Source organism: Acinetobacter sp. X9 (assembly GCF_054889255.1).
In genome coordinates this window covers 3,458,559-3,516,229 of sequence record NZ_CM142679.1, presented here as the reverse complement: position 1 = coordinate 3,516,229, position 57,671 = coordinate 3,458,559, and the positions used below count along the sequence as shown (strand labels likewise).

The window sequence follows — 57,671 nt, the reverse complement described above, 5'->3', positions numbered from 1 at the left end:
GTAGAATGTGCTGCATTTTTGATGAAAGGTGAGCCGTATGTCGGGTTCGACGATTACGCCTTGGGTAGTTGGCAACTGGAAAATGAACCCAATGCGTGCCAATGCCAAACAACTTATAGAAGAATTTAAACAACTATTGCAACAAAACCAAATTGCAGATGAAAGCTGTCATGTAGGGGTTGCTCCGGTTTCTATTGCACTTGCAATGGTACAAACACAATTGCAAGATGCTGCAAGAACAGTATATACAGTTGCACAAGATGTATCGCGTGTAGCGGGTACTGGCGCGTATACTGGCGAAGTCAGCGCAGAACTATTAAAAGATAGCCAAATTAATTTTGTACTTGTTGGACATTCTGAGCGCCGTGATATTTTTGGCGATAACGTTGAAATTTTGAAAGCTAAACTCCAAAATGCATTAAATGCGGGCTTGACTGTCATTTATTGTGTTGGTGAAAGCCTCGAACAACGTGAACAAGGTTTGGCAGAGCAAGTTGTATTGCAACAAATTTGTGATATTGCTCCTGTAGTGACTGTTGAGCAGTGGCAAAAGCAAATTGTAATTGCCTATGAGCCAATCTGGGCAATTGGGACAGGTAAAACTGCTTCTCCACAAGATGCACAGGCAATGCATGCTAAGATTCGTGAAGGTTTAAGTCAGATTACCTCAGCGGGTTCAGACATTGCGATTTTATATGGCGGTAGTGTAAAAGCTGAAAATGCGGTCGAATTGGCGGCATGTCCAGATATTAATGGTGCGTTGGTAGGCGGTGCTTCATTAAATGCAGCATCTTTTTATCAAATTGTACAAGCCTTTGCACAAAGTAAATAACGAGGATAGGGTATGCACTCTTTTGTACTGATCGTACATATTATTTTAGCGGTACTGATGATTGCCTTGATTCTAGTGCAACATGGTAAAGGTGCTGATGCTGGTGCTTCTTTCGGCGGTGGTGGAGCAGCAACTGTATTTGGTGCTTCAGGTTCAGGTAACTTCCTTACTCGACTTACTGCTATCTTAACAGCGTTGTTTTTTGTGACGAGTTTAACTCTCGCTGTTTTCGCAAAAAAACAGACGACTGAGGCATATAGTTTGAAAACTGTACAAACTACGGCACCAGTTCAAACGACATCGCCTGAAACTTCACCAAATGCACCGAAATCGAGTCAATAATTCGAAATAGGGCTTTCCTTTTGCAGTGGGAAGGACTAGAATGCGTCCCACAAGCTGCGGTGGTGGTGGAATTGGTAGACACGCTACCTTGAGGTGGTAGTGCCTTCGGGCGTGGGGGTTCAAGTCCCCCCTTCCGCACCAACTTTGAACCAGAAAGTTGAGTGCAAGCAGTTTTTTGATGCGGGATGGAGCAGTCTGGTAGCTCGTCGGGCTCATAACCCGAAGGTCGTTGGTTCAAATCCAGCTCCCGCTACCAATTTGATTAAGGTGCAACTTAATCAAGCGAATATTGGAGAAGTTTACATTGACTTTTTTCGATATTTGTATATAATTTTTGCACGTTGATGCGGGATGGAGCAGTCTGGTAGCTCGTCGGGCTCATAACCCGAAGGTCGTTGGTTCAAATCCAGCTCCCGCTACCAAGTTTCTTAAAAGAGGCTCACAGACAGGTGGGCCTTTTTGCACAGTGGACTATTGTTTTCTGTGCTAAATAGGGGCGATTAACGCCCTTTTTTATTGGTTATCGTATCGCTATCGTGTAGTGTCGACATCAATTGGTCAAATAGTCATGCTTCACTATAGTAGGTCTGTGTCGGTTAAAACAACCGATTGAATCGCACGAGAATGACGAGAGTAAATGAAATTATCAAACAAATCCCAAGCATTGCATGACTTAATTGTTCCTGCAGTGGAAGCATGTGGTGTCGACCTTTGGGGAATCGAGTTTCTCCCACAAGGTAAACGTTCATTATTGCGTATTTATATCGATAAAGCGGTAAGTGAAGATGCTGAGCCTGTAATTAATGAAGATGGCGAAGTAGAACTAGGCCGTGGTATTGGTGTACAAGATTGTGTGCGTGTAACACAACAAGTTGGCGCAATGTTGGATGTTCATGATCCAATTTCAGGTGAGTATTCATTAGAAGTTTCTTCACCGGGTTGGGACCGTCCATTTTTTCAGCTAGAACAGTTACAAGGCTACATCGGACAACAAATTGCTTTGCGTTTAATTGCAGCAGTAGAAAACCGTCGTAAATTTCAAGCAAAACTTATCGCAGTAGACCTTGAAAATGAAGAAATTCAGGTTGAAGTTGATGGGAAGCATGTGCTTGTGATCGACAGCAACAATATCGATAAAGCAAACTTGATCTATCAAGATTAAATTTATTTAAATTTTATAAGAAATCGGTAGGTGACTTATGGGCCGCGAAATTCTTACCGTTGTTGAAACGGTTAGTAATGAAAAAGGTGTTAGTCGTGAAGCGATCTTCGAAGCTTTAGAGCAAGCTCTAGTTGCTGCAACGAAGAAAAGATTTTACGAAGGTACGCATGCTGAAGAAGCTCAACTTCGTGTAGAAATTGATCGTAAAACTGGTGATTACCGTACGTTCCGTCAATGGACTGTTGTGGCGGATGAAGATCATGAAATGCCAGCTTGCCAAGATGCAATTTCTGACGTTGATCCAGCTAAATGGTCAATTGGTGATGTGCGTGAACTCGAAGTAGAATCTATTGAGTTTGGTCGTATTGCTGCACAAATTGCAAAACAAGTTATCGTACAAAAAATTCGTGAAGCTGAGCGTGCTTTAGTTGCTGATGCATACGAGTCTAAAGTTGGTGAGTTAATTTACGGTGAAGTGAAAAAACAAACCAAAGATGGTTTCATTATCGACTTAGGCGACAACGCAGAAGCTTATCTTGCACGCGAAGAGATGATTCCAAAAGAAATTCTTCGTCCAAAACAACGTGTAAACGCTATTTTATATAATGTTAACCGTGAAGGTCGTGGCGCTCAGTTGTTGTTATCACGCGCTAAGCCTGAAATGTTAATTGCTTTAATGAAAAAAGAAATTCCAGAAATTTCTGAAGAAATCATTGAAATTAAAGCAGCGGCACGTCAACCGGGCGTTCGTGCTAAAATTGCAGTGAAAACAAATGATCACCGTATTGACCCTGTAGGTGCATGTATTGGTATGCGTGGTACGCGTATTCAAGCTGTACAACAAGAGTTAAATGGTGAACGTATTGATGTAGTGGTCTGGTCTGATGATCCAGCTCAATACATTGCTAGCGCATTAGAACCAGCTGATGTTTCAGGCATCGTGCTTGATGAAGATGCAAGAAGTGCCGACATTATTTTTGCAACCAGCGATCAATTAGCTCGTGCGATTGGCTCTCAAGGTCAAAACGTTCGTTTAGCTTCTGATTTAACTGGCTACAAACTCGACATGATGCTTGAAGAAGAGTATCGTGCTCGTCAGCAAAATGAAGCTCAGCAATATCTTGATATGTTTGTATCACGTCTCGATATTGAAGAAGATTTAGCAATGGCATTGGTGGAAATGGGCTTCACTTCTTTAGAAGAGATTGCTTATGTTCCTGCTGAAACTTTTGACGAAATTGAGCTTGATGCTGAGTTGGTTGAGTTATTGCAAAGTCGTGCAAAAGAAGCAGCCCTTACTGATGCTTTGAAACAGCAAGAAAATATTCAAGAACCGAGCGCAGACCTTCTTACTATGGAAGGCATGACTTCTGAGATCGCTTACTCGCTTGCCGCTCGCGGTATTATTACTGTCGACGATTTGGCAGATCAGGCTACTGACGATATCTCTGATATTGAAGGACTTGGTCATGAAAAAGCAGGTCAATTGATCATGAAAGCTCGCGAATCATGGTTTAACTAGGAGATGAAATATGACGGACAAGTCGATTAAAGAGTTAGCTCTCAGTGTAGGACGTCCTGTTGAGAAGCTCCTAGAACAGGCTCGTGAAGCAGGTTTGCCTCAACGTACAGCAGACGACATTATTACCACTGAACAACAGGATACTTTGGTCAATCACTTGAAAAAAGTTCATGGTCAAGAAAGTGGTAACACAGGAAAAATTGCGTTGAAACGTAAAACAACCAGTACCGCTAAAGTTGCAAGTACTTCAGGTAAAGCAAAAACGATTAACGTAGAAGTACGTAAAAAACAGGTTTTTGCTAAACCAAACCCTGAACAAATTGCAGCTGAAGCAAAAGCACGTGCAGAAGCTGAAGCAAAAGCACGTGTAGAACAGCAAACGCGTGAAACTGCCGAGCAAAAAGCGCGTCTTCAAACAGAGCAAAAAGCTAAAGCAACTTTAGATGCGATGCGTGCTGCTCATCAACAAGATAGTGCTGCACAGACAGCTCCAAAAGCTGCTGTTGTAGTGAAAAAGCGTGGTGGTGGCACAGTAAAACCTGCACCAAAACCAGCTGAAACTCCAGAACAGAAAAGAGCTCGTGAAGAGCAGTCAGCTCAGTTAAAAGCAACTGAAGAAGCTGCACGTCGTAAAGCTGCTGAAGAAGCTCAGCAACGTACACTTGAACAAATGCGCAAAATGGCATCTAAGTATTCAAATGACGATGCTACTACGACAATTCGTGTGATTGATGATTCTCCACTTGCTTCTGGTCTAGTTGGCCAAGCTTATGAAGATTCATTTAAGCAAGAAGACCGTGAAATTAAACGCGGTGGCGCAACCACTAACCCACGTGCTGGGAAGAAAGGTGGCCGTCGTGGTCAAGAAGAGCAAAGCTTTGTTAACCATAACAAACGTGGTTTAAAATCAAGCCAAGCGAATAAGCATGGATTTGAAAAGCCAGTTAAAAAGCAAGTTTATGATGTAGAAATCGGTTCAAGCATTGTTGTTGCCGATCTTGCTCAAAAAATGGCGATTAAAGTACGTGAAGTTATCAAGACACTTATGAAAATGGGTGAATTGGTTAATCAAGATCAAGCTATTGATCAAGACACAGCGGCACTTGTTGTAGAAGAAATGGGCCACAACCCTGTTTTAGTTTCTGATACACAAGCGGAAGATAACTTGCTTGAAGCAGCTGAAGAAGCTCGTGGTGAGCAAACAACTCGTCCGCCAGTTGTTACCATTATGGGTCACGTTGACCATGGTAAAACATCATTGCTTGACCGTATCCGTCGTTCGAAAGTAGCGGCTGGAGAAGCAGGTGGTATTACCCAGCATATTGGTGCATATCACGTTGAAACAGACAAAGGAATTATTACATTCCTTGATACACCGGGACATGCGGCATTTACTTCAATGCGTGCACGTGGCGCTAAAGCAACAGATATCGTTGTATTAGTTGTTGCTGCAGATGACGGTGTAATGCCACAAACTGCAGAAGCAATTGACCATGCTCGTGCAGCAGGTACTCCAATTATTGTTGCAATCAACAAAATGGATAAAGAATCTGCTGATCCAGACCGTGTGTTAAATGAATTAACAACGAAACAAATCGTTCCAGAAGAATGGGGTGGTGATGTTCCGATTGCTAAAGTTTCTGCACACAGCGGACAAGGTATTGATGAACTCCTTGATTTAATTCTTATCCAATCAGAATTGATGGAATTAAAAGCATCTGCTGAAGGTGCTGCGCAAGGTGTTGTTATTGAAGCGCGTGTAGATAAAGGCCGTGGTGCAGTAACTTCGATTCTTGTTCAAAACGGTACATTAAACATTGGTGACCTTGTTCTTGCAGGTTCATCTTATGGTCGTGTCCGTGCAATGTCTGATGAAAACGGTAAGCCGATTAAATCAGCAGGACCATCTATTCCAGTAGAAATTCTGGGTCTTCCAGATGCTCCAATGGCGGGTGATGAAGTTCTTGTTGTAAATGACGAGAAGAAAGCACGTGAAGTTGCCGATGCTCGTGCTGACCGTGAGCGTCAAAAACGTATTGATCGTCAAAGTGCTATGCGCCTTGAAAATATCATGTCGTCAATGGGCAAAAAAGATGTTCCTACAGTGAACGTTGTTTTGAAAACAGACGTACGTGGTACTTTAGAAGCATTGAATGCTGCTCTACATGAATTATCTACTGACGAAGTAAAAGTTCGTGTAATTAGCTCAGGTGTTGGTGCGATTACCGAGTCTGATGTGATTCTTGCTGAATCTTCAGAAGCTGTATTATTAGGCTTTAACGTTCGTGCAGATACTACTGCTCGTCAGAGAAGTGACCAAGATGGTATCGATATTCGTTACTACAGCATCATCTATGAATTGATTGATGATGTGAAAGATGCCATGAGCGGTAAGCTTGCTCCTGAACATCGTGAAACAATCTTGGGTGTTGCGGAAGTACGTGAAGTATTCCACTCAAGTAAGTTTGGTGCAGCAGCAGGCTGTATGGTACTTGAAGGCACATTACATCGTAATAAACCGATTCGCGTATTACGTGATGATGTTGTAATTTTCCAAGGTGAGCTTGAATCTCTTCGTCGTTATAAAGACGTTGTTGATGAAGTTCGTGCTGGTATGGAATGTGGCCTTGCAGTGAAAGGTTATAAAGACATCAAACCACAAGATAAGATCGAAGTGTATGATGTTCAATTGATTAAACGGAGTCTTTAATGGCGGGTAGCCAACGCTTAAAGCGCATGGCGGATTCAGTACAACGTGAGTTGTCTGATCTAATCCGTCAAGAGCTTAAAGATCCTCGCTTAGGTGGTCTAGTGACCATCTCTGCGGTGAAAGTCAGTGCGGATATGGGTTATGCTGAAGTTTATGTCACTGTTATGGGACGTGAACTAGGTGATGAGCAAAGTGAAGCAGCAAATAAAGAAACTTTAGATGTATTAAATAAAGCTTCTGGTTTCTTGCGTCATGAATTGAGCCGTCGCATTAAGACTCGTATTACGCCTCGCTTACGTTTCCATTACGATAAGACGAATGCATATGGTAACTATATGTTTGGTCTAATCGAAAAAGCGGTACAAGATTTACCAGAACGTAAGTCAGATGACCAAGAGTAATTAAAACTCAAAATAAAAAAAGCCACCTTCGGGTGGCTTTTTTTATTGATTCAATTTTTTATTCTTTAGGAGGTTCCATTGGCGGTTTGTTTTGTGAAAAGCGCTGGCCAATTTTATAACGATCCCAAGGTAGAGGACGTTCAATAGCTTCAGGTACTTCACCACTCAGTGAGCGTAAACGTAAATGTAGCGCAGCTTGAGCAATTAAATTAGCTGAAACCGGCGCGGTAATGAAAGCTAAAAGGGTAATGAGTAGCTCAGCAAAACCGAACCGCCCTTGGAAAGCAAAAAAGATCATTGAAGCGATCAGAAAGCTTCCTAAGCCAAGCGTACTCGATTTAGTTGGTGCGTGTAAGCGCATGAATAAGTCGGGTAAACGGACCATACCGATTGAGCCAACTAACATGAAGAAGGCACCAAAAACCAGAAAGACCGAAACAATAATTTCCATTGTAAATTGCATTTGACCTCTCCTTAATCGATAACATGACCAGTTGTGAAGTAACGTGCTAAGGCGGCTGTAGATACGAAACCTAACATCGCAACCAATAGTGCTCCTTCGAATAGAGAAGTCGTTATCCAATAAATGCCTAACACAACAATGAGGCAAGTTGCATTTAAGAAAAGCGTATCGAGCGCTAAAAGGCGGTCTACAATTGATGGGCCCATAACCAGTCTAAAAAGGCAAAGTAGCATCGAGATTGTAACGGCAATCAAGCTAATACCTAGAGCATAGGGTAGGATTGTCATGCACTTGCCTCCGTTTTACTTTTCACATCAAAAATTTCCATAAGAGGAATTTCATAACGTTCTTTGATGTCTTGAATATCAGATTCGGTATTATCTGTGCTCAAAGCATGAACCAGAATATCCCCACGTTCCTGATCGATACCCGCAGAAACCGTACCTGGTGTTGTGGTAATGATCATTGCCAGTAAGGTATTGACCTGCTCATGTTCTGTCTCTAAAGGTACGCGATACCATTTAGGATGTAATTTTTTAGTAGGTCCCAAAACAAGTTTTGCGACCTTAAAGTTAGAAATAATAATATCCCAAAGAACTACAAAACATAGCTTAACCGCAGGTTTCCAGTGAATATGCGGTGTGCGGGTAATAAACGGTTTGACTAAACGAGGGATGATTAAGCCCAAAAGCATCGCAGTCAAAAGATCACTCGCATCAAGACTATGCGCCAGCATCAACCAAAATAAAACGATGAGAACCGAAACAAATGGATGTGGAAACCAGCGTTCAAGCAAATGAGTTAACTGCATTGTTATGGCTCCATAGGTTTCAATTGACTTTCATCAACAATGGTAGGCGTTTGGAGTTTGTCCTGTTGCTGAATTTGTCGTTGTTTATATTCAGAAATATGTTCGCCATTGAGCGTATCTTTCGAAATAATATCTGGAACAAGATAAGCATTATGATCTTCAACTTCACCGCCGTACTTGGTTTCTGGTAAGTAAGCTGGGTCATATGGTTGCACACTGATGACTTCACCGTTTTGATCTACTTTAAGAATAGAGTGTTGGTAAAGTGCATGGTCCTGAATCTGTTGTGCGGTGCTTAATGTGTAATGCTGAATTGGTGCAGCAAAGACAACATAAGCGATTAAACCAGCCAGTAATAGATAAATGACTTGATCGTTACGTGGTGGTGCGCGTTCCGGCAAAGCACGATAAAGAATATAAGCTGGATGGATTGGATCTTCTTCTGGAGGGGATGCGCGCCAGAATAAGATAAAACCAACACGTGTGAGTGCAATAATACTTAATAGGCTCACAACAAGCACAACACCAATAATCCAGCCTTGATAGCTAGCTTCAACTGTCGCTTGTAAAATGAATACTTTTCCAAGAAAACCACTAAAAGGTGGTAATCCAGCCATCATCATCGCAATCAAGAAATAAGTCAGCATCGCCGCTTTTTCTTGTTTGATTCTTGGGGCAACTTTCAAATGATCTTTAAAATCTCCACGTTGTGAAGTGATCCATCCACAAAATAGATAAAAAGCTGCACCAATCAATGTACTGTGCACTAAGTAATATAAAGCGCCAGACCATGCCTGCGTATTAGACATGGCAATTGCTGTAAGTAAGGTGCCAATTGAAGAAAGGACCATAAAGCCGACAAAGCGACGTAAACGATCTGCCCCAATTGCGGCAATCACACCATAGAGTGAAGTAATTAAGCCAATAGGGAGTAACCAGCTTTTTAAGATTTCTTGACTAAGTGCATCGTCAAATACTGTTCCATTTACACGTAAAATAGAATAGATCCCGACTTTAGTCATGATGGTGAAAATTGCAGCTACAGGCGTACTTGCAACAGCATAGGTTTTTGGTAGCCAAAAACCGACAGGAAGCATTGCTGCTTTAATACCGAAAACAACAAAGAGAAGTAGCGAACCAGCGACTGCTAATTTGTGTTGATCTGCTTCGAGTGTCGGTATAAGGCGTGAGACATCCGCCATGTTGAGGCTACCCACGCTGCCATAAATCATACCAAGCCCAATTAAGAAGAGGGCAGAGGCTAAAAGATTGATAATGACATAGTGAACACCAAGCTGAAAACGAGGTTTGCCTTGTCCATGTAAGAGCAACACATACGAAGCCATCAACAGGATTTCAAAAAAGACGAAAAGGTTAAATAAGTCGCCTGTTAGAAATGCGCCACAGATTCCCATTAATAAGAAATGCACCATGGCATGAAAATAGCGACCACGGGTGTCCCAATTGTCGCTTGCATACCATAGAACTGGTACTGCTAATGCATAGGTCAGTGCCAGCATAAAGGCTGAAAGACGATCAAGTACAAGCACAATACCAAATGGTGCTGACCATTCACTTAGTTGGTAAACAGTAATTTGACCCGTGCTGGCGTAACTAAGATAAACAATAGCTGTAATTAATCCGGCAATTGCTGAGACAAGACTAATGCCACGACGCCAAGGCTGGCGCCAGTCATCTTTTAAAGCACCTGCCCCAGGGTTACCTAACAGTAATAAGATAAAAGCAGTAAATGCTGGGATGAGAATGCTAAAAATAGGCGTGTGTTGTTGCCAAAAAGATAAAAAATCAAACATCACGGCTCATCCTCACGTGGGTCGTATGTTGGGGATATATCTTCTTTAGCATCAACATGATCACTACCTGACTCATAACGGCTACGTAGCGCTAGTTGCACAATAAACGCTGTAGTTGCAAAACCGATCACGATAGCAGTTAACACCAGCGCTTGAGGAAGTGGATCGGTTATTTTTGTTGTTTCAGTTAAAATTGCTGGTGAGCTGATTTGTAATCGACCCATAGCAAATAAAAATAGGTTTACTGCATAGCCGAGTACAGCCAATCCAAGCACAACAGGGAAAGTACGAGCACGTAAAATCAGATAAATACCTGTGGCAACAAGTAAACCAATAGCAGAAGCCAGTAAGAATTCTAAACTGATCATGATGATTCCTCCCGATGTGGTACAGGACCAGACATACTCGAATGACGAGAGTCGCCTAATACAGAGATGAGCAACATTGTCGCGCCTACAACGGTGATATAAACACCCAAGTCAAAACTTGCAGCTGAAGCTAGATGTAGTTTTCCTAGAATTGGTAATTCAACATAGACATGAGCACTGGTGAGGAACGGACGTAACCAGAACCATGCTGCTATACCAGTCAGACCTGCAATCGTTAATCCTATGCCAATCCATACTTCGTAAAGGCGGCCAGACTTCGCTTTTAACAGCTGTTCTGCTTGATCTTGACCTAGTGCAATATATTGAATGATTAGCGCCATTGAGGTGATTAGACCTGCAATAAAGCCACCGCCTGGATAGTTGTGTCCTCGCAAAAAGATATAAACACTGACCACAAGCGCTAGTGGTAATACCCAAGAGGCTGTAATACGGAACATAAGCGGTGATGGATTAAAACGGTAGGTAAGACCTTGCGTCATTGTTGTGCCATGTACACGCATACCATCCATAAGACATAGAGCACCAATCGCAGCGATGCCTAATACTGTAATTTCACCGAAGGTATCGAAGCCACGGAAGTCAACTAAAATGACATTTACAATATTTGAGCCACCACCAAGTGGTAGAGACTGTTGGGCAAAGAACCAAGAAATCGAATTGTGATCACGGGTTAAAATGAGCCACGTAATCCAACCAATTCCTAAACCTCCAATAATTGCTAAAGCTGCATCTCTTAAACGTCTAGAACGAAGAGACTCATACGGTGTTAGCTGTGGAAGTAACGATAAGCTCATTAATAAGAGAACAGTGGTTACTACATCTACTGTAATTTGAGTCAGTGCTAAGTCTGGTGCTGACATAGTAACGAATACCATCGTTACAACTAGACCAATTGCACCACTAATAAGTACCGCCTTAATACGTTCATGATGGAACCAGAGCATCATCCAACAGCCTGAGAACAACGTCAGCCAAAGAACTACAGCAATCCATGGAGCATGGGTGAGTTCACGTGTACCTGTGCTCAGGCCTTGATTGAGTAAAGGCATTGTCACTATGATGATGCTAAAAGCGATGATCCAGAACAAATAACTTTGCAATGAGCCATTTTCAGTTTTTTGTTTGATTTTTCGGCTTGTCAGCAACAGATGTTTTAAAAATAAATCAAATAAGATGCGGCCTTGTAATCTACCTAGGCGCGGATCAAGGTCAATTTTACGAATCATGCCGTCTTTTGCTAAAGCAAAGTAGAACAGCGTACCGCCCACTAAAGCAATAATACTCATCACAAGAGGAGCGTTGAATCCATGCCAAATTGCAAGGTGTGTACCTGCAAATTCTGGTTGCATTAAGCTTGCTCTAGTTACGCTATTCACCAGTGGTTCTACCAATAACGAAGGCAGAATGCCGACCAAGATACAGAGTACAGCAAGAAGAATGGCTGGAGCACGCATCCCGATTGGTGGTTCATGTGCGTCTTTATTTGGCACTTGTTTACCGATTGGACCGTCAAAGAACACACCATGCACTAAGCGAATTGAATAACTTACTGCAAAGATACCAGCCAGAGTTGCAATGATGCTGGCAAAGATAACCGTTGAGCCTGAAAGATTTGCCAATAGCTCGGTAAAGAACATTTCTTTTGAAATAAAGCCATTGGTAAGTGGTACACCTGCCATAGAGGCAGCGGTGATCATGGTGAGTGTGGCGGTGAAAGGAAGTAATTGCCAAATACCACTGAGTTTTCGAAGATCACGTGTGCCAGTTTCATGATCAATAATGCCTGCAAGCATAAACAGCGCTGCTTTAAATGTTGCATGGTTAATAATATGGAAAATAGCAGCGGCAACCGCTAAAGGAGAACCGATCCCGAGTAAACAAACAATAAGCCCTAAATGACTAATGGTTGAATAGGCTAACAGTCCTTTTAAATCTTCTTTGAAAATGGCAAAACACGCTGCCATAGAGAGCGTAAATAGGCCGACAAACGTAACGATATTATGATAAATCGCAGCGCCTATAAAAATTGGAAGTAAGCGGGCAAGTAGAAAAATCCCGGCTTTTACCATGGTCGCAGAGTGTAGGTAAGCAGACACTGGTGTGGGTGCCGCCATTGCGTTAGGTAACCAAAAATGAAATGGGAACTGAGCACTCTTTGTAAATGCGCCAAGCAAAATAAGCAATAACATTGGAATAAAAAGAGCGTGGGCTTGGATCGCATCTTTCATGCCCATGATTTCGCTAATTTCATAGGTTCCAGTGATTTGCCCCAATAGAACAAATCCACCTAGCATTGCTAAACCGCCCATTCCTGTAATGGTGAGTGCCATCCGAGAGCCACGTTGAGCAGCTTCATAGTGACTCCAATAACCCACTAACAAGAAAGATGAAATACTGGTGAGCTCCCAAAAGACTAATAAAATAATAAGATTATTAGAGAGCGAAATACCCAGCATTGCTGCCATAAACAGCATGAGTAACGTATAGAGTTTACTTAATGAATTTTTAGGGCCTAAATAATAATAGGCGTATATATAAATGAGTGTACCGATACCGGTAATAAGAAGAGAAAATAATAAACCAAGAGCATCAAGTCTAAAGCTTAGATTAATCCCTAATTGAGGTAACCAATCCCAACTTTGTTGAATGCTTGCACCACCAAGCACAGTTTTAGCTTGAGTCAGTAATAAACCAAAACTGGTTAAACTGACTCCAATTGCCCCTAAAGCCGTTACTCCACGCGAGAACCGTTGAAGCAATGAAACAAGGGTGGTGCCTAATATTAACGGTAATAAGATAATTATCGGTAGCACACTCGTATCCATATATGATTTAGGCCGAAACCTAAAGGTGAAATTTTAATTTCAGAATAGATAGGAATTCAAAGAGAGTTCCAAAGCTTATTATTCCGAAAACCCAACCAAATTAGAAAATAAAGCGAGAAACAAGTTGTATTGCGCAACTTGAAGAATAAAAACGCAAAATGAAATTTATTGTACACTAAAAAAGCATTGAAAATCTGATGTTATTACATGTAGTAACAACATCTAGTTATTTGAGTACTTAAAAAACCGTATTCCACCATATATTTTGTGAGTGCAGTTTTTTGATTATAAAACTCAAACCGAGGGGCTCTCTTCCGGTGTGTCTCCCGCATGAATCATTCTTAATAATTCATTTTTCTGTTGTTCATTCAAACCCTGAATCTGCTGAAATAAAACCTCAATCTGTGCTGGTGTTGGGTCTATTAAGCTCGGAGGCTGCGCTTCTATAGATGGTGTTAAAGGTTCGCTTCTTTGAAGTAAGGTATAGATATGTTCAAGCTGTTGCTTGGTCGTATTAAGGTCAAGATGGCTAATTTTACCAGACTCTAATTTTAGACATTGATAGGTCGAGGCATGTTCAAGTAGCTCTTCACGACTTCCTGTTGCAATAATTTGTAGGCGTGGGAATGCTTGATGAAGCCGATTTAAGATTTCGGAGCAATGTGTTGAGTCGAGCTGTGCATCAATCTGGTCAATGAGTAAAACGCCATCTCCCTCAAGACAAGGGTTTAAGCTCAAAGGATTGAGTAAACAGAGTCGGCGGGCTATATCGCCTACTAAAGCAATCCAAGTTTTGGTTGTATTTGAAAGCTGCTGAAAAGGTAAGGTTTGACCTTCATAATCAACCATAAGTTGCAACCGAGGCTGATATTGTAAATAGATATCTTTAAGCTCAGGTAAAACTATATTTAATGCGTTCTTGAGAGCGTAGAGATTGGGTGAAGTAAGCTGTTTAGGTTGCCCAGATAATTCTTTTTGAAGCTCATTTAATAATTCTGTGTGATCTTGCTGATCTGATTGTTTCGATTTAATCCGTTGTACTAGATATGCAGCTTGAGCATTTTCGATATCACTGATTTCTCGTAACCATTCAAAAAAGCGTGTAAAAGTTGTAAACGGTAGTGGACTAATGTCATAGGCTGAAATGGCTTGAGTAATGCCGGGTAAATTTTTATTAAGCAGATTAATATCATTTACAAATCGCTCGGCTGGGTAGTAAGCGATTAAGGGAAGCCCCTGTAATGGATCTTTTTTTATGACTTGTTGATAAAGAGCCATGGTTTGGTCAAGTTGCTGAGTTTCAACTTGGCTCACTCCAATCCCACTTGCATTTAGGGTTTTAAAAAGTTTCCAGCTACATAGTGAAGAGTCTACCTGCTGAGCAGAGGTACTTTCTGGCAGATGACCTATTTCTGAAGGAACTTGAATGGTCACTTCAATTTTTGATTGTAGGCGTGACTGAGTAATGTCTTGATCAGGCATGACAATACCGGGACTACGCAAATCTTTAAGGCGAGCAGGGAACCAAGTTAAAGCATGGTAAGTATGTTTGAGCAACATACTTTTACCAGTTGCCTGTTCACCTAAAATTAAGGTGATTGGCTGTTTTTCATAGTGAAAGTGTATTTTAAGGTCGTGAAACAGAGCAATATGTTTAAATTGGACAGATTCAAGTTTCATAGGCTCACCTAAATATGAGCGCTTCAACCAACCGACTGACGAAGACTTAAAGGCGCCCTTAGTTTTAATTGTTGTATCAGATCATAAAGATGATGGATATTTAGACTTACTTTAGCACGAGTACAGGCAACGTACAGTAGTCTTAATTCTTCATCGGTAATCTTGTGTTCTAACCCATTAATTTTAAATTGATAGTCATCTTCAATATGAACGCGGTTCCATTCTAAGCCTTTCGCTTTGTGGGCTGTAGAGATGACATAGTCAGCTTGCTCAAGTGGTGTAATCTTTGCAAGCGCTTTTTTTAGTGGGTCGGTGCCGTGGTCATCGACAAGTTTAACCAATGGCTTAATATCACTACCTTCATTAGTTTCACAGTATTCATGAACATCATGCCATGAATTGAACCATGCTAATTCAGGTACATCAGTAACCCGTTTCCCTTGTTTTAAGAGGCTTGCGGCATCTACAAAACGGTTTAGTTTTTGATGGTCAGCTTGCAAACTCACTTTATCGCCGTGAACTAAACCAGCTAATAAAAGTTCCATAGCCCGAGCATTGGTACGGCACAAAATCGCATCACGCATTTTAGTGTGTGGTTTGTTTACAACACTTGATTTCTGATTTGGATTACCAAGCAAAGGAACAGTTTCATTTAAGCCGCCCAGCAATGCATTAGCAACGTCGGCAATCGTTTCGCCAAAACGAAAAGAAGTGGTGAGGCGAGACTCTGGCAACGGTAATTGCTGCATGGCATTAATTGCACCACGCCACGCGTAGATTTGCTGATGTGCATCGCCAACATAGATAACCTGAGTATTTTTTTGACGAAGCAAAATGCCCAACATTAAAGGATCGGCATCTTGTGCTTCATCAAATAGTACATAATCGGCTGGAATGTTCGGTTCAGACAATGCCCAAAGTTTGAGGTAAATATCGTGACCAATTCCTGCTTGATGATTTGGGTCGATCGACTCTAACCAGCGGCGTTCAACAGCAGGGTAAAGATGAGTTTGTAGCTCGGTAATATCGTCTGGATGTAACCAGTTTGGTGCCTGAATATGTCGAGGAGCAGGGTATTGTGAGCTGGTCGAGCAAAAATAGCTGACAGCATTGGCGACAAGACTTGCGAGGCGACTTGGCATTAAGACGTATTTTTCATAACGTCCACCCATCATGCGTCGCAAGGTTATAGGTTGTAGTCGATATTCTTTTGCAATAAAACTTGGGCTTAAGCGAGGTAAGCGTAATTTATCAGTCACACCTCGTGGCACACTGCGAAAAGCGAGGGAATGAAAAGTACGACAATCTACATTACGATGAAATTTGTTTTGTGCTTCGCCTGCAATTGCCTTGTTAAATGCTAGATACATACCGCGCCGTTCAGGCATGGCATCACTAATCATTTGTAAGGTAGTAGTTTTACCTGTGCCCGCATAGGCAATCACTTTAAATGATTGCCCAAGACGTGCGTTATCTATGGCAATTGCTTGCTCATAGGTGGCTTTAGGTTTTTCGATATTCGACACTGAGTGATTTTAAACCTTATTGCGGTTAGCTTTTTCAACTAAACCAGATAAACCCTGACGACGAGCTAATTCGTCAATAATAAGTTGTGGATTAAGATCGAAATAACCCAACATGACAATGCTATGGAACCACAAATCGGCAGTTTCATAAATCAAGTCATTTAAATTACTTTCTGTATTTTGAGCAGCGTAGTCTTTCGCAGCAATAATAGTTTCTACGCTTTCTTCACCGACTTTTTCTAAGATTTTATTGATGCCCTTTTTGTAGAGACTTGCAACATATGACGTATCCGCTTCTGCTTGTTTACGCTCTTGCATTAATTGCCCTAAGTGAGCAAGTACATCCACTTGTTCTGTCGTGTGATCATGATCGTGGCTTTCAGTTTTGGCTTTATCGCCATAAATTGCAGTAGGGTCTTTTAATTGTGCATCGACAATTTCCCAGCCCTGTGGGGTAAGTTTACGGTAGAAACAAGACTCACGACCTGTATGGCATGCAATACCGCCGTGTTGCTCAACTTGTAATATAATTACATCACCGTCGCAGTCTAAACGAATTTCATAAACTGTTTGGCAATGACCTGATTCTTCACCCTTGTGCCAAAGTTTTTGGCGAGAGCGAGAGAAATACACCGCCTGATTTTTTTCTGCTGTGAGCGCAAGTGATTCACGGTTCATCCACGCCACCATCAAAATACGTCCGGTTTGATGATGTTGAGCAATGGCAGGGATAAGACCTTGTTCGTTAAATTTTACTTCATCGAGCCATTGCGTGTTATTCATGAGGAATCACCAAAGAAATATGAACTATAAATTGATTTCAATCTGATGCTAAAAAATAGCTTGTATAGTGTACGGCATCAACGTCGCTTTGCGGAAAAATTCTTTGTCCTTTTTGTCTCTGCTAGCGTAATGAATAGCTTGTAACACTTACCAATCTGTAACTTATTCAAATGACTAGGGCGTGAGGATATTTGAAATCTCAATCAAATTTTGGTCTGGATCGCGAATGTAAACTGAAAGAATAGGATGCATTGCACCAGTACGCTCAATCGGACCTTCTTCAATTTGAATATTTAATTGATTAAGGTGTGCAACCACTTCTGAAATGGGAGTGTCTGAAATAAAACACAAGTCGGCAGATCCGGGAGTCGGCTGTAATGCCTTGGGTTCAAACTCGTTGCCTTGCTTGTGTAAATTTATCTTTTGATTTCCAAACTTTAGAGCCTTCCTATCACCTTTAAACGTGATAACTTCAAACCCCAATACGGTTTGATAGAAATGACAGGTAGTTTCAATATTTGAGACGGTTAAAACAAGATGATCAAGATGGCTGATTTTCATGTGTTAATCACTATTATTTGGTGGGATTAATAGTCAGACAAAGATTGGCTTTCTAAATGAAATGCACTGTTTTCTTTAGGCAATTGAGCAACCTGATCATAATCAAGTTGCTTGAATGGCCCTGTTTTTAAGCCTGAAATTGTAATTGCCATTTCTTTTCGAAAATAAGGGATTTGATACATCCACGGAAAAACTAAATCTCTTAAACCTCCAGCCCACCAATGATCAGATTGATAAAGTGGTGTTAGTAAGCGACTAAGAAATTGATAAAACTGGGTGGATGAACGGCGGAGCTGGTGGTAGTGCTGCCAGAGCAAGGACCAGTCAATATTCTGGTTCTTTTGAGCATGTTGCAATGATTGAGAGAAAGCCCAAGCATCCAATAATGCCATATTTGCACCTTGACCTAACTGTGGACTCATTGCATGAGCTGCATCGCCAATTACCCCAATTCGACCTTGACCAAATTGAGTCATAACGACATCACGGTAGTTTGCAGATAACCATTTGGGCTGAGTTTGACTGTTATACAAAATTTCTTTCAGCCATTCTGCAACTTTGGGCCAACGCTCAGAGACTTGCTTTAACCAAGCTTGTTTAGCCTGCTCATCTTGTAAAAAGCTTTGTAACTGTGGAGTAGGTAAGCTCCAAAAAACACTTGAAAGGCGTTGTTGAGGTTCTGTTGGAATGGCGCCTGTAGGAAGAATTCCCATCATAATTTTCGAGCGATCATAAAATTGATGCAAAATTTCAGAATCGAGAACTTGGCATTCAGGCACGATACTCCACGCCGCACCCCAAGGGTAGGCTTGGTCAACCTTTACCCATGCTTTAGGTCTTAATTGACTACGAGCACCATTGGCAATAAGTACGGCATCAAAGCGAGCATCAACCTTTTGGTTTTTATGTATGCTGAATAGCTGAACTTCATTGTTATGTTCTTCGAAGCTTTCAACAGAGTGGTTCATACGCCAAGTAATTTGGCTTGAATATTCACTAAGCTTTTGAGTGAGCACATGACATAAAGTAGCTCGGTGTATACCTAAACCATAGAGATGTGCTGATGCTTCGTGATAGTGACTGTTAACTAAAAGACGCTTGTCTGGAAGTTGTCCTTCTAGACCTGTGACTCTTGCACCTAATGTTAAAGCTTTGTCGAGCACACCTAAGTGTTCAAATACAGCTAAGCCCGCAGGTTGTAGTAATAAACCGGCACCTACTGGAGATAACTCATCAACTTTTTCAAAAATAGTAACGTTATTGCCTTGGCGGGCGAGTAAAATCGCTGTGGCTAAACCTGCTGTACCAGCACCGATAATGGCAAAATGAGGTGTTTTCATTGTTTGTTCTTTTGAAGCATTTATGGGTTCAATTTAGCAATGAATGAATAGGTGAGCTATAAATTTTTTTTAAACTAAAGTTTTTCCATAAAAAATCCCTTGCACTGGCAAGGGATTTTGAACTTATTTCAATATGCGCCACAGCGCTAATAAACTACTCAGCACAATCAGAATAATCGAGACAAACCAAGGACTAATAATCGCAATAGTCAGCAAAATCAGCATGCTACTACCGAACATCCAACTGCGGCGTTGTTGGTGTTCCATTTGCAAACGAAGTTGCTGAATTTCACGTAACTGACGGTCTTGCCAAGCAGACTGATTTTTTAAACCATTTAGGCTGTCAATAATTAAACTTGGGAAATCTTGAGCACCTAAAAGCAGATCAGGTAACTGCTGGCCGAGCTCTTTTACATTTTTGACTGGGTTCATGTTGGATTTGACCCATTCCGTCAAAATTGGTTTTGCCAATTTCCAGATGTCGAGCTGCGGATAAAGATCAGTACCTAAGCCTTCTACATGCACTAAAGTTTTGAGTAGCAGCATGAGCTGTGGTGGTATCTCAAGATGGAAGCGTCGAGCAATATCCATGACTTGAATTAAGATACCCGCAAAATCAAGTTGATCCATTGGCTTAGATACCATTGGTCCAACAGTACGGCGCATTTCACGTGCTAACGCGTCTTGGTCTGTACCTGGTGGAATCCAGCCAGCTTGATGCACAATTTGAATGAGCTGCATAAAGTTGCTGTTCATGACAGCAAGCAGCATGCGGGCAACCGTCATCTGGTCGTGTTTAGATAGCTCGCCCATAATCGCACAGTCCAGTGCAATAAAGCGTGGATTGCTTGGATTAATGGTTTCTACAAAGACATTACCAGGATGCATGTCGGCATGGAAAAAGTTATCGCGGAATACTTGGGTAAAGAAAATGGTTAACCCTTTTTCTGCAAGTTGTGCGCGGTCCATGCCTAAACGGTCAAAGGTTGCTGTATCTGAAATAGGCACACCAGTAATGCGCTCAGCCACCATGACATCTTTGGTGTCCATGTACACTTCTGGCACATACATCATGGTTGAGCCAGTAAAGTAATGGCGCATACGACGGGTGTTATCTGCCTCAATACTCAAGTCCAGTTCATTTAAAATGATCTGGCGGTAGTCTTGAATAATTTCGGTGAGATGCAACGCACGGGCAGCTTCAAGGCGGCTTTCTAGTGTATTTCCTAGCCATGCCAAAATTTCAAAGTCTTGTAAGATTTGATTGCGAATATCAGGACGAGTGACCTTAACAACAACTTCGCGACCATCATGCAATGCAGCAGTATGCACTTGGGCAATTGATGCAGCAGCTAATGGCTGGTCATCAAATCGTGCAAACAAGGTATTTACATCAGCTTTTAACGAATCTTGAATACGTTGTTTGGCAACATCTCCATCAAAAGGCTTAACCTGATCTTGAAGTAAAACCAGTTGAGCGAGTATTTCTGGTGGAATCAGGTCACGGCGAGTAGACAGTAATTGACCAAGCTTGATTGCAAGTGGTCCCATATCCTCTAAAGCTTCTTTGAGCTTTAAAGGATTTTTACGTTCGCGACTTGACCATGCAGCTGGATGCATTTTAATAATATTTAATGCATGCTGAGCTTTAACTGGTAATTCATCCGCAGGGAACAACGTATCGAGTCTATAGTGCGCTGCAATACGCCAAAGTTCGAGTAAACGTGAAACGTGCGGAATCATATACAGTCTTACCTAGTCTTGAGAGGGTTGTAGTTGTGCATTGAGTTGCTGCAATCTTGCTTCTAGACGGTCAATGTCTTGATTAAGCTTGCGAGTTGCTTGAGTTAAGTCATCCATTTCCCAGCGAGGGGCAAATAGGCCGCTATCTTCTTTTAATGCGTCTTCTGCGAAAAATAGATGGCTTTGCACGGAGCGTTTTAAATGTTTTGGTGCAAGTTGAATCTTGCCAATTTCATGAGCGAGTTGAGGACCCACCCATCTTGATAAATGCGCAGCTAAATCTGGTTCAGCTTGCTGCATAATCTTTTGAATATCCTGTAGCAGGTGATAATCACCTTGCAATGGGATATTACCAATCTGGTCTGGATCGCTGACCAATAATTTAATGAGTTCGACGACATCTTTAACATGCAAAGTTGCGGTTGCTTCAGAAATTTTGAATTGGGCATCAAAAGGACGCTGTTCAAAAATAGAAGGCTTTTCACTATGACCTGTTACGGTAGGTTCAAGACGTACTTTTTCTTGGTCAAAGAACACATCGACAGAAAGCTGCGGGCTATCAATCACAACACGCAACATTTTGCCCTGTAACTGATTAAGCTGAATGCGAGTAACCGCATCCAGATCGATCAGATGATGAATGATACGTTCGACTGCACCAAGTGCCAAAATCGACCACATATCGTTATCCCTTACAGTTTAAAGCCACGGTGAACAGCAACGATACCAGCAGTAAGGTTGTGATAGTCACAGTTCTGGAAGCCAGCATTTTCCATCATACCTTTTAAAGTACGTTGGTCTGGGTGCATACGGATTGATTCAGCCAAATACTTATAGCTTTCTGAGTCATTTGCAACCAATTTACCCATAATCGGTAAAGCAGTGAATGAATAGAGGTCATAAAGTTTTGAGAATGGCTCAAATACAGGTTTAGAAAACTCAAGAATCAGTAAACGACCACCTGGTTTTAACACACGGAACATAGACGCAAGTGCTGCATCTTTATCTGTCACGTTACGTAAGCCAAAGCTAATGGTTACAAGATCAAAGCTGTTGTCTGCAAAAGGTTCTAAAGTTTCTGCATTGGCAAGAACGAAGTCAACATTGGTACAGCCTGCATCAATTAGACGGTCACGGCCAACATTGAGCATAGATTCGTTAATGTCTGAAAGTACAACGTGACCTTGCGGACCAACTTCACGGCTAAATACTTTTGCTAAGTCGCCTGTACCGCCAGCAATGTCTAACACGTGTTGACCACGGCGAACACCAGACATGTTAATTGCAAAACGCTTCCACAAACGGTGAATACCAAATGACATCAAGTCATTCATCAAGTCATATTTGCTTGCAACTGAATGGAAAACTTCTGCAACTTTTTGTGCTTTATCTTCAGTTCTAACAGTTGAGTAACCAAAGTGTGTGGTTTCACCAACGTTGCCAGTATTGCCAGCACCACGAGGTAAATTGTATTTAGGTACAGAACCATTCACAGGTGTGTCTGTTAAGGTTTGCTGTAAAGTTTGTTGTTGCCCTTGAGGAGTACCTTGAGGTAAAGGTGAGCTTAGGAATGGGCTAACTTTGTCTGAACTTTGTGCCTGCTCAGTTGGAGATGTTGGCTTTTGGTTTTCGTTAGACATATTGTCTCTCCTAGACTCAAACTCAAGTGAAACGGAATAAGTTCTGCATGATGACAGATTTTGTCTATTTTTACAGGCATCATCATGCAAATATAATGAATAAAATCTCAACTTCGTGAGGTTGAGTTTTTCTATGTGCCGACCTTATCACACTCTAAACGGATTCGGATGCCCTGAATGTACATTTTCAATAATCTGGCGTTCTTTTTCAGTAAAAGTCTTGATAAAGGTCTCGGCTGATTTTAACGGTTTCATCGCACTAAAACCATCTTGAATGAAATCATACATCAATTCGAAGTGATATTTTTGGGCAATACCTTTACACATTTTAAAAGCAGTAAACATCATAAATGAGCGCATGTATTTATCGAGTGCTGCACCTAACTCGTCAAGAAGAGCAAGTTGTTGATAACGAGCTTCGGCCTGATCAAGCTTGATTAAGGTTAAACGCATAATTTCATCAGTGAGTACTGTATCAGCAGGATAGTCCTCAAGAAGTTGCATTGCTACTTGCTCATCAAGTTGGGTTGCAAGTACAGCCAAACTTACCGATTTAGTACCCGTTTTAATTGCATTTTCAGGTAAGACTTTTTCTGCTTTATGCGCATATTTCAATAGGCGTTCAATTTGAGCTGCAAGAGCATCAAACTCTGGGCCACCATATAAACGATTTAAAAAGTACTCTGACATGAGCTTGTGTGTTGGCAGATTAAAAAAGTCATGATGCGTATCTTTCATCCGCTCTTTTAACCATGTTTGTACATCTTGCAAACGCTGAGCAAGTACTGGGTTATCGTGATAATTAAATGTTTTATATTGTTGTAAAAGATCATCAAAAGCAGCGAGTTTAGACATTTAAGGCTCTAATATTGGGCTATTTGCAAAAAATCATAAAAGGCATTGTAACCTTGTACTATGGCGAGTAGATGTAAAAAAAATGATTCATGCGTCAATTTTTAAACAGAATTTTGTCGCAATGACATAATTTGTATAGCAATTCATCATTTAACCGCATAAGTTAAAGATCATCGAAATTAAACAATAAAAGATTAGAGCCGTGGACTATGAGTGAACAACAACCAAAATTTGAGATTCGTGATGAAGAACAGCTTTCAGTTGATTTGATTGAAGCACAATATGCGTTAAAAGAAAGTCGGGGCAAACCCAACGCTAAAAGCACACTGATATTAATGAGTGGTATTGAACTGGCTGGAAAAGGCGAGGCTGTTAAGCAACTTCGTGAGTGGTTAGACCCTAGATATTTACGAGTCAAAGCAGACGCGCCACGTGTGCTGACAGACACAGAAGCATTTTGGCAATCTTACTCGGAGTTTATTCCGACTGAAGGACAAATTGTGGTGATGTTCGGCAACTGGTATAGCGATTTGCTCGTCACCGCAACGCATGTTTCCGAGCCTTTAGATGATTCGCGTTTTGATGAATACGTTGAAAATATGCGGGCATTTGAGCAAGATTTAAAAAATAACTATGTCGATGTGGTTAAAGTCTGGTTCGATCTATCATGGAAATCACTACAAAAACGTTTAGACAAAATTGACCCGTCAGAGCAACACTGGCATAAGCTCCACGGCCTAGACTGGCGTAATAAAAAACAATATGACACTTTGCAAAAGTTACGCCGTCGTTTTACCGATGATTGGTACATTATTGATGGCGAAGATGAAAAGCAACGTGATCAATTTTTTGCTCAATACCTTTTACAACACATGCGTCAACTTCCAGAGCATGAAACTGAAGTTAAAGGAAAATGGCAGCAAGCTAAAATTCCAGAGAGTTTATTAAAACCTTCTAATGAACCACTTGAAAAAGCTGAATATAAAAAAGAGCTCGATAAACTGAGTAAAAAAATTGCCGATGCCATGCGTTTTGATAAACGCAATGTCGTGATTGCTTTTGAAGGTATGGATGCTGCTGGTAAAGGCGGGGCCATTAAGCGAATTGTTAAAAACTTAGACCCACGTGAATATGATATTCATTGTATTGGTGCACCTGAACGTTTTGAAGCTCGACATCCTTACTTATGGCGTTTTTGGAACCGCATTAATGAAGCTGAAAAAATCACGATTTTTGATCGGACATGGTATGGGCGCGTGCTCGTTGAACGGGTTGAAGGGTTTGCTTCGCCTTTAGAGTGGCAGCGTGCCTATGATGAAATAAATCGCTTTGAAAAAGATTTATTTGATAGTCAAACGATTGTAGTAAAAATTTGGCTAGCGATTAGTAAAGATGAGCAAGAGCAGCGTTTTAAGGCCAGAGAAGAAACACCACATAAACGTTTTAAAATTACCGCAGAAGATTGGCGTAATCGTGATAAGTGGGACGATTATTTAAAAGCAGCAGCCGATATGTTTGAGCGAACCAGTACTGAATATGCACCGTGGTATATCGTCGCAACTGATGATAAATATACGGCACGTCTGGAAGTATTGAAGGCCATTTTAAAACAGCTGAGAGCAGACTAAGCTCTCAGCTACAAGGCAAACATTAATTTACAATAGTGCCACGGCTTTTTTGCTGAATACGTTTTGCAAGGTTATAACTGTCATTCAGATGAGTTTCTGCTATTTTTTTCATCATGAAATAGCCTAAACTTGCTGCTACAATTTGTCCGCCTAGCGGTATAAATTTAGTCACCTGTTTTGTTACGATTTTGCCTAAAAAGCCGTTAAATGTTTTTTTAACGGTAGTACGTGCGACTACAAAACCTGAAAATTCAAAACCGCGTTTACGTAACTCATCCCAATGAATAGTTTTAGTTTTTGGGTCGTAAACGCTCACGTGCTCAGGTGCTAAACCAAAACGGGAATTGATATCTGGAATCAGGTGCGACAAAATTCCCAAATCTACCGCCACGTCAAAAAAAGGAATCGGTACAATTGCCGCTCCGGCTGAGACGTAAGCTCTTTTTTTGATGAGATCATGGCACTCATCGCGAATTTGTTCCAGATTTAGGCTAGGATCAATATAGTCAGGAATCTTGTCAATTTTCATAATGTCTACCTGTATAAGTTCTTGATGGCGTCATTCAAACCAAGTGTAAGTGACACCTTAAGTTAAATTATGCTGTGTTTAAACCAACGTGACATAGTCAGATTCAGTTGTATAGTAATGAATGTTTATGATTTTGTGCATAAATTATGCAAGCAGGAAATGAAATAAATGGGGATCCATGTTATTCAAAGTCAACGTATTGATGTGTTGTTGCAAGGTGTATTGGTGTCTACATCTCAAGCTTCAACGCATCCATTACAGGTTTTGAAAACCCAACATTTTATTGTTCCAAGTCCTGCGGTCGAGCAGTGGCTGATACAAAAACTTGCAGAACAGCAAGGCATGAGTGCCAATTACCAGTTTCACCAACGGGTACGAGGTTTCCAATGGTTTGCCTATCAGCAAGTTTTAACTGCGCATAAAGAACAGGTCCGTAAAGCGAACATCCCGCGTTTGATTTTTAAATGGCGGGTGCATCAGGCTCTACACGAATTTATTCAACCTGACACGATGAGCATCGATACGTCGCATCCTTTACATTCTATTGTTCAGCGTATTTATGACAGTGCAGATCGACTCGAACAAGGCATAGATAAACAATTAAAAAAACAAAAAATGCTGTATTGGGTCGCTGAGCAGGTTGCCGATCTATTTAGCAACTATATGATTTATCGTGGACAGTGCCAGCGTGGTTGTGAAAATAGTTGTACCTGTCCGGAAAACTGGTTGTCTGCTTGGGGACAGGGCCGAGCACTCGATATTGAAAAATATATTGTGCAGAAAGATGAAGAAGTGACTGCTTTTGCATTACATCAAACTGAGGAGCTAGAGCGTTGGCAGCGTTGGTTGTGGCAGCAACATTTTCATGATGATTTTGTGCAAATGCAGCAAATTGACGCGTTGTTTTGGCAAGAGTTAGATCATCCAGACCGTGGTAAGCGTGCTATTTCAAGATTACCTAATCAAGTAGTGATTTTTACGTTATTAGATTTGCCGCCAAGTCAGTTACAGTTCTTGCGCCGTTTAGGCCAATATATTGATGTCTTGATTTTGCACTATAACCCTTCACAAGAATATTGGGCCGATAGTGTCGATCCACTCTGGAAACAGCGTTATGACTTAGGGGTAAAAGAGCGTTTTATTGCGAAAAATCCAAAGGCTACTGATGCTGAAATTAGTGATTTCTTTAATAAATTCACACTCAATTTTAATGCTGAAGCGCGTGAGTCTAGACATCCGCTTTTAACCAGATTGGGTAAACAAGCCCGCGACCACTTTTCTTTATTATCGAATTTATCTACGGGTGAAGAAGGTAAGTGGGTTGATGCTTTTGTGGATGATTTTCCTGAAAGTTTACTCGGTAAAGTTCAGTCAGATATTTTGCATTTAGTTGAACCTCAAGCTAAGCAATATGAGCTTGTTCCAGACGATGACTCGATTCAGATTCATGTTTGTCATTCGACTTTACGTCAGCTTGAAGTACTAAAAGAGCAATTAATCTGTTGGTTGGCTAAACCGCATGAACAGTCGCGCCGTCCAAACGATATTTTAGTTCTAGTTCCTAATTTGGCTGATATAGAGCCTTTAATTCGAAGTGTATTTCCCGCTACTGCCACTGAGCAAGGTGTACATTTGCCAGTGAAAATTGCAGGTGTTGCATCACTTGATGCACTGAATGCTTGGCGTGCCGTGATTGGGCGTATTCAACTGATGCAGGGGCGTTTTAGCTTTGATGATTTTGCTGATTGGTTAAGCTTGCATGCGACCCAGCAACGTTACGAACTTGAGTATGTTCAGGTCGAGCGAATTTTAAATTTACTTGCCGATGCGGGCTTTAAACGAGGGCTTGATGCAGAGCATCTCAAGCGCAGTTTGTGTGACGGTGATGATGATTATCGATATAGCTTTAAATTTGCCTTAGAGCGATTGGCTCTTGGCATTGCCGTGCCTGTACATGCGACCTTTAATCAGGTGTTGAGTTACGCCAAAGTTCAACCGAGCGATTTCGAGCTGATTGGTACACTTATTCAGATGTATCAAGATTTAAATGAGCGCCGTGATTGGCTGACTCTGCATGAACAAGGAAAAGTCTATACGGTTGAATATTGGCTCCAAGTGCTAGGCAAAGATATTGTTGAATTTGAGCAGGTCGGTGTTGCTGCTCTAAAAGCTGTGAGGGAAATTGTTAAAAAACAAGAGCGAATGTTGACGCTCGCAAGCTATTACGCCGAGACAGACACAGGGACTTTGCGCAAAATCACCTTGCCACTACCTTATATTATTGAAGAAATTCAACGGACATTAGAAAGTCAAAGTGCGCAAGCTGAGCCGACTGGGCAAATTACTTTTGCCCAAATTGGACACATTCGACCGTTACCTTATCGTTTAATGGTCATGCTAAATCTTGATGCAGGGCAATTTCCAAACCGCGATACCCATGTTCCATTTGATTTAATGGATGCACTGCGTCAACAGTTAGGCGATCGCTCTCGACTTGAAGATGATCAAGGGGCGTTTTTAGATGCTTTATTATTAGCCCAAGAAAATTTATGGCTGTTTTATAACGGCTTTGATGTGAACGATGGAGAGGTGCGAGAACCTTCTAGTATTCTCCAAGAGTTCCGTGAACATCTTGCCTTGATTGTGAAAGCTGAAGACGATGTACCTGAAAGTGTCGTTATTGAAGGGATTGAAATTCCATCACAGTTAAACCAACTCTATCACTTACATAATTTACAGCCCTTCGACCCGAAAGGTTTCACTGTAGAAAAAAGTGTTATCCGCTACCAAGATCACTGGTTTAAGGTCGCTTCACAAATTCAGCAAATTTCAGGAAACCGTCAACCTTGGGCGAACACAGCCTATCCGCTACAAGCACCGGATATGTTGGTTTTAGAAAGTCAGCAGTGGATACAGGATGTGACATTCCCTGCACGCCTCTATTTAAAAACTTTAGGGGTAGAAAACTTAGGAAGTATCGGAGTGCTCGACCAAAATGAACCTTTATTATTAGATGGTTTAGGGCGCTATGCGATCCGACATTTTTTACAACAATCTGAACAGCAAGCACAACCTGAAGTATTAATTGATCAGTTGCCTGTAGGTAAAGTCAAATATAGCGCATGGCAACAAGGTGTGTTCGAGCAAGAATGTTTGCTTGAACGCCTTCATCATTATGCACCGGAAGTGACACAAACAACTCAGCGTATTTGGCGAATTGCTAAACAGCTTCATATGAATATTACCGTTCCGAAGTCTGAAACTCGGGACTGGGTGAGTATGGAACCTTCAAGCGCTCGCGCAAAAAGACGTGCTAAAGTCTGGTTAGAATATCTGCTCTGGTTAGCTTATTTGAATGAGGGTAGTGCAGGAGCTGAAAAGCGCCGTATTGTGGTTTTTAGCGATCAAACTGTGATTTGTAGTGGGATTAGTTCTGAGCAAGCTCGGCAATATTTGCAGCCATGGTTTAAAATCTGGCGCCATGCACAGCAACAACCTTTAGTTCTACCAGCAGCCTTATTATTAAAGCCGTTAGAAAAAGCTAAAGCATATCAGTGGGAAACAATAAATCAGACAGAAAAAGCAAAACTGGATGAGAAGAGCTATACAGAGCTGCTAAAATACTGGAATGAGACAGGGTCATTTACCACGATGGATATGACTCAAAATGAAGCTTGTAAGTTGCATCAAGACTGGAGCTTTATTTTACAAGAACAAGATGCACAGGCTTTGCTTCAACATGCTTGTGATGAGTTTGCGTATGATTTGTATCATCCGGTTTTTCAATTTCAACATTCGGAGTAAGGCATGAACTCAAGAGTACAGGTGTCTTATCAACCTATTATTGATATTGAATTTAGTGGCTTGCACTTAATTGAAGCTTCGGCTGGTACAGGAAAAACCTATACCTTATCAAGTTTGATGGTCCGTATCTTTCTTGAAAAATACTTGCCTAGACAAGTCATTGCGACCACGTTTACCCGTGCTGCTGCTGCTGAGTTAAAAAGCCGTATTCGTGCACGTTTGGTTGAAACGTACCGTTATTTAGATGCCAAGCGTAGTTTTACAGAACAAGAATTACTTACGCAGGCAGAGCAAGAACCTGATTTATTACTCCAGCATATTCTAAAGCATTTTGCGACGCGTATTGCCTATGCGTGTGAACGTTTAAAATTAGTCATCGATCAGTTAGACGAGTTATTTGTCGGAACACTCGATAGCTTTAGCCAAAAACTATTACGTGAGTTTGCCTTTGAGAGTGGCAAAATTGAACGCGCTCAAATTACCGATGATGCTAAAACCTATAGTCGACAACTGATTCATGATGTACTGCGTGAATGGATACAGTCTCAACCTCAGACCGTGATTGATGCGTTGTATCTGGCAGGTGAATTAAAAAGTGTCGATAGTTTTGTCAAACTGGTCGAAGACTCACTTAACTTTAGTTCTGCTCATTTTAAACTTCCTGAAAAGCCAACCATTCAGTTTGAACAACTTGCTCAGCTAAAACAGTTGGCAACAGAAATCGATATCAGCCTTTTAGACTCGTATTACCAGCTTGATGGCGAACACTATAAGCATGTGAGCGGGACGGTATTTCGAAATGGTGCGTTTAACAAACTATTTAGTGAATGTTTACCGCAGCTTTTGCAAGTTCTAACGCAAAGCGACAGCATTTTGGTTTTTGATGGGTCTTTGACTGCACAACGTGAGCTTGTTTTTAAGTTTTTAGGTCAACTTGCCGATCAGAAAGTTTTCAAGAAATGTCCTGCTGAAATTTCAGATGGATTCTATCAACATCCTTGTATCCAACAGATTCAACAGCTATTTGGTGTGCTGAAAAACTACGCCGAGCAGTTCGACCAGCTTCATATTTTTTTAAAAGCCTATTTATGTGTAGAGGTGAAAAAACGTTTACCTCAGGTTTTGCAAAATAAAGGTGAAACTACTTTTTCTCAACAAATCCGGACACTTTCTGAAGCTTTAAAAGGTGAGCAGGGGCAGCGTTTTGCTGTATTTGTTCAGGCACGTTATCCCTTAATTTTGGTCGATGAATTTCAAGACACTAACCAAGATCAAGATGATATGCTGGCGAGCATTTGGCGCCATCCAGAGCGTTACCAAAAAGGCTGCATGATTATGGTGGGCGACCGTAAACAGGCGATTTACGGCTTCCGTGGTGGGGATATGCTCACCTTCTTAAATGCCTATAAAGATATTCAAGCCAAACATGGTCGTGAATATAAGTTAATTCATAACCATCGTTCTGTTGCTGATCTGGTTGATGTGGTCGACGCCTTATTTCAACGACAAATTGATTTTGGTGAAGAAGTTCAATATGACCCAATTCGAGCAGGCACTCGGCCTCATCCTGTACTGATTGAGCAGAACAATCATAATCCTCACCCTTTGCGCTGGTTAATGCTCAAAGATAAAGAAACAGAGGCTCAGCAAGTTGCTTGGAAGATTCGAGATCTACTTAACCAGTCACATGCCGGACAACTATATTTTCAAAAAGATGCGCAGACTCAAACCTTAAACGAAGATGATATTGCGGTATTGTCCCGTAATCATGATGGACTTGATAAAGTTCAATTTGAGCTAGAGCGTTTAGGAATTCGGGTTAACAGACCATCAAAAAGAAGTGTTTTCGATTGCACGATTGCTCAAGACGTTGGTGCTTTGTTGACTGCCATACTTCATCCTTACGATGAGGCAAAAATGAAGCGAGCTTTAATTAGCCGTCTATTTGCCATGGATTTAAAACAACTCTTGCAGCTTGAGCAGACAGCCGAAGGGTTAAGCCAGTTTATGACTGGTTTTGACACGATTAGAGAGTTGTGGTCCACTCAAGGCTTTTTAGTGGCATGGCAACAATGTCTCATCCAGTTTGATATATGGCAAAATTTGGTTGTTGCCCAAAGTAAAGATAATGAACGGGTTGTGGTGAACTTGCGTCATTTAACTGAAATTCTGAGTCAGCATAGTGAAAAATACTCAGGTGCTCAGAACCTTTATCACTGGTATCTCAAACAGTTGCGTTCTCCTCTTGACCGTGATTGGGAGTTAGAACGTAAATTATCGAGTGAAGCTGGTGTTCAGCTCATGACCATTCACCAGTCCAAAGGATTGGAATTTAAGATTGTATTTTTATTAGGTGCAGACAAGCCCTTTCGAGAAAATAATAAAACACTCAATTTTTCGACCCAAGAGGTCGTCAAGCCAGACATAAGTCAGACCTTGACTCAACGTGTCGTTGCGATTGCTGATAAAACTTATTTGAATGAAATTGAACTTAAGCAGCACGAAGAACGAGCGCTCGCTGAACAGAATCGACTTTGGTATGTCGCTTTAACGCGAGCAAGCCACCGCGTCTATGCTGTCCTACAAGATCTTGATGGCAAGTCAGTATCAGGTCTCGCTTTTTGGAAAAATAGAGCTGAACCTTTTCAACACCGTTGCTGTACGGATGAAGTGGTTTTAGAACAGATTCCACAGGCAATTCATTTAGCCAAGCAAACCAGTATTATTGAAATACAAGCACAACGATTCCCTGAACAACGTTTTTATTCGAGAGGGAAAACCAGTTTCAGTTACTTGGCACAGCATTTAAAACATAAGGCTGGCACAGATTTATTGGCCAGCCAGAGCAATGATGCTGTATTAGCAGAAGATGAGTTAGACTTAATCAATACTGCTGAAGCAATCAGTGCTCAGCCGATTGACTGGATAAAGAATAATTTTCCTAGAGGAACGCTTGCCGGTAATTTCTTGCATGAAATATTTGAACATATTGATTTTCAATGTTCAGATGACTGGGTCATAGAAATACGTCGTCGTTTTAAAAATGACTATAGTAGCCTTTGGCAAGATTTACTCAGTAAATATAACGAGAGCTTCCCAGAAGAGGAAGATGCAGAAAATCTGCTTTACCAGTCAGTTGCAGAGTGGTTAAAAGATATTTTGCGAACACCGCTTTCTCAAGGCTTTCGATTAAACCAGCTCCAACAAGATCAGTATTTGTCAGAGTTTCCTTTTTATTTGGCACTCTCAGATCGGGTTTTAGCAATGACACGTATTCAGCAGCTCTTCGCTGAGTATGGGTTGAATATGCCGGAGTTACTTGAGGCTCGTTCAGCGCGTTACCTTAATGGTTCTATCGATTTGGTTTATTTTGATGGTCAGCGTTACCACATTGCCGATTATAAAAGTAATTACTTAGGGGATGATCTTGCAGATTATCGTAGTGATAGCATTGCTCAAAGCATGTCTTTGGCAAGTTACTGGCTACAAGCAGGTTTATATCTCGTTGCGTTACATCGCTATTTGCAAGTCAAAATGCAGGATTACCAGATTGAGCAACACTTAGGTGGGGCAACTTATCTTTATTTACGTGGCATGAATGGTGAAGCAGAGCAGGGGTACTATTATTGGGAACCTAGCGTCGAGTTTATTCTTCGTCTTGATGCCATTTTGGGGTATTTTGCTGAGGATAAAATAGCATGAAAAATGCTGATAAAATGCGTAATCTGAAGATTAACAAATACTTGGCATGTGGATAAGCCTGTCTATAACCATGTGGACAAGCGTGTGGAAAACTAGGTGGATAAGTGTGTGGACAATCTAAATAGCTCTGAACAGGCCGATTTAAGCTGGTTAACAACGTGGAGTAACTTCTTAAATCAGGCTCCATTTACTGAGCAATCGCAAGTGTCAGAAGCCACTTCTTACTTGCGGCAGCTTATTGAAGCGAGCTTACAAGGCGATAGTTGTATTGATATCAGTTCAGAGCAAATTGCAGCACTTGGTCAGCTTGCTATATCTGCCGATCAAGCAACCTTAAAAGTTGCGCCGTGCGTCTACGATGAGCAGGGGTTGGCATTATACCGATATTGGCACCTAGAGCAACGACTTGCAGAACAAATTTGTCGATTAAAGCAACAATTAATTCAACCTGTCTCTTGTGATGACTATTTAGACCTGCTTACCGATCCTCATCAACAGGCAGCTTTACAAATGGTTGCTCGGCAGAGCCTGAGTATTATTACGGGTGGGCCGGGTACAGGTAAGACTTATACGCTGGCACGTATTATTGCTGTGCTGAGTCAAGCAATTCCACATATTCGTGTGGCGATGGCTGCTCCAACAGGTAAAGCAGCACAGCGAATGCAAGAGGCTTTACAGAACTCGTTTAATGACCCTAAATTGCTTGAGTCCGGATTAGTGAGTGAAGAGCTCAGAAATCAGGGAACACAAACGATTCACCGTTTGTTGGGCATGGGACATAGCCAGACACCACGGTTTAATCAAAAACAGCCTTTGCCTTATGACGTGATTGTCGTGGATGAAGCTTCCATGCTGGATTTAAATCTGGCTACTCTTTTATTTGAAGCTGTGCCTGAGTCTTGTCGAATTATTTTATTAGGAGATGCAAATCAGCTTGCTTCCGTTGATGTCGGGGCGGTTCTTGCAGATTTGCAGCAAATACAGGCGTTGGCTGATAACCGAGTACAATTACAAACCAGTCGTCGTTTTGCTGAAGGTGCATTGATTGGACAAGTGGCCAAATTTATTCAGGCACAAAGCTATCAACAAGACCATGTAGAGGTTTTGCAGCGGTTTGAAGTTGATATTGTTCAGGTTTCAGAATTAAAGCCCATACTTTTACAAAGAGATATGCCTGATGTTGTTCAGCTTGAATATTTACCAGAAGGGAATCTATTAGACCTAGATACCTATTATCAAAAGCTAATGCTCGGTTTCCAAGGATATGTAAAAAGCCTAAAAAATTATTTAAAAGAAGAGCGCTCGATTGAACAGGTCCAAAATGTAGTAAAAGCATTTGATGACTACCGGATTTTAACCGCGGTTCGGCATGGCCCGTTTGGGTTGCAGCAGTTAAACCAATATGCGCAGCGTTGGTTGCAGCAGCAACTTTCAATAGTGACTCTTGGAGGATGGTACGTGGGTCGTCCTGTAATGATGACTTATAACGATTATCAACTCGGTATTTCAAATGGAGACATTGGTTTGTGCTTTGAGCACAGGACTCAGCCACAGCAGTTTGAAGTATATTTTCCAAGTTTGAATAAATGGGTCGCTGCAAATCGATTACCTAAAAGTATTCAAAATGCGTTCGCTTTAACGATTCATAAATCGCAAGGGTCTGAATTTACACACACTGCTGTCGTTTTAGATCAGGCTGCCAAGAACTTATTAAGCCAAGAACTTATTTACACTGCGATTACACGAGCTAAGAAAGTAGTCAGTCTTTTAGTGCATCAAGAGGCTTTATTACAAGCATTTACAGTTCGTACTACACGAAAAAGCGGTTTAGTTCAAAAAGTTAATCGGTTAGTTCGTTAAGACAAACTTAATATTTTTACCCTTGTAAGAAAAAGCTTACATAGATTCGAGATATTTGCTGCTAGAGTACACCCCGTGTTTTTGAGATTATAAACGCACAACGAGCTTGGCACGGAATGTCGGGCAAAATCGCACAATAATAATAACTTAAGTCGAGAGACTGCGAACTTACAATGAAGTAGGTGTATAAAGAGGAAACTTACAGCCGCTAAGCCTTGTAGTTTTGGGAGAGACTACAGGGCTTTTTTATATTCTACTTTTCACCATATTCCAAAAAGCATTCGCACATTTCGTTTTTAACACTATCTTCACTCTGTTTTTGTCTAAAGATTTAAATCAATAATATCAATATATTTATCTATAATATGATTTCAAAACAGGCATTTTTCCTGTGAATTGTTAAGTTATATGTTATACAGAACTGTACGTTAAAGGTAAAAATGGCTATTTACCAAATATTATACAGACCTGTACGTTTTCACTTACATGATGATAAGAAAAATACTACTTTTCTTCATAATTGGATATGTCACAATACATCACATAAGGAAATAGAAACAAAAACATCGGAAGTGAGTTAAAACAACAAGAAGGATGTGACTAGCATCTCACCAACGACAATAAAAACAGCAATAACACGATAAACAAAAACTACAGCGCAAAAAACCCAAGCAGAAATGCTTGGGTTTTTTATTTGCTTCTACACTAAGTCAGTCTCATGAGAATCACTACCAAATAACGAACGGCGTTGATCTCTCGGTATACGTGGACATTGGGTTGAGATTTGATAGAGCACTTTAGCTAAAGCAGGTAGGTGAGTACCTACTACAGATTTACCTGTCGTTAATAGGGAAACACTTATATCTCTTTCTGGATCGGCCCAGCATAAGATATTGGAGAACCCTAAATGGCCAAATGCTTGTCCTGTCATTGGACCAAAAAGGCCTACCGGGTTACTGCCTAACATTGGCCCTAAAGCATAGCGCATTGGAATTAATAAAGTCCGATCAATGTTAACGCCTGTGGTTGGCAGTGTTGCTCTGAAAATTGTTTTCTCACTAAAGATTTGCTGACCGCCGTAGCTTCCACCACTTAAAAGCATTTCAAAGAAGCGACCAGCTTGTTCTGCACTCGTATAGATGTTTCCAGCTGGGCAAATGGTGTCCATAAAACGACTATCGTTCGTCACATCAACTGCAAGTTGTAAACCACCACCTAGCACATGATTTAGGTAGTGATCGGTACCAAGGCGAGGGTGCAGACCTGTTGCACAGTTTAAGGCAACTTCTGAACGGAATTCTGGTTTTAAGCCATAGTTGAAATAGGGCATTCCCATCGGTTTTTCGATAGTTTGATGTACAAATTCACGTAAATCCTGCCCAGTCACCCGTTCAATGACTTCTCCTAAAATATAACCTGCCGTAACAGCATGATAGGCAAGGTGATTGCCAGCAGGAGACACAGGTCGGGCAGCATATAAACGTTTTAAAATTTCGTCTTTATCAAATAACAATTCTGGTGTGACATCGCCATCAATATAGGGAATGCCGCCACGATGTGCTAATAAATGAAAGATCGTTGCACGGCGCTTACCATTGACCCCATATTCAGGAACATAATAGCTCACGGGATCAAGTAAATTGATTTCACCCTTTTCATCTAATAGATGAATCAACATGGCTGTAATCATCTTTGATGCTGAAAATAGGCAAACAGGTGTATCTGGTGTTGCAATCAGAGCATTTTCTTGAAGTCCTGCCGGAGAGTTCCCTTGGGCATATCCAATACTTCTATTCAGCAAAATTTTACCTTGCCTACGTAAACAAAAGGTAATGAGTGGATAGTTTCCGGTTCTATACAGTGCTTCTATACTTTTCCAGATTTTTTGAATCTGGTGATCGCTCATTCCACCCTGTTCAGCAGCAACTTCATCTTTTTGTCGAATGACTTGCCCAATATTGTCCGGTACTGGACAGGTGTTAGTTGAAAAAATTTTCACACGTCCCTCGCGCTTCTTTCTTTTTATTCGAGGCTAGTGTGCAGGGTTAAGGTCCTCATGTCAGTGTCTAAAATGACAAGTTACTGAAAACTATTTTGCAATCCACCTATAGATACCTTAAAATAGGCGACTTGCTGTAGTGATGCACGGCAGTCAGTTGCCTCAACTGATTCATATCGTTTACTTTTTTAAGCATCTCGGAGAAATCGAATGGCTTTAACTAATGCAGACCGCGCAGAGATCATTGCTAAATTTGCTCGCGCTGAAAATGACACTGGTTCACCAGAAGTACAAGTAGCTTTATTGACTGCTCAAATCAATGATTTACAAGGTCACTTCAAAGCTCACAAACACGACCACCACAGCCGTCGTGGTTTGATCCGTATGGTTAACCAACGTCGTAAATTGCTCGACTACTTAAATGGTAAAGACCACGGTCGTTACACTGCTTTGATCGGTGCTTTAGGTTTACGTCGTTAATTCGATTTTCACTTTGTTTTCGCTATTTCGCATGTCGCAATGCTTTATCGCTGAAAAGAGAGTTTCACTTAATGCTAGGTTAAGTGATTTTTAGAAGGGGCGCTTGTGCGCTCCTTCTTTGCGTTTAACTTATTTTAAATAATTGATCTAGTGTGATGGCTTCTAAGCTTTGTCATTTATCTACCAATCGGTGTAGTCTGAATGCCAAACCTTAGGGGTCTCACTAGAATAAAATTAGGAAAATACAATACATGTCAATGTTTAATATCGTTCGTAAAGAATTCCAATTCGGTCAACATCAAGTCGTTTTAGAAACGGGTCGCGTTGCACGTCAAGCAAACACAGTTTTAATCACTATGGGTGGCGTAACTGTTTTAGTTGCAGTTGTTGCTCAACCTAAAGCAAAAGCGGGCCAAGACTTCTTCCCGTTAACAGTTAACTATCAAGAAAAACAATATGCAGCTGGTCGTATCCCTGGTGGTTACGGTAAGCGTGAAGGTCGTGCTTCTGAAGCTGAAACTTTAATTTCACGTCTTATTGACCGTCCAATTCGTCCGTTGTTCCCAGAAGGTTACTTCAACGAAATTCAAGTAACAGCAACTGTTGTTTCTTCTGACAAAACTATGGATGCTGACATTGCAGCAATGCTTGGTACATCAGCAGCATTGTCTATTGCTGGTACTCCTTTCCGTGGCCCAATCGGTGCAGCACGTGTTGGTTTAATCAACGGTGAATATGTTCTTAACCCGAACTTTGAACAGTTGAAAGAAAGTGACCTTGACCTTGTGGTTGCAGGTACAGAATCTGCTGTACTGATGGTTGAATCTGAAGCGAAAGAACTTTCAGAAGACCAAATGCTTGGTGCTGTGCTTTTCGGTCATGACGAAATGCAAATTGCAATTCAAGCAATTAAAGAATTTGCGGCTGCTGCTGGCGCTGTTGAATCAACTTGGGTTGCTCCAGCTAAAAACGAAACTCTTCTTGAGCAATTAAAAGCAGCTTTCGAAGCGAAAATCTCAGAAGCATATACAATTGCAGTTAAACAAGACCGTTATGCAGCACTTGATGCACTTTATGCAGAAGCTTTAGCTCAGTTTGTTCCAGAAAATGACGAAACTGGTATTGCTGATGAAGTAAACGAATTATTCGAAGACCTTAAATACCGTACAGTACGTGACAACATCTTGTCAGGTAAGCCACGTATTGATGGTCGTGATACTAAAACTGTTCGTGCTATCGACGTTCAAGTTGGCGTATTAGATCGTGCACACGGTTCTGCATTATTTACACGTGGTGAAACTCAAGCGTTGGTAACAACAACTTTGGGTAATACTCGTGATGCGTTAATGGTTGATACCCTTGCTGGTACTAAGACTGACAACTTCATGTTGCACTACAACTTCCCTGCATACTCTGTAGGTGAAACAGGCCGTGAATCTGGTCCTAAGCGTCGTGAAATTGGTCACGGTCGTTTAGCACGTCGTGGTGTTCAAGCAGTTCTTCCTGCGGCTGACCGCTTCCCGTATGTAATTCGTATTGTATCTGACATTACTGAATCAAACGGTTCATCTTCAATGGCTTCTGTATGTGGTGCTTCATTATCACTTATGGATGCAGGTGTTCCGCTTAAAGCACCAGTTGCGGGTATCGCAATGGGCTTGGTGAAAGAAGGCGAGCGTTTCGCAGTACTTTCTGACATCTTGGGTGATGAAGATCACTTAGGTGATATGGACTTTAAAGTAGCAGGTTCTGCAAACGGTATTACTGCACTTCAAATGGACATCAAGATTGAAGGTATTACTGAAGAAATTATGGAAGTTGCATTAAACCAAGCATTTGCTGGTCGTATGCACATCCTAAACGAAATGAATAAAGTCATTTCACGTGCGCGTGCTGAAATCAGTGCTCATGCACCGACGTTTGAAGTGATTAACATCAACCCAGACAAGATCCGTGATGTTATTGGTAAAGGCGGCGCAACTATCCGTCAAATTACTGAAGAAACTAAAGCTGCAATTGATATCGAAGACAACGGTACTGTTCGCGTATTTGGTGAAACTAAAGCTGCTGCTAAAGCTGCAATTGCTAAGATTCAAGCAATTACTGCTGAAGTTGAACCAGGTAAGATCTATGACGGTAAAGTAATTCGTATCGTAGAATTCGGTGCGTTTGTAAATATCATGCCGGGTACTGATGGCCTTCTTCACATTTCGCAAATTTCAAATGAACGTATTGCGAACGTAACTGATGTTCTTAAAGAAGGTCAGGAAGTGAAAGTACAAGTTGCTGATGTTGATAATCGTGGTCGTATTAAATTGACTATGAAAGACATTGAACAAGCATAATTGTTCTGGTGACATGAAAAAGTCCGCTTGATGCGGACTTTTTTTATGGCATGATGCAAGTAATACAAAAACAGATCATTGTGGTATGCAGGTTTATTACTTTTATCGCCATCACGCTGACGGCTATGTCTTTTTAAGCCGTGAGCAGCATAATGAACACATTATGGAGTTTTTCTGGATTGATAGTGTCAGAACGGATGTGGTGAACCATAACGAAGAATGGCAACAAACGATTCAGCAGCTTTCAGACGTGGTTATCAATGAATTTCATATGCGGGATATTGCGAATATTGAGCATCCTTGTGCATTTGATACGCTTGAAGAATACGACCTGCTTATTTTTAGAAAGCTCGTTACACCTGATGATGAAATTAAAAATGGGGAATCCCATGAGAGTGTATTTGGTCTAGCAACCACGCCGATTAGCTTTATTTTTACCCCTAAAGTTCTGATTAGTGTTCGTGAGCAAGGCAATAAGTCGATTGAAAACTATATTCAACGTCTCGAAAATATTTTATGTAAAACTTTGGAAGAACAAAACAAAACCCGTAAGCTGCCTAATTCACCTGTAGATTTATGTTTACGTCTGCTGAATAGCATGGTGGATGGCTACCTTGATATCCGTTCACCTTTAACTAGAAGAGTTGAGCATTGGCAACAACAATTGTTGCAAGGGAATCGGCGTTTTAAGCAGTGGCATCAACTGTTTCATGAAAATATGGCCTTTCAGCAGGTCGAAAATCTATGCGAAGAACAAATCGAAACCTTACAAGAGTTTCGTGATGAAATTGTAGAAAACTATCATCATGTTATTGGTGAGAAGACGCATAGTTCTCAAGATCTTTTATTAGTTCGTTTGAATGATTTAATGAGTCATGTCGAACGTATTCAAAAACATACTTTGCGTTTACGTAGCGCCATTCAGTCGGCGATTGATTTGCACTTCTCAGCAATTGCCAACCAGACCAATGAGAATATGCGTATTCTTGCCATTATTACTGCTGTATTTGCACCGCTTACGCTTTTAACCGGTATTTATGGAATGAACTTTGAGTTTATTCCAGGGCTTAAATCACCGGTAGGTTTCTGGATTATGCTCGGTGTTATGCTGCTAAGTACTGTTTTGTTACTGTACTATTTTTATCGACAACATTTGGTGGGGCGCGGTGAAAAAAGTGTTATCGACTTACTAGCTCAACAGCATCGCCAAGATCGAATGAATTTGTTTTGGTTTCTGGAATATGAACCGATTAAGCAGACTTTGAAGGAAGTGGAAAAGATTACTCGGTTGAAATAATTCTTCAATTTTTATTGAATTTTTTCCAAATTTGCTTGAGCTAAGCGTCATCCACAACCTGAGCGAGAAAAAGCAAACATCGTTTGCTTCGAGCGCAAGACAAACGAAGTGCGTAGCTTGTGTTCAAATATAAATTTGATCTTAGTACGCACTTCAATATCTCTGGTTTTGGCCTTGCGTAGCTTCGCTACTCATGCCAAAACAAAAGTAACGTAATTGGCTGATGAAATAGATAGTGAGTGCCAGTAGGACTCCGTCGTCACTATCTAATCTAATGAAAATGCTTCAACTGTTTTCTAAGTTGTTGCACTTCATCAATCAAATCTAACATTACAGCAACTGCTGCCAAACTTGCGTCAAAGTCACGTTGCAGACGATACGCTTTACGTGCACGTGCGACATCTTCACCCATAAACTGGTGTGCTTCAGGTGTGTTCTCGACTGATAAAATATCATATTCAATGAGCTGAAGAATCCAGTCAGGACTTTGGCCGCAAGCTTGGGCAAACTGTTGTAAATCAAATGTCGATTGTTCATCAACGACCTCTGCACTAAAGGTATGGCCGTCATATACAATTTCTCGATAGTGAATGGTTGTCATGATCTTGCTCCCTAATGAGATGAACGAGGTTCGAATGAAGCAAAGGCTTCTGCCAGTTGCTGATACGCTTCTTTTTCTTTTTCAGAATTTGCTGGGGGGAATACAATATTTAAAATTAAATAAAGATGGCCTGGCGTTTTATTTGGTATCCCTTTGTCTTTTAAGCGTAGCTGTTGTCCTTGTTTGGCATTTTTAGGTAAATTGACATGTAAGGATCCTGCTGGAGTTTTTACTTCAATACCTTGACCTAGTGCCGCTTCCCAAGGAGCTACATCTACGGTCAGATATACGTCACTGCCTTCAACATGAACACGGTCTGTATCTTTATACTGGATTTCAATATAAAGATCGCCGTTGGCACCGTCATTAATCCCGCTTTGGCCTTGTCCACTTAAGCGAATTTGTTGACCTTCTTTCATGCCTTTTGGTATTTTCACCTGCAAGGTTTTGCGTTGAACTTCAGGTTCGCCATAAGCGTTTATGGTTGGAATTTGCAAAGTAATTTGCTGTGTTGAACCATGATAGGCAATATCAAGATCAACCTCTATGCTGGCATGTTGATCTTCACCGCGATAACTACGTTGTTGTCTTTGATATTGTTGTTGCCCACCGCCAAAGCCTGCACCAAAGCGACCAAATAAATCTTCAAAACCGCTAAAGTCTGCTTGTTCACCGCCTGTAAAACCTTGACGATAAAACTGTGCTCCATCAAAACCACCTTGTGCAGCACCCTGACCAAAGTTATTAAAACCTTGAGGATGATCTAACATTTGGTCATATTCGGCTTTTTTTTCTGCATTGCTTAATGTGTCGTAGGCAACATTAATGGCCTGCATCTTTTCCTCTGCATCTTTTTCTTTGCTGATGTCTGGATGATATTTGCGGGCTAATTTTCGATAAGCTTTTTTAATTTCATCAGCAGAGGCTTTGCGTGTAACCCCTAATTCTTCATAATAATTTTTTGCCATAATGTTTTATCACGATGGTGTTGTTTATTTCATTATGAAACGATTTTTAGAGTTTTCAATAAGCTAGATTGTATAAGAGTTGTTCTATTACGAAATCCAGCGGAACGTAAGGAGGTATAGCAAAATTAGACTATACCTCTAATAAGTTAGATAAAACTTTGATACAAGCCGTAAAGAGCAATCAGTAAAAGTAATAAACCGCAGAGGCCTAATATTTTTGGATATAAATGACTGTTAGAAAGGCGGCGGAAAAAGATATAAACCAAAGATAGGGTGAGGAAGTCTAAAACAATCCATGTCAGCGTAAGTAGGGTTAAACTTAAATTTAACTGAGGGGTAATAGAGACAAATTGCGGAAAGAAAGCCGAGAAAAAGATAATATCTTTTGGGTTTGAAATACCGACAAGAAAACCTTTTTTAAAGCCACCATTTTGTGCTGAAACTGTTTGTATCGCTTCTGGGTGAGGTGCCTGAATCACTTCTTTAAGAATACTTAACCCCAGATAGCCAATATATAGGCAGCCTAAAATACGAATGATATTGAGGTAACTATCATTAACACTCAGTACTCCTTTTAAAACCAGTACTGAAATAAAAATTAAAACAAGGGATGCTAGGTTTGTACCAAAAATGGTTTCCAGTGCTTTTTTATAGCCCCCTTTAAGTCCAGCGCTTGCAACTAAAATCATGACAGGGCCAGGGGTCGCAATCATGATAACTACGCTAAAAATAAAGAGAAAATAATCAAAATAATTCATGGTATTTAGGCATCTTATTTATTAGGCTATAAAGTAGCCTTATATTATCCTATTTGAATTAACATGTTGAAAATTATCATCAAAAAATGCAGGTAAATAAAAAAGGCGGTATAACCGCCTTTTTATAAAGTTAAAAGATTAACTTAAATGTTCACCAAATAACGCTAAAGCCTCTTCAGCGGTAAAGGTATATTGCGTATTACAGAACTGACAGTCCATACGAATCGGGTTCTGATGTTCTAGGGTTTCATGAACAGCGTCTACACCAATTTGAATCAGGGCATTTGCACAGCGTTCTTTTGAACATGTACAGCCAAATTTTAATGCTTCAATTTCTGGTAAACGAACTTCTTCTTCGTTATATAAACGATACAGGATTTCATTTGCATCTAAATTGGTAAGCTCTTCAGCTTTTAATGTTTCGGTCAACATTGTCAAACGTGGCCATAAATCTTCATCGACCAAGTTTTGCTCTTCTTCATCATGACGTGGTAAGAGTTGAATCAGTAAACCGCCAGAACGCTTATCTGTACTTGCCAACACAATACGAGTTGGAATTTGTGCAGATAAATCGTAATACTGCATCAAGCAGCCTGCTAAATTTACTTGATCAAGCGGCACGATCCCTTGATAACGTTCGCCAAATTCCGGTTCAATATTAATAAATAAAACAGGATTAACTAGGGCACCAAGAACTGTGCTGCTGTCTGTTGCTTCCACAAAGCGAGGATCAGTTTCATAGTCCGCTAAAGCACGAACCTCTCCTAAATGATTACATTCAGCCATCGCCCATTTGAAGGTGCCGCTAGCCTGGATTTGCAAGCTGATACGGCCTTTGATTTTTAGTGTACTTGCAAGTAATGCAGTCGCACTCAACATTTCACCTAGCAGAATTTTAACAGCAGGCATATAGTCACGTTGAGCTAAGATGGTTTGTAGGGCTTCTTCAAGATGAACTACTTCTCCACGTACTGGAAAGTTCTCTATATAAAAGCGTTGGCGTAAATCAGACATAATATTCTCCAGGGCCCTAAGCAGAGTATAACTATTTCGTTTTAATCAAGCTTAGGAAATGCAGCGAAGCCGCAAGCCGGACAGGGGGCAGCTTTGTGCCCATTGTCCAATTATTTAGGCAATGTGAATAAGTCCTTAATATAGCCATTTTCTGAAATCTCAAGTTATTCTAGATGATCTCTTGTAATGTCGATGCGATTTGGTTGTAAATGACGCTTTAAATTAACATCATGTTTTGATGTAGCCTGTTGCTGCGCATCACTTTCAAACAAATGTTCAAGCTCGGCTAAGGCATTACGATGTGTTTCAAAGATCTTCTGTTCGTCTGTATAAATACTTTGCTGCTGTATAAGCAATTTCTCATCATAATCCCGAAAGATTTCGATATTGTTATACGCTTGTTCATCAGAGATACCGAGTTCTCGCAAAGCGCGGTAAGCCATACCTAATGAAGATAGATACGTTTCACGCCAAATGTATTCCACGCCTAAATCTCTTAAAAGGTGGACATGGTGGCGGTCACGAGCACGAGCCAACAGCTTTAAGTTTGGATAATTTAATCTAAGATGACGTGCGACATTCATAGAGTCTTCAACATCATCGATTGCTAAAATAAATACTTTGGCTTTTTCAATACCAGCAGAACGCAGTAAATCGGGCTGGGTCACATCGCCATAATAGAGCTTACCGCCGTATCGGCGAACAAAGTCCACTTGATGAAGATTGTTGTCGATTGCAGTAAAGCCTAAATGTTGTAGGCGAGCAATACGCGCGATGATTTGTCCAAACCGACCAAAGCCGGCAATGATAATCGGGTTATCCTGCTGAGGAATTTCATCATACTCGGGAGGACGTTCTTTATTAAACAGAGGAATGACCTGAGTTGCCATGATCCAGTAAATTACTGGTGTAAGTACCATCGACAACGTCACGATCAGAGTCACGGGTTCTAATATAGCTTGAGTTAAAACCTTCTCACTTTTGGCAAGACTCAAAATTACAAAAGCAAATTCTCCGCCTTGTGCCAAGCAAGTACCTAAAAGCAAGCTGTTATTCCAACTGTATTTTTTATAGCGGGCAATAGCGGTCAATATCAGCGTTTTGATGAGTAATAAACTGACTGCACCACCAATAATAAGCAAAGGCATTTCAATGAGCAGTGACAGCTGTGTGGTCATGCCAACGGTCATAAAGAATAAGCCAAGCAATAAACCTTTAAATGGTGCAATACTCGCTTCAACTTCGTGGCGAAATTCTGAATCTGCTAATAATACACCTGTGAGGAATGCACCTAATGTGGTGCTAATTCCTAAAGTGTCCATAAGCAAGACAACAGCAAGAATAATAAATAATCCTACTGCTGTAATAAGTTCAGTCGCTCCACTTTTGGCAACAAAGCGGAAGAATGGACGCATCACATAGCGACTAAACAGAAATAGACCAGTAAAGGTTGCAATGATAGCCGCAAAATAAGCTACCCCATGATGGGTTGATTCTGTTCCTGCCAATAATGGAATAATGGCAAGTAAAGGAATAGCCGCTATATCTTGGAAAAGTAAAATGGAAAAAGACTGCTGACCATAAGTCGTATTGAGTTGCTGCTTTTCGGTCAGAAGTTGTAATACAAAAGCGGTGGAAGACAGCGCAAGGGCAGAACCAATGACAAAGCTGACAGAAAGCTGCTGTTGAAAGAGTAACAGTACGATCAGCATAAGAATGGCCCCACTAATGAGGACTTGCAGACTTCCCATTACAAAAATAGAGTCACGCATTTCCCACAAACGTTGGGGGCGCAACTCTAAACCAATCAGGAACATTAATAAGATAACGCCAAATTCGGCAAGTTCCATAATCGCTTCAGGGTCATGTGCAATATTTAAAACACTAGGACCTAGAAGTATTCCTGTAAATAAATAGCCTAAAACTGTTGCTATCCCTAGGCGTTTGCCAAGAGGGACTAAAATCAGAGAAGCTCCAAGAAAAATTGTTGCTTGCAGTAAGAATGACATTCATTGCCTCGAATGTATTAGTCTCTTTTAAGTGTAAAGCCAAAAAGGCTTCTTCACACCATGATATTCAAGCCATCTAATTAAATTCTTGCGGATCAACATCAATTGAGAGTCGAAGTTGATGCTGCCGTGGTGCATGAACCAATTGTGACCACCATTGTCTTAAGTAAAAATGGAGGCGAGCACGGTCAGCAGATAAAATCACCATGTGGGCGCGGTAGCGTCCAGCTTTACGCTCCATAGGGGCTGGAATTGGCCCCCAAATATCAACAATTTCACCTGCAATTTGGCGTAATTGTTCCGCCGCTTCATTTAAGAAATGTAAGGTGTAGTCGCGATCTTTGGATTCTGCACGTATCAGTACTGCATAACGGTAAGGCGGCAGCAATGCGACTTTACGCTCCGCAAGAGTCTGTTTAGCAACCGCCCGATAATCTTTTTCGATGAGTGTGGTGAGTAAAGGGTGATCTGGTCTTAGGGTTTGTAAATAAACATGGCCTTTATGTTCACCACGGCCTGCACGTCCAGCGACTTGTACAATTAACTGAGCAGTACGTTCTGGCGCACGGATGTCGACACTAAGTAACCCCGCATCAATATCTAAAATGGCAACCAAAGTCACGTGTGGGAAATGATGACCTTTTGCCAGCATTTGAGTGCCAAGCAAAATTGTTGGTTTGTTTTGATGAATCCGATCATAAATTTTTTGCCAGCTACCGACACGACTGGTACTGTCACGGTCAACCCGAATCACATCATAGTCTGGAAATAGTTCTTGTAAGTGCTCTTCAACCTTGGCCGTTCCAGCACCTAAGGTTTTTAGGCTTTTTTGCTGGCATTCAGGGCAGTGATCGGGCAAGCGATGAACAGTACCGCAGTGGTGGCAGTGTAAATAAGAATAAGGCTGAGTGTGCAATGTAAAATGCGCATCACAATGTGGACAATTTGCTTGCCACCCACAGCTTTCACAAACCAGTACAGGTGCATAGCCACGACGGTTTAAAAAGATTAAAACTTGTTCTTTTCTAGCTAATGTATGTTTGATTTGTTCAATAAGGGGCTGGCTAATTCCATGCTGTTTTTTGACAATTTTAAGGTCAATCAAATGCATTTTAGGCAAAAGTGCATGTCCAGCACGTTTGTTGAGTTGCAGTAAGGTTAATTTGCCAGTTTCGACCAAATAATAACTATCTATGCTTGGAGTTGCTGAACCTAAAATAACAGGGCAGCTTTGTAAGTGACCTCGATAAAGAGCGACATCACGCGCATGGTAGCGGAAGCCTTCTTGTTGCTTATAAGACAGATCATGTTCTTCATCTAAGATGATGAGGCCCAAACGTGGCAGTGGCGTATAGATGGCAGAGCGCGTTCCTAAAATAATAGATGCTTTGCCAGTCTGGGCCTGTTGCCATGCCTGCAAGCGTTTGGAGTCATTTAAGCCCGAGTGTAATAGAGCAATATCACAGTTAAAACGTGATTTAAAACGAGAAATCGTTTGAGGGGTTAGACCAATTTCAGGGACTAACACCAGTACTTGCTTACCTTGCTTTAGCACTTCGTGCATGATGTGCAGATAAACTTCAGTTTTACCACTTCCTGTTAAACCATCTAATAAAAAGGCTTGGTATTGATGCTGTGCGTTTACGACGTGCTGGGTTGCTTTCTTTTGGTCTTCATTTAGCGTGAGCGGCATTTGTGCCAATTCAACAGGCGATGGGCTAAAGTCGTGCGGTTCAAGCGTACAGTCAACCAGTCCTTTCTTTTGAAGTGCTTTAAGCGTAGCCGTTTCTACACCACTTAAATTAAGAATATTCTCTGTAGTTCCGGCAGGGTGTAATTTTAAAATTTGATACGCGTCTTGTTGCTTAACAGAGCGTTTAAGAAGTGCTTCAACATTATCACATGGTGTGATTTTCCAAAGATGGAACAAAACATCCATCGGTTTGCCCTGACGCAATAACGCGGGTAGGGCCGTTTGCATGACCTCACCAATTGGAAATTGGTAATATTGCGCGGACCATGTCAATAAACTTAAAACTTGTTCATCTAAAATAGGTTCTTCATCTAAAAGGTCAGAAATGGCTTTAAGCTGAAATGTGCCTGTAAATGATTCACTTGGGTCAACTTTTTCAGTAATGATGCCAATCAGATTTTGGCGTCCAAATGAAATAGCGACGCGTGAGCCTACGTGAGCCCGTTCATATTGTGCTTGGGTGATTGTATAGTCAAAAGTGTCGTACAGATGCACAGGTACGGCTACACGCACACGATAAACAACTGAATCAGGCTTTGGCGTTATGGTCATAGAGGCTCATTTCGTCAATTTTAAAAAACGGCATAGCGTCGTGAAGAGTACTTGGGTATTCTACACAGGCTATAGAACGAATATGAATGATTGCGTAGTATAGATGCAACAGCAGCGACTATTATTTTTGGAAAATTAGAACATTACCATGCCTGCATATCAATTTACTGCCATTGATGCTTCAGGGAAGCAGCAAAAAGGGGTGCTTGAGGGAGACTCAGCGCGCCAGATTCGCCAACAATTACGCGATAAAGCATGGACTCCCATTAGTGTTGACCCTGTTGAACAAAAAGATAAACATCAGAGTCAGGGGTTATTCCAAAAAAAGTTCAGTGCTTATGATTTGGCGCTCATGACCAGACAACTTTCGGTTTTAGTTGCAGCTGCTATTCCACTTGAGGAAGCTCTACGCGCCGTAAGTAGGCAAAGTGAAAAAACACATGTGCAAAATCTTTTATTATCTGTTCGTTCTCGAGTCTTAGAAGGCCATTCACTCGCACAAGGTATGCAGCAGTCTGGACGTTTCCCTGACCTTTATATTGCAACGGTGGCTGCTGGCGAGCGTTCTGGGCATTTAGATCTCATTTTAGATCAGCTTTCGGATTACACCGAAAACCGCTTTGCCATGCAAAAGAAAGTTCAGGGCGCCATGATTTATCCAATTATTTTAATGCTAATGTCTTTTGGTATTGTGATGGGTTTAATGACTTATGTTGTGCCAGAGATTGTAAAAACTTTTGATCAAAATAAAGATGCTTTACCGTGGATTACAGTCGCTTTAATGAAAGCGAGTGATTTTATTCGCCACGCGTGGGTATTTATTATTTTTTTTGCAGTGGTGGGTGTTGTTGCATTCGTACGGTTTTTAAAAACCACTGCTGGACATTATGCTTTTGATCGATTAACACTCAAATTGCCATTATTCGGTAAACTGTCCCGTGGTATTAATGCTGCACGATTTGCCAGTACCTTATCTATTTTGACACGATCAGGTGTCCCTTTGGTCGACGCCTTAAAAATTGGTGCTGCTGTGACCAACAACTGGGTCATCCGCGATTCAATTGCACAAGCAGCTGAGCGAGTGACAGAGGGGGGTAACTTAGGTACGCAACTGGAGCGCAGTGGTTATTTCCCACCAATGATGGTACAAATGATTCGAAGTGGAGAGGCATCAGGCGAGCTCGACAGGATGTTAGAACGAGCATCGACCATGCAAGACCGTGAGGTGACGACATTTATTTCAACCTTACTGGCATTACTTGAACCGCTTATGTTGGTTTTAATGGCAAGCATTGTACTGGTTATTGTAATCGCGGTTATGCTGCCAATCGTAAATATGAACAATATGATTTAATAACTTTGATATTAGAGATAATGATGAAGATGGTCATGAAACAAAAAGAGCACGTTAAGGATGCTCAAAAAACCTCAAGCGTAGCTTTCGGACTTGCGGCACGTTCGAGCGGTGCCCGAATGAAACGTGCCTCAGGCTTTACTCTCATTGAAGTCATGGTCGTGATTGTAATTTTAGGTGTGTTAGCAGCTTTAATTGTACCAAATGTCATGGGGCGTAGTGAAAAAGCCAAAATTGATACGACTCAAATTGCATTAAAGGGTGTGGCGGGTGCTTTAGATCAGTACAAGCTTGATAATGGCCATTTCCCAACCATGCAAGAAGGTGGGCTAGATGCTTTGGTTAATCAGCCAGCTACAGCGAAGAACTGGATGCCAGGTGGCTATGTAAAAGGTGGTTATCCTAAAGATAGTTGGAAAAACGATATTCAATATGTCATTCCTGGGGCAGATGGTCGAGCTTTTGACTTATACTCATTTGGAGCAGATGGCAAAGAAGGCGGTGAAGGTAATGATGCAGATATTTATTATCAACCTTAATTAAAATGTAATGGAGATTATCAATTCAGTTAAAATATAAAATGATAAATACGAATTGATAATCTCTATCAATCAGTAAAATATAATAACTAACTGAAAAATATAAACTAAAGTTAATATGGATGTTTGAGATTTATAATAAGAATTATTCCCATATTTAATAGTTACAAGAAAGTTAAAATGTAGAGAAAAATAAGCTATATATTTAAATAAAACCTTTGCATAATAATTAAAAAGCACTTTATTCAATTAAAAGGAGAGATTAAATGAAAGCATTTCTCATATTAGATGAAATGACGCAGTTTCATTGGGTAATGCTCAAGTCTGTCCTATTGATTTTGGGTTTGTTGCCGATTGCTGAAGTTTCATTAAAGTTATGGCTGAGTACAGAGGGAAGTAGCCAAATTATGATTGGTTTCTTCGCATTAAGTATTGTGAGCGCATGGTTAATGGTGAGCTTCTTTACAGCATTAAAAGCGAGTGTCTGGAAAGCTAAACAATTATCTACTCAATATGAGCAATTTCTTTTTAGAGCTTACCGTTATGTACCTATGGTCTTTTTATCGAGTTTAGTTGCTTATTTATCTTTGCAATTATCAATCGCTTTTTAATAATATTTTAAAAACAAATTTTTAGATAAAACGTAGACTAAACATCTACGTTTTATTTTTTAACTGGACTTAAAAACAGGGTGTTTCTTCATTTGTACATATTATATGCTTCAAATCAGTAATTTAAGAATATGGGAAATATGAAATGGAACAAATCGAGTGGAATGATTTTTTAAAAGTAGAGCTTCGCGTTGGTAAAATTATTCAAGCCGATGTTTTTGAAAAAGCGCGTAAACCTGCTTATATTTTGCATGTGGATTTTGGTGAGGAATTAGGTGTACGTAAATCAAGTGCACAGATTACAAAGCTTTATCAGCCACAAGATTTGGTGGGTAAATTAGTCGTTGCTGTAGTAAATTTCCCTAAAAAACAAATAGGGCCTATCCAGTCGGAATGTTTAGTGACAGGATTTCATAATGCAGATGGTGACGTTGCACTTTGTATCCCAGAGTTTGAAGTACCTCTGGGATACAAAGTTATTGTAGATTAGCGACGAGATTTAAAAGAAACGTCAACTTTACGCGGACGATAAACCCAACCTAAAATCAGCAGTAAGACCGCGAATCCTAAAATTGGATAATCACCTAAACGGTTATAAAGAGTTTGGCCTTGCATAGCAGGTAAATCGCCTCTCAAGACAAACTCTTTATCGATTGGTGCTTGTTCAGTGATATGACCATTTTGATCAATAAACGCTGTTACACCTGTGTTGGTTGCACGAATAAACCAGCGGCCATTTTCTTTCGCGCGCATCTGCACCATTTGTAAATGTTGCCAAGGCCCAGCAGTGCCCGTAAACCAAGCATCATTCGATACAGTCACCAAAAAGTCGCTGTCTTCTGCATTACGTCTTGTCAGATTCGGGTAAGCCACTTCATAACAAATTGCAGCAGCAAGTGCATGCCCTTTAATTAAGAGGGGTTTCTGGTCACTCTCACCACGTGTAAAACCGCTCATGCTAATATCATTTTGCATGGCTGGTAACACCCAAGAGAGTAAACCTGAAAGAGGGATGTATTCACCAAATGGAACAAGACGCTGCTTTTTATAGAGTCCACTTGAATCACTGCCAGAAGCCATAATACTGTTGTAATACAGCGGGCTACCAACTTGATGTGATTTTGCAACATCCCAGTAGGGAATTCCAGTTACCCATGCAGTATGGTTCTTTTTAGCTTGTGCATCCATTGCATCCAAAAACGGTTCAATATCGGTTTGGAAAAGCGGAATTGAAGACTCAGGCCATACAATCAGATCACGGCCCCATTCAGATTGTGTCAAACCAGCATAAATTTCTAATGTTCTAACTTGATATTCGGTTAGCCATTTTAAATCTTGTGGAATGTTACCTTGAATGAGCGAAACGCTAAGTGGTTTAGCAGCTTTAGGTTTTACAAACTGAATATACGATGCTCCCCATGCACCCAAAACCAATAGGGCAGAAGGGATAACCCAAAAAATACGTTTACGCAGAACTTCAACTAAAGCACATGCTAATACAATGACGACGAAGGAAATTGCATAAATACCAAATAGCGGTGCATAACCATCGAGTAAACGTTCAGTAAAAGCGTAACCTACAAACAACCATGGGAAACCTGTAAATACCCAAGTTTTTGCCCATTCGAAAACAATCCAGAGCGGGGCAAAAGTAAGTGGCGTTTCAGGGAAGAATCGTCGGTAAACCCATGTCTGAAATGCTGTAAATAAACCCATGACAAGGGCCATAACAGCGATCATACATACGCTTAAAAATGCATTGGTATCGCCATATACATGGATGGAAGTATAGAGCCAGAAAGCGCCTACAAACCATAAGCCAAAGCCATAGCTCCAACCAATCGCAAAGGCTTGTTTAGCTGAGCGCTTATGTAATGTTGCATAGAGTAGGGCTGGAGATAAAATTGCCAACCACCACCAATAATAAGGTGCCAGTGAAAAACTGAACACGGCACCTGAAAATAAAGCAATGAGTAAAGGAAAAATTAAAGGAAGCTGTTTTTGTTGTTGCGAAGAATCTAACAGCTTTTCAAAGTATGCTCTCATTGACGTACAGCTCGAATCAGATGAATAGTGCGGGCATCTGCTTCAACAATTGTAAATAACCAATTTCCAAGCTCAACAGTTTGACCTTGTAAATCACTTACTAGACCAATCTCTTGAAGCAATAAACCGCCGACAGTTTCTACTTCATCGTCAGAAAAATCAGCATCTAAAACAGTATTGAAATGTTCAATTGGTGTAAGTGCTTGCACCATCCATGCATTTGCTACCGTATGGTCATTGTCAGGAACAATATACTGAGCATCTTCATCGACCGTGTCGTGCTCATCTTCAATTTCGCCAACGATCTCTTCAAGAATATCTTCAAGCGTAACAAGACCGGCTGTTGAACCATATTCATCAATCACAATCGCAATGTGAGTCTGAGTATGTTTTAACATGCGCAGTACCTGATCGGAACGTGCACTTTCAGGAACAAATAAAGGCTGGCGCATAAGAACTCGAATATCGACTTTGGTATTCGGTTCAGTTAGAAACGGCAACAAATCTTTTGCAAGCAAAATCCCGACAACATTGTCAGGCTGATCGGCAGAGAAGACTGGAAAGCGTGAGTGAGCAGACTCGACGAGTACATCAAGAATATCAAGTAATTGATCATCTTCTTGCAAACTGATCATTGCTGTTCGTGGCGTCATGACTTCACGAATTTTTGTAGCTGGAAGGTCAAGAACGCCTTCAAGCATAGCAACAGTATCTGGTTCTAAAAAGCGGCGTGAATTTTGGACTAATTTTAATAATTCATCACGGGTTTCTGGCGCTGTACCTAACCATTTTCGTAAGCCTCGCATTCCCCACGACGGACTTGGTTCCTCTTGCATGATCTTTCCTAAAGACTCAATGTATCAAATGAATACACAGATCATACCGAAGAAAAGATGCTTATGCATCTATAAAACAAGCTAAAAGACAAAACGTATATTGTTATGTAAAAGCCAGTTACAGTTAACAGCTCAGTAATTTGTTTATGCTAAAATGTGAAAATTCTATTTGTTCGAGTTTGTTATGTCAGAGCAACCCATTTCACCTACTGTACAACTCAATACGCGTGGTTTACGTTGTCCGGAACCTGTCATGATGTTGCATCAAGCCATCCGCAAATCTAAGTCTGGGGATGTGGTTGAAGTCTTCGCAACAGATAATTCGACCTCGTGGGATATTCCTAAGTTTTGTATGCATTTAGGACATGAGTTGTTGTTGCAAGAAGAACGCTTAGATGAAAATGGTCATAAAGAATTTCATTATTTAGTGAAGAAAGGTTAATAGGATAATAAGGCTTCTAATAAAGACGATTAGAAGCTATGAATAATTTAACTTTAATTTGAAATGATAATTTTTTACAAATAAGAATCGTTATATAATTTATAAAATTAAGCATATAAATGACGTATAAAAATGAATGATTATTTTGTGAAACGAAGCTTATTAATCTGTCTTTGGTTTTTCACTATTGCTGGTTTATTATTACATTTAGAGATCTCTTGGTTATCTGAAACTGTTGCTATCATTATTATATCTATTCTTATTATTTTAGGTTCAATTCTACTCGGTTATAGAAATACATATTTTGCTCCTGAACCAAAGATAAAGATGAGTTTGATCTTGCATACAAGGTTTCTCGGGCTGATGTTAATTCTTGATTTATTATTTGGTAAATCGGTTTGGTACTACGATTTAGCGCGGAACTTTGGTTTTCTTGGCTTATTTTTATTAGGCACATTTATTTTCTATAAAAAGAATTTTAATTTAAACGTAGCAAAAATACCGCCTTTTCAATAAATGAATACTAATAAAAAAGCCCCGAATAATCGGGGCTTTTTTATTACATATTAGGATATGAGCCGCGGCTAAAGCGGCGCAAGGAATTACATGTTAGGGTAATTCGGACCACCGCCGCCTTCAGGCGTTACCCATGTGATGTTTTGAGATGGGTCTTTAATATCACAGGTCTTACAGTGAACACAGTTCGCTGCGTTAATCTGGAAGCGTTTAGAACCATCATCATTTTCCATGATTTCGTAAACACCAGCAGGGCAATAGCGCTGTGCAGGCTCATCCCATTTTGGTAAGTTCACATTCACTGGAATTGAAGGATCAGTAAGCTTCAAGTGAGCTGGCTGGTTTTCTTCATGTACAGTGTTTGAAATAAACACTGAAGATAAACGGTCAAATGTAAGTTTGCCGTCTGGTTTTGGATAGTTTGGCTTAAAGCTTGTTGCATCAACAGTTTTCAATGCAGCAAAGTCTTGCTTCAAGTCATGTAAAGTGAATGGCACTTTAAAGACATTCTGGTCGATAAAGTTAAATGCACCACCCATCCATTGACCAAATTTATGCATTGCTGGACCAAAGTTACGAGAGTTATAAAGCTCTTCTTTTAACCAGCTGTTGTTAAATTTATCAGTGTATGAAGTTAATTCTTTAACGAATAAATCTTCGCCTTCAGTAACACGTGCAATCGCAAGATCACCGCCTTTTTCTACACCCGCAGCAATCGCTTCAAATACAGCTTCACCACATAACATGCCTGATTTCATGGCAGTGTGTGAGCCTTTGATTTTTGCAAAGTTTAAGAAACCTGCGTCATCACCAATCAAGCAACCGCCCGGGAAAGTCAATTTAGGCAATGAGTTGAAACCGCCTTTCACTACCGCACGTGCGCCGTAAGAAATACGCTTACCGCCCTCTAAATACTGTTTAATCAGTGGATGAGTTTTCCAGCGCTGCATTTCCATAAATGGATACATGTGTGGATTTTCATAAGACAAGTCCACGATCATGCCCAAAGTCACTTGGTTGTTTTCAGCGTGGTATAACCACCAGCCACCTGAAGAAGCTGTTTCTGCTAAAGGCCAACCTGCACCGTGCATGACTAAGCCCGGTTTATGTTTTGCTGGGTCAATTTCCCAAAGCTCTTTAATCCCGATACCGTAGTGCTGAGGATCAGCATCTTTATCAAGGTTGTATTTCGCAATGAGGCGTTTGCCTAAGTGACCACGGCAACCTTCAGCAAAGAGAGTGTATTTAGCGTGAAGCTCATAGCCTGGAGTAAAGTTATGCGTTGGTTCGCCATCTTTACCAATACCCATGTCGCCTGTTTGAATACCTTTTACAGTACCATCTTCATGGTAAAGCACTTCAGATGCAGCAAAGCCAGGGAAGATAGAAACTTCTAGTTCTTCAGCTTTTTGACCTAACCAGCGAACTACGTTACCTAAAGAGATCACATAGTTACCATCGTTGTGCATGGTTTTAGGAACCATCCAGTGAGGTACTTCTTTAGAAGTGGTGTCTGAAAGTAAGAAGAATGTTTTGTCTTCAGTTACAGGGACATTAAGAGGCGCGCCTTCATCTTTCCAGTTCGGGAAAAGTTCATTGATGGCACGTGGCTCAAGCACAGCACCAGACAAGATATGCGCACCTACTTCAGAGCCTTTTTCAACTACACAAACAGAAAGATCGGGTAAGTTTTTTTCAATCGCTAATTGACGGATCTTAATCGCAGCAGATAGACCTGCAGGTCCTGCACCTACGATGACAACGTCAAACTCCATCGATTCACGTTCGATGTGTTCCATGTAGGACTCCTCAATACTTAAAGGTGGCAACCGTCATATTCAGATAATTCGGTGCTGCCGTGAGTGTTTTAATCCATAGGCGCAAATATGCTATTGTGCCTTTTATCGTTTGGGCTAGTATAGTTTTAAACCATGATCTAGCCAATTGGCTGAGTCGTAACATTTTTTCGTCAGCAAGGCATAAACTATGGTAAATCAAAATAATTCACCATCGGATATGGGAAAAATACCGTTATCTGATGATAAAAACTTAATGAACATTGCACAATACTTAAAAGGTGTACAGCAAAGTCACAAAAGGTCAATTCCACCTTTAGAGCAGTGGCATCCAAAGCATTGCGGCAAAATGGATTTGACGGTGAAATCCAATGGAGAATGGTGGCACGAAGGTCAATTAATCAAGCGCCAAGCTCTATTAGATCTGTTTACCAAAGTCCTATGGAAAGAAGAAGGCAAATTCTACCTGAAAACCCCTGTAGAACAAATTGAAATCGAAGTTGAAGATGAACCTTTATTAGTCAATCAGGCAGATCAGGTCGAAATTTCAGGTGAGCAGTTTTTACAACTGACCACCACTAACCAAGATGTAATTTTGGTTGATGCAGAACATCCTATTTTTATGCGTGAATATGCAGGAGAGTTGCGTCCTTATGTGCATGTCCGTTTTGGGATTAATGCACTGATTCAACGTCAAGCTTTCTATCATTTGGTGAACTATGGAACACTGATTGAAAACGATAAAGGTGAAACTATTTTAGAGCTAAAAAGTGGTAATTTGCTCTTGCAATTAGGCACTTGAGGTTTAAGCTTTAGGGAGTGAAATTTTCTGA

At 40.8% G+C, this 57,671-nt stretch carries 46 protein-coding genes and 3 tRNA genes; 23 read left to right on the top strand and 26 right to left on the bottom strand.

The annotated features are described in order from the left end of the window. The first annotated feature begins 37 nt into the window (after positions 1 to 37). The 9 genes from tpiA (at position 38) to ACYU0V_RS16675 (ending at position 6,969) form a co-directional block, all read left to right on the top strand. Positions 38 to 832, top strand: a complete 795-nt coding sequence (gene tpiA / locus ACYU0V_RS16715) for a triose-phosphate isomerase (protein WP_017481951.1) — start codon at positions 38 to 40, stop codon at positions 830 to 832. A 12-nt stretch (positions 833 to 844) separates the two neighbouring features. Next, the gene (gene secG / locus ACYU0V_RS16710) at positions 845 to 1,174 is read left to right on the top strand and encodes a preprotein translocase subunit SecG (RefSeq protein WP_032005670.1); all 330 of its coding nucleotides are present in this window, start codon (positions 845 to 847) and stop codon (positions 1,172 to 1,174) included. A gap of 56 nt (positions 1,175 to 1,230) precedes the next feature. Continuing rightward, positions 1,231 to 1,315, top strand: a tRNA-Leu gene (locus tag ACYU0V_RS16705). Positions 1,316 to 1,353: 38 nt separating this feature from the next. Beyond that, positions 1,354 to 1,430: transfer RNA gene (locus tag ACYU0V_RS16700), tRNA-Met, on the top strand. A gap of 89 nt (positions 1,431 to 1,519) precedes the next feature. Beyond that, positions 1,520 to 1,596 (top strand) — tRNA-Met (locus ACYU0V_RS16695). Between the two features lie 215 nt (positions 1,597 to 1,811). Continuing rightward, a complete protein-coding gene (rimP, locus tag ACYU0V_RS16690; RefSeq protein ID WP_002114922.1) occupies positions 1,812 to 2,336 on the top strand; it encodes a ribosome maturation factor RimP in 525 nt (174 codons plus the stop codon). Positions 2,337 to 2,373: 37 nt separating this feature from the next. Then, positions 2,374 to 3,858 (top strand): transcription termination factor NusA, encoded by a 1,485-nt coding sequence (nusA, locus tag ACYU0V_RS16685; RefSeq protein ID WP_002115134.1) that lies wholly within the window; start codon positions 2,374 to 2,376, stop codon positions 3,856 to 3,858. A gap of 10 nt (positions 3,859 to 3,868) precedes the next feature. After that, the gene (gene infB, locus ACYU0V_RS16680; protein WP_002114697.1) at positions 3,869 to 6,568 is read left to right on the top strand and encodes a translation initiation factor IF-2; all 2,700 of its coding nucleotides are present in this window, start codon (positions 3,869 to 3,871) and stop codon (positions 6,566 to 6,568) included. Continuing rightward, positions 6,568 to 6,969, top strand: coding sequence for a ribosome-binding factor A (locus ACYU0V_RS16675; protein WP_349913662.1), 402 nt, complete (start codon positions 6,568 to 6,570; stop codon positions 6,967 to 6,969). The genes infB and ACYU0V_RS16675 overlap by 1 nt, the downstream gene beginning before the upstream one ends. A gap of 58 nt (positions 6,970 to 7,027) precedes the next feature. Here the strand turns inward: ACYU0V_RS16675 and ACYU0V_RS16670 are convergent, their stop codons facing one another. From ACYU0V_RS16670 to ACYU0V_RS16600, 15 genes are all read right to left on the bottom strand, one after another. Next, positions 7,028 to 7,432 carry a Na+/H+ antiporter subunit G gene (locus ACYU0V_RS16670; protein WP_005065884.1) on the bottom strand — a complete coding sequence of 135 codons (405 nt, stop codon included), beginning with the start codon at positions 7,430 to 7,432 and terminating at the stop codon, positions 7,028 to 7,030. 11 nt (positions 7,433 to 7,443) lie between these two features. Continuing rightward, positions 7,444 to 7,719 carry a monovalent cation/H+ antiporter subunit F gene (locus ACYU0V_RS16665; protein WP_461848317.1) on the bottom strand — a complete coding sequence of 92 codons (276 nt, stop codon included), beginning with the start codon at positions 7,717 to 7,719 and terminating at the stop codon, positions 7,444 to 7,446. Then, the gene (locus ACYU0V_RS16660) at positions 7,716 to 8,243 is read right to left on the bottom strand and encodes a Na+/H+ antiporter subunit E (protein WP_005079335.1); all 528 of its coding nucleotides are present in this window, start codon (positions 8,241 to 8,243) and stop codon (positions 7,716 to 7,718) included. Before ACYU0V_RS16660 ends, ACYU0V_RS16665 begins: the two co-directional genes overlap by 4 nt. A 2-nt stretch (positions 8,244 to 8,245) precedes the next feature. Continuing rightward, complete coding sequence (locus tag ACYU0V_RS16655; protein ID WP_057085056.1) at positions 8,246 to 10,057, bottom strand: monovalent cation/H+ antiporter subunit D; 1,812 nt, start codon at positions 10,055 to 10,057, stop codon at positions 8,246 to 8,248. Beyond that, positions 10,057 to 10,425, bottom strand: a complete 369-nt coding sequence (locus ACYU0V_RS16650) for a Na+/H+ antiporter subunit C (RefSeq protein WP_461848315.1) — start codon at positions 10,423 to 10,425, stop codon at positions 10,057 to 10,059. Before ACYU0V_RS16650 ends, ACYU0V_RS16655 begins: the two co-directional genes overlap by 1 nt. Further along, a complete protein-coding gene (locus tag ACYU0V_RS16645; protein ID WP_461848313.1) occupies positions 10,422 to 13,271 on the bottom strand; it encodes a monovalent cation/H+ antiporter subunit A in 2,850 nt (949 codons plus the stop codon). The genes ACYU0V_RS16650 and ACYU0V_RS16645 overlap by 4 nt, the downstream gene beginning before the upstream one ends. Positions 13,272 to 13,565: 294 nt before the next feature. Beyond that, on the bottom strand, positions 13,566 to 14,951 hold the full coding sequence (locus ACYU0V_RS16640; protein ID WP_461848311.1) for an AAA family ATPase: 1,386 nt from the start codon (positions 14,949 to 14,951) through the stop codon (positions 13,566 to 13,568). A 23-nt stretch (positions 14,952 to 14,974) separates the two neighbouring features. Next, on the bottom strand, positions 14,975 to 16,477 hold the full coding sequence (locus ACYU0V_RS16635) for a UvrD-helicase domain-containing protein (protein ID WP_032062860.1): 1,503 nt from the start codon (positions 16,475 to 16,477) through the stop codon (positions 14,975 to 14,977). A gap of 9 nt (positions 16,478 to 16,486) precedes the next feature. Beyond that, positions 16,487 to 17,260: a bifunctional phosphoribosyl-AMP cyclohydrolase/phosphoribosyl-ATP diphosphatase HisIE gene (gene hisIE / locus ACYU0V_RS16630; RefSeq protein ID WP_461848308.1), complete on the bottom strand. Its 774-nt coding sequence runs from the start codon at positions 17,258 to 17,260 to the stop codon at positions 16,487 to 16,489. 174 nt (positions 17,261 to 17,434) lie between these two features. Further along, positions 17,435 to 17,821 carry a VOC family protein gene (locus tag ACYU0V_RS16625; protein WP_461848307.1) on the bottom strand — a complete coding sequence of 129 codons (387 nt, stop codon included), beginning with the start codon at positions 17,819 to 17,821 and terminating at the stop codon, positions 17,435 to 17,437. Between the two features lie 26 nt (positions 17,822 to 17,847). Next, positions 17,848 to 19,161 (bottom strand): FAD-dependent oxidoreductase, encoded by a 1,314-nt coding sequence (locus tag ACYU0V_RS16620; RefSeq protein WP_461848305.1) that lies wholly within the window; start codon positions 19,159 to 19,161, stop codon positions 17,848 to 17,850. Positions 19,162 to 19,284: 123 nt separating this feature from the next. Then, entirely contained in the window at positions 19,285 to 20,904 is a 1,620-nt protein-coding gene (locus ACYU0V_RS16615) for an ABC1 kinase family protein (protein ID WP_017481960.1), read from the bottom strand. A 12-nt stretch (positions 20,905 to 20,916) separates the two neighbouring features. Further along, positions 20,917 to 21,585 (bottom strand): ubiquinone biosynthesis accessory factor UbiJ, encoded by a 669-nt coding sequence (locus ACYU0V_RS16610; RefSeq protein WP_017481961.1) that lies wholly within the window; start codon positions 21,583 to 21,585, stop codon positions 20,917 to 20,919. An 11-nt stretch (positions 21,586 to 21,596) separates the two neighbouring features. Next, positions 21,597 to 22,544, bottom strand: coding sequence for a bifunctional demethylmenaquinone methyltransferase/2-methoxy-6-polyprenyl-1,4-benzoquinol methylase UbiE (gene ubiE, locus ACYU0V_RS16605; protein ID WP_002114829.1), 948 nt, complete (start codon positions 22,542 to 22,544; stop codon positions 21,597 to 21,599). Positions 22,545 to 22,691: 147 nt separating this feature from the next. Next, positions 22,692 to 23,399 carry an FFLEELY motif protein gene (locus ACYU0V_RS16600; protein ID WP_039763482.1) on the bottom strand — a complete coding sequence of 236 codons (708 nt, stop codon included), beginning with the start codon at positions 23,397 to 23,399 and terminating at the stop codon, positions 22,692 to 22,694. A gap of 209 nt (positions 23,400 to 23,608) precedes the next feature. Between ACYU0V_RS16600 and pap the strand changes: the two genes are divergently transcribed. Then, a complete protein-coding gene (gene pap / locus ACYU0V_RS16595) occupies positions 23,609 to 25,027 on the top strand; it encodes a polyphosphate:AMP phosphotransferase (protein WP_005065911.1) in 1,419 nt (472 codons plus the stop codon). Between the two features lie 22 nt (positions 25,028 to 25,049). Here pap and ACYU0V_RS16590 read toward each other — a convergent pair whose 3' ends face one another. After that, the gene (locus tag ACYU0V_RS16590; protein WP_016142355.1) at positions 25,050 to 25,556 is read right to left on the bottom strand and encodes a hypothetical protein; all 507 of its coding nucleotides are present in this window, start codon (positions 25,554 to 25,556) and stop codon (positions 25,050 to 25,052) included. A gap of 168 nt (positions 25,557 to 25,724) precedes the next feature. Here ACYU0V_RS16590 and ACYU0V_RS16585 point away from each other — a divergent pair, with 168 nt between their 5' ends. From ACYU0V_RS16585 to recD, 3 genes are all read left to right on the top strand, one after another. After that, a complete protein-coding gene (locus ACYU0V_RS16585) occupies positions 25,725 to 29,360 on the top strand; it encodes an exodeoxyribonuclease V subunit gamma (protein ID WP_461848300.1) in 3,636 nt (1,211 codons plus the stop codon). Positions 29,361 to 29,363: 3 nt separating this feature from the next. Continuing rightward, entirely contained in the window at positions 29,364 to 33,062 is a 3,699-nt protein-coding gene (locus ACYU0V_RS16580; protein WP_461848298.1) for a UvrD-helicase domain-containing protein, read from the top strand. Between the two features lie 108 nt (positions 33,063 to 33,170). Beyond that, positions 33,171 to 34,922 carry an exodeoxyribonuclease V subunit alpha gene (gene recD / locus ACYU0V_RS16575; protein ID WP_461848296.1) on the top strand — a complete coding sequence of 584 codons (1,752 nt, stop codon included), beginning with the start codon at positions 33,171 to 33,173 and terminating at the stop codon, positions 34,920 to 34,922. 700 nt (positions 34,923 to 35,622) lie between these two features. On the opposite strand, the gene ACYU0V_RS16570 is transcribed toward recD, so the two are convergent. Then, the gene (locus ACYU0V_RS16570) at positions 35,623 to 36,921 is read right to left on the bottom strand and encodes a serine hydrolase domain-containing protein (RefSeq protein WP_461848295.1); all 1,299 of its coding nucleotides are present in this window, start codon (positions 36,919 to 36,921) and stop codon (positions 35,623 to 35,625) included. A 210-nt stretch (positions 36,922 to 37,131) separates the two neighbouring features. Between ACYU0V_RS16570 and rpsO the strand changes: the two genes are divergently transcribed. From rpsO to ACYU0V_RS16555, 3 genes are all read left to right on the top strand, one after another. Beyond that, positions 37,132 to 37,401, top strand: a complete 270-nt coding sequence (rpsO, locus tag ACYU0V_RS16565; protein WP_002114951.1) for a 30S ribosomal protein S15 — start codon at positions 37,132 to 37,134, stop codon at positions 37,399 to 37,401. 257 nt (positions 37,402 to 37,658) lie between these two features. Beyond that, positions 37,659 to 39,746: a polyribonucleotide nucleotidyltransferase gene (gene pnp, locus ACYU0V_RS16560; RefSeq protein ID WP_171071986.1), complete on the top strand. Its 2,088-nt coding sequence runs from the start codon at positions 37,659 to 37,661 to the stop codon at positions 39,744 to 39,746. A gap of 85 nt (positions 39,747 to 39,831) precedes the next feature. Further along, positions 39,832 to 41,043 (top strand): magnesium transporter CorA family protein, encoded by a 1,212-nt coding sequence (locus ACYU0V_RS16555; RefSeq protein ID WP_202745011.1) that lies wholly within the window; start codon positions 39,832 to 39,834, stop codon positions 41,041 to 41,043. A 271-nt stretch (positions 41,044 to 41,314) separates the two neighbouring features. On the opposite strand, the gene ACYU0V_RS16550 is transcribed toward ACYU0V_RS16555, so the two are convergent. The 6 genes from ACYU0V_RS16550 to ACYU0V_RS16525 all read right to left on the bottom strand — a co-directional run bounded on the left by ACYU0V_RS16550 (position 41,315) and on the right by ACYU0V_RS16525 (position 48,698). Continuing rightward, entirely contained in the window at positions 41,315 to 41,644 is a 330-nt protein-coding gene (locus tag ACYU0V_RS16550; protein ID WP_002114963.1) for a chaperone modulator CbpM, read from the bottom strand. Between the two features lie 11 nt (positions 41,645 to 41,655). Continuing rightward, positions 41,656 to 42,612 (bottom strand): DnaJ C-terminal domain-containing protein, encoded by a 957-nt coding sequence (locus tag ACYU0V_RS16545; protein ID WP_461848293.1) that lies wholly within the window; start codon positions 42,610 to 42,612, stop codon positions 41,656 to 41,658. A gap of 146 nt (positions 42,613 to 42,758) precedes the next feature. Beyond that, the gene (locus tag ACYU0V_RS16540; protein WP_005079293.1) at positions 42,759 to 43,370 is read right to left on the bottom strand and encodes a LysE family translocator; all 612 of its coding nucleotides are present in this window, start codon (positions 43,368 to 43,370) and stop codon (positions 42,759 to 42,761) included. 138 nt (positions 43,371 to 43,508) lie between these two features. Beyond that, entirely contained in the window at positions 43,509 to 44,384 is an 876-nt protein-coding gene (gene hslO, locus ACYU0V_RS16535; RefSeq protein ID WP_005079292.1) for an Hsp33 family molecular chaperone HslO, read from the bottom strand. Between the two features lie 164 nt (positions 44,385 to 44,548). Next, on the bottom strand, positions 44,549 to 46,393 hold the full coding sequence (locus ACYU0V_RS16530) for a monovalent cation:proton antiporter-2 (CPA2) family protein (protein ID WP_461848290.1): 1,845 nt from the start codon (positions 46,391 to 46,393) through the stop codon (positions 44,549 to 44,551). 76 nt (positions 46,394 to 46,469) lie between these two features. Then, positions 46,470 to 48,698, bottom strand: a complete 2,229-nt coding sequence (locus ACYU0V_RS16525) for a primosomal protein N' (RefSeq protein WP_461848289.1) — start codon at positions 48,696 to 48,698, stop codon at positions 46,470 to 46,472. A 148-nt stretch (positions 48,699 to 48,846) separates the two neighbouring features. Here ACYU0V_RS16525 and gspF point away from each other — a divergent pair, with 148 nt between their 5' ends. The 4 genes from gspF (at position 48,847) to ACYU0V_RS16505 (ending at position 51,692) form a co-directional block, all read left to right on the top strand. Further along, positions 48,847 to 50,052, top strand: coding sequence for a type II secretion system inner membrane protein GspF (gspF, locus tag ACYU0V_RS16520; protein ID WP_017481971.1), 1,206 nt, complete (start codon positions 48,847 to 48,849; stop codon positions 50,050 to 50,052). 23 nt (positions 50,053 to 50,075) lie between these two features. Continuing rightward, the gene (gene gspG, locus ACYU0V_RS16515) at positions 50,076 to 50,591 is read left to right on the top strand and encodes a type II secretion system major pseudopilin GspG (RefSeq protein ID WP_017385392.1); all 516 of its coding nucleotides are present in this window, start codon (positions 50,076 to 50,078) and stop codon (positions 50,589 to 50,591) included. A gap of 266 nt (positions 50,592 to 50,857) precedes the next feature. Then, positions 50,858 to 51,202, top strand: a complete 345-nt coding sequence (locus ACYU0V_RS16510) for a hypothetical protein (RefSeq protein ID WP_372550602.1) — start codon at positions 50,858 to 50,860, stop codon at positions 51,200 to 51,202. A 145-nt stretch (positions 51,203 to 51,347) separates the two neighbouring features. Continuing rightward, positions 51,348 to 51,692 (top strand): tRNA-binding protein, encoded by a 345-nt coding sequence (locus ACYU0V_RS16505; RefSeq protein WP_461848286.1) that lies wholly within the window; start codon positions 51,348 to 51,350, stop codon positions 51,690 to 51,692. On the opposite strand, the gene lnt is transcribed toward ACYU0V_RS16505, so the two are convergent. Together lnt and ACYU0V_RS16495 are read right to left on the bottom strand one after the other, a co-directional pair. Beyond that, positions 51,689 to 53,248, bottom strand: a complete 1,560-nt coding sequence (lnt, locus tag ACYU0V_RS16500; RefSeq protein WP_014208253.1) for an apolipoprotein N-acyltransferase — start codon at positions 53,246 to 53,248, stop codon at positions 51,689 to 51,691. The genes ACYU0V_RS16505 and lnt overlap by 4 nt on opposite strands. Then, positions 53,245 to 54,084: an HlyC/CorC family transporter gene (locus tag ACYU0V_RS16495; protein ID WP_002114976.1), complete on the bottom strand. Its 840-nt coding sequence runs from the start codon at positions 54,082 to 54,084 to the stop codon at positions 53,245 to 53,247. Before ACYU0V_RS16495 ends, lnt begins: the two co-directional genes overlap by 4 nt. Positions 54,085 to 54,268: 184 nt before the next feature. Here ACYU0V_RS16495 and tusA point away from each other — a divergent pair, with 184 nt between their 5' ends. Then, positions 54,269 to 54,526, top strand: coding sequence for a sulfurtransferase TusA (gene tusA, locus ACYU0V_RS16490; protein WP_002053527.1), 258 nt, complete (start codon positions 54,269 to 54,271; stop codon positions 54,524 to 54,526). A 132-nt stretch (positions 54,527 to 54,658) separates the two neighbouring features. Next, a complete protein-coding gene (locus ACYU0V_RS16485) occupies positions 54,659 to 55,042 on the top strand; it encodes a hypothetical protein (RefSeq protein ID WP_461848284.1) in 384 nt (127 codons plus the stop codon). A gap of 86 nt (positions 55,043 to 55,128) precedes the next feature. Here the strand turns inward: ACYU0V_RS16485 and ACYU0V_RS16480 are convergent, their stop codons facing one another. Further along, positions 55,129 to 56,841, bottom strand: a complete 1,713-nt coding sequence (locus ACYU0V_RS16480) for an electron transfer flavoprotein-ubiquinone oxidoreductase (protein ID WP_005804177.1) — start codon at positions 56,839 to 56,841, stop codon at positions 55,129 to 55,131. A gap of 187 nt (positions 56,842 to 57,028) precedes the next feature. Between ACYU0V_RS16480 and ACYU0V_RS16475 the strand changes: the two genes are divergently transcribed. Next, complete coding sequence (locus ACYU0V_RS16475; RefSeq protein WP_002114653.1) at positions 57,029 to 57,640, top strand: DUF1285 domain-containing protein; 612 nt, start codon at positions 57,029 to 57,031, stop codon at positions 57,638 to 57,640. Positions 57,641 to 57,671 lie beyond the last annotated feature (31 nt).

Bases quoted from the DNA above. Each gene is read 5' to 3' on its own strand.
- tpiA (WP_017481951.1), top strand. From the start codon at position 38: ATGTCGGGTTCGACGATTACGCCTTGGGTAGTTGGCAACTGGAAAATG.
- secG (WP_032005670.1), top strand. From the start codon at position 845: ATGCACTCTTTTGTACTGATCGTACATATTATTTTAGCGGTACTGATG.
- rimP (WP_002114922.1), top strand. From the start codon at position 1,812: ATGAAATTATCAAACAAATCCCAAGCATTGCATGACTTAATTGTTCCT.
- nusA (WP_002115134.1), top strand. From the start codon at position 2,374: ATGGGCCGCGAAATTCTTACCGTTGTTGAAACGGTTAGTAATGAAAAA.
- infB (WP_002114697.1), top strand. From the start codon at position 3,869: ATGACGGACAAGTCGATTAAAGAGTTAGCTCTCAGTGTAGGACGTCCT.
- ACYU0V_RS16675 (WP_349913662.1), top strand. From the start codon at position 6,568: ATGGCGGGTAGCCAACGCTTAAAGCGCATGGCGGATTCAGTACAACGT.
- ACYU0V_RS16670 (WP_005065884.1), bottom strand. From the start codon at position 7,432: ATGCAATTTACAATGGAAATTATTGTTTCGGTCTTTCTGGTTTTTGGT.
- ACYU0V_RS16665 (WP_461848317.1), bottom strand. From the start codon at position 7,719: ATGACAATCCTACCCTATGCTCTAGGTATTAGCTTGATTGCCGTTACA.
- ACYU0V_RS16660 (WP_005079335.1), bottom strand. From the start codon at position 8,243: ATGCAGTTAACTCATTTGCTTGAACGCTGGTTTCCACATCCATTTGTT.
- ACYU0V_RS16655 (WP_057085056.1), bottom strand. From the start codon at position 10,057: ATGTTTGATTTTTTATCTTTTTGGCAACAACACACGCCTATTTTTAGC.
- ACYU0V_RS16650 (WP_461848315.1), bottom strand. From the start codon at position 10,425: ATGATCAGTTTAGAATTCTTACTGGCTTCTGCTATTGGTTTACTTGTT.
- ACYU0V_RS16645 (WP_461848313.1), bottom strand. From the start codon at position 13,271: ATGGATACGAGTGTGCTACCGATAATTATCTTATTACCGTTAATATTA.
- ACYU0V_RS16640 (WP_461848311.1), bottom strand. From the start codon at position 14,951: ATGAAACTTGAATCTGTCCAATTTAAACATATTGCTCTGTTTCACGAC.
- hisIE (WP_461848308.1), bottom strand. From the start codon at position 17,260: ATGAATAACACGCAATGGCTCGATGAAGTAAAATTTAACGAACAAGGT.
- ACYU0V_RS16625 (WP_461848307.1), bottom strand. From the start codon at position 17,821: ATGAAAATCAGCCATCTTGATCATCTTGTTTTAACCGTCTCAAATATT.
- ACYU0V_RS16620 (WP_461848305.1), bottom strand. From the start codon at position 19,161: ATGAAAACACCTCATTTTGCCATTATCGGTGCTGGTACAGCAGGTTTA.
- ACYU0V_RS16615 (WP_017481960.1), bottom strand. From the start codon at position 20,904: ATGATTCCGCACGTTTCACGTTTACTCGAACTTTGGCGTATTGCAGCG.
- ACYU0V_RS16610 (WP_017481961.1), bottom strand. From the start codon at position 21,585: ATGTGGTCGATTTTGGCACTTGGTGCAGTCGAACGTATCATTCATCAT.
- ubiE (WP_002114829.1), bottom strand. From the start codon at position 22,544: ATGTCTAACGAAAACCAAAAGCCAACATCTCCAACTGAGCAGGCACAA.
- ACYU0V_RS16600 (WP_039763482.1), bottom strand. From the start codon at position 23,399: ATGTCTAAACTCGCTGCTTTTGATGATCTTTTACAACAATATAAAACA.
- pap (WP_005065911.1), top strand. From the start codon at position 23,609: ATGAGTGAACAACAACCAAAATTTGAGATTCGTGATGAAGAACAGCTT.
- ACYU0V_RS16590 (WP_016142355.1), bottom strand. From the start codon at position 25,556: ATGAAAATTGACAAGATTCCTGACTATATTGATCCTAGCCTAAATCTG.
- ACYU0V_RS16585 (WP_461848300.1), top strand. From the start codon at position 25,725: ATGGGGATCCATGTTATTCAAAGTCAACGTATTGATGTGTTGTTGCAA.
- ACYU0V_RS16580 (WP_461848298.1), top strand. From the start codon at position 29,364: ATGAACTCAAGAGTACAGGTGTCTTATCAACCTATTATTGATATTGAA.
- rpsO (WP_002114951.1), top strand. From the start codon at position 37,132: ATGGCTTTAACTAATGCAGACCGCGCAGAGATCATTGCTAAATTTGCT.
- pnp (WP_171071986.1), top strand. From the start codon at position 37,659: ATGTTTAATATCGTTCGTAAAGAATTCCAATTCGGTCAACATCAAGTC.
- ACYU0V_RS16555 (WP_202745011.1), top strand. From the start codon at position 39,832: ATGCAGGTTTATTACTTTTATCGCCATCACGCTGACGGCTATGTCTTT.
- ACYU0V_RS16550 (WP_002114963.1), bottom strand. From the start codon at position 41,644: ATGACAACCATTCACTATCGAGAAATTGTATATGACGGCCATACCTTT.
- ACYU0V_RS16545 (WP_461848293.1), bottom strand. From the start codon at position 42,612: ATGGCAAAAAATTATTATGAAGAATTAGGGGTTACACGCAAAGCCTCT.
- ACYU0V_RS16540 (WP_005079293.1), bottom strand. From the start codon at position 43,370: ATGAATTATTTTGATTATTTTCTCTTTATTTTTAGCGTAGTTATCATG.
- hslO (WP_005079292.1), bottom strand. From the start codon at position 44,384: ATGTCTGATTTACGCCAACGCTTTTATATAGAGAACTTTCCAGTACGT.
- ACYU0V_RS16530 (WP_461848290.1), bottom strand. From the start codon at position 46,393: ATGTCATTCTTACTGCAAGCAACAATTTTTCTTGGAGCTTCTCTGATT.
- ACYU0V_RS16525 (WP_461848289.1), bottom strand. From the start codon at position 48,698: ATGACCATAACGCCAAAGCCTGATTCAGTTGTTTATCGTGTGCGTGTA.
- gspF (WP_017481971.1), top strand. From the start codon at position 48,847: ATGCCTGCATATCAATTTACTGCCATTGATGCTTCAGGGAAGCAGCAA.
- gspG (WP_017385392.1), top strand. From the start codon at position 50,076: ATGAAGATGGTCATGAAACAAAAAGAGCACGTTAAGGATGCTCAAAAA.
- ACYU0V_RS16510 (WP_372550602.1), top strand. From the start codon at position 50,858: ATGAAAGCATTTCTCATATTAGATGAAATGACGCAGTTTCATTGGGTA.
- ACYU0V_RS16505 (WP_461848286.1), top strand. From the start codon at position 51,348: ATGGAACAAATCGAGTGGAATGATTTTTTAAAAGTAGAGCTTCGCGTT.
- lnt (WP_014208253.1), bottom strand. From the start codon at position 53,248: ATGAGAGCATACTTTGAAAAGCTGTTAGATTCTTCGCAACAACAAAAA.
- ACYU0V_RS16495 (WP_002114976.1), bottom strand. From the start codon at position 54,084: ATGCAAGAGGAACCAAGTCCGTCGTGGGGAATGCGAGGCTTACGAAAA.
- tusA (WP_002053527.1), top strand. From the start codon at position 54,269: ATGTCAGAGCAACCCATTTCACCTACTGTACAACTCAATACGCGTGGT.
- ACYU0V_RS16485 (WP_461848284.1), top strand. From the start codon at position 54,659: ATGAATGATTATTTTGTGAAACGAAGCTTATTAATCTGTCTTTGGTTT.
- ACYU0V_RS16480 (WP_005804177.1), bottom strand. From the start codon at position 56,841: ATGGAACACATCGAACGTGAATCGATGGAGTTTGACGTTGTCATCGTA.
- ACYU0V_RS16475 (WP_002114653.1), top strand. From the start codon at position 57,029: ATGGTAAATCAAAATAATTCACCATCGGATATGGGAAAAATACCGTTA.